The sequence below is a fragment of the Flavobacterium psychrotrophum genome (assembly GCF_003403075.1).
Classification (GTDB): domain Bacteria; phylum Bacteroidota; class Bacteroidia; order Flavobacteriales; family Flavobacteriaceae; genus Flavobacterium; species Flavobacterium psychrotrophum.
The window spans coordinates 519043-576713 of the sequence record NZ_CP031557.1; the positions used below are offsets into that span (position 1 = coordinate 519043).

General features: G+C 40.8%; 51 protein-coding genes and 1 riboswitch (1 of these 52 running past the window's edge). Of the genes, 18 read left to right on the plus strand and 33 right to left on the minus strand.

Features of this window, described 5'->3' with window-relative positions; all coding sequences use genetic code 11:
• Window positions 1-336 carry the 3' portion of an NUDIX hydrolase gene (locus DYH63_RS02175; protein ID WP_116787233.1) on the plus strand. The gene continues 303 nt to the left of window position 1, outside the view, so only the last 336 of its 639 coding nucleotides appear in the window; the start codon falls outside the window, past its left edge; it ends in the stop codon at window positions 334-336.
• A 42-nt stretch (window positions 337-378) separates the two neighbouring features.
• A complete protein-coding gene (locus DYH63_RS02180) occupies window positions 379-1191 on the plus strand; it encodes a lysophospholipid acyltransferase family protein (protein WP_116787234.1) in 813 nt (270 codons plus the stop codon).
• 55 nt (window positions 1192-1246) lie between these two features.
• Here the strand turns inward: DYH63_RS02180 and DYH63_RS02185 are convergent, their stop codons facing one another.
• The 5 genes from DYH63_RS02185 to DYH63_RS02205 form a co-directional block, all read right to left on the minus strand.
• Entirely contained in the window at window positions 1247-3358 is a 2112-nt protein-coding gene (locus DYH63_RS02185) for an outer membrane beta-barrel family protein (protein ID WP_116787235.1), read from the minus strand.
• A gap of 81 nt (window positions 3359-3439) precedes the next feature.
• Window positions 3440-4294 (minus strand): TraB/GumN family protein, encoded by an 855-nt coding sequence (locus DYH63_RS02190; protein ID WP_116787236.1) that lies wholly within the window; start codon window positions 4292-4294, stop codon window positions 3440-3442.
• A complete protein-coding gene (locus DYH63_RS02195; RefSeq protein ID WP_116787237.1) occupies window positions 4291-4881 on the minus strand; it encodes a DUF8845 family protein in 591 nt (196 codons plus the stop codon). Before DYH63_RS02195 ends, DYH63_RS02190 begins: the two co-directional genes overlap by 4 nt.
• A gap of 15 nt (window positions 4882-4896) precedes the next feature.
• Window positions 4897-5391, minus strand: coding sequence for an RNA polymerase sigma factor (locus DYH63_RS02200; RefSeq protein ID WP_116787238.1), 495 nt, complete (start codon window positions 5389-5391; stop codon window positions 4897-4899).
• 41 nt (window positions 5392-5432) lie between these two features.
• Entirely contained in the window at window positions 5433-6494 is a 1062-nt protein-coding gene (locus DYH63_RS02205) for a DUF3810 domain-containing protein (protein WP_116787239.1), read from the minus strand.
• 129 nt (window positions 6495-6623) lie between these two features.
• Between DYH63_RS02205 and DYH63_RS02210 the strand changes: the two genes are divergently transcribed.
• The gene (locus tag DYH63_RS02210) at window positions 6624-8087 is read left to right on the plus strand and encodes an aminoacyl-histidine dipeptidase (RefSeq protein ID WP_116787240.1); all 1464 of its coding nucleotides are present in this window, start codon (window positions 6624-6626) and stop codon (window positions 8085-8087) included.
• Window positions 8088-8230: 143 nt separating this feature from the next.
• Here DYH63_RS02210 and DYH63_RS02215 read toward each other — a convergent pair whose 3' ends face one another.
• From DYH63_RS02215 to DYH63_RS02225, 3 genes are all read right to left on the minus strand, one after another.
• On the minus strand, window positions 8231-10144 hold the full coding sequence (locus DYH63_RS02215; RefSeq protein ID WP_116787241.1) for a S9 family peptidase: 1914 nt from the start codon (window positions 10142-10144) through the stop codon (window positions 8231-8233).
• A 73-nt stretch (window positions 10145-10217) separates the two neighbouring features.
• Window positions 10218-10784, minus strand: a complete 567-nt coding sequence (locus tag DYH63_RS02220) for a pentapeptide repeat-containing protein (protein WP_116787242.1) — start codon at window positions 10782-10784, stop codon at window positions 10218-10220.
• Between the two features lie 33 nt (window positions 10785-10817).
• A complete protein-coding gene (locus DYH63_RS02225; RefSeq protein WP_116787243.1) occupies window positions 10818-11285 on the minus strand; it encodes a DUF6265 family protein in 468 nt (155 codons plus the stop codon).
• A gap of 284 nt (window positions 11286-11569) precedes the next feature.
• On the opposite strand from DYH63_RS02225, the gene prfA reads away from it, so the two are divergent.
• The gene (prfA, locus tag DYH63_RS02230; RefSeq protein ID WP_116787244.1) at window positions 11570-12643 is read left to right on the plus strand and encodes a peptide chain release factor 1; all 1074 of its coding nucleotides are present in this window, start codon (window positions 11570-11572) and stop codon (window positions 12641-12643) included.
• Window positions 12644-12894: 251 nt separating this feature from the next.
• Here the strand turns inward: prfA and DYH63_RS02235 are convergent, their stop codons facing one another.
• A complete protein-coding gene (locus tag DYH63_RS02235; protein ID WP_116787245.1) occupies window positions 12895-14586 on the minus strand; it encodes a GH39 family glycosyl hydrolase in 1692 nt (563 codons plus the stop codon).
• Window positions 14587-14800: 214 nt separating this feature from the next.
• Here DYH63_RS02235 and DYH63_RS02240 point away from each other — a divergent pair, with 214 nt between their 5' ends.
• Window positions 14801-17866: a T9SS type B sorting domain-containing protein gene (locus tag DYH63_RS02240; RefSeq protein ID WP_116787246.1), complete on the plus strand. Its 3066-nt coding sequence runs from the start codon at window positions 14801-14803 to the stop codon at window positions 17864-17866.
• A gap of 83 nt (window positions 17867-17949) precedes the next feature.
• Here the strand turns inward: DYH63_RS02240 and DYH63_RS02245 are convergent, their stop codons facing one another.
• A complete protein-coding gene (locus DYH63_RS02245) occupies window positions 17950-18312 on the minus strand; it encodes a winged helix-turn-helix transcriptional regulator (RefSeq protein ID WP_240409051.1) in 363 nt (120 codons plus the stop codon).
• Between the two features lie 135 nt (window positions 18313-18447).
• Here DYH63_RS02245 and DYH63_RS02250 point away from each other — a divergent pair, with 135 nt between their 5' ends.
• Complete coding sequence (locus tag DYH63_RS02250; protein WP_116787247.1) at window positions 18448-19311, plus strand: SDR family oxidoreductase; 864 nt, start codon at window positions 18448-18450, stop codon at window positions 19309-19311.
• 187 nt (window positions 19312-19498) lie between these two features.
• On the opposite strand, the gene DYH63_RS02255 is transcribed toward DYH63_RS02250, so the two are convergent.
• Entirely contained in the window at window positions 19499-20776 is a 1278-nt protein-coding gene (locus tag DYH63_RS02255; RefSeq protein WP_205528274.1) for a voltage-gated chloride channel family protein, read from the minus strand.
• A gap of 41 nt (window positions 20777-20817) precedes the next feature.
• Window positions 20818-20880: riboswitch (Fluoride riboswitch) on the minus strand.
• A 122-nt stretch (window positions 20881-21002) separates the two neighbouring features.
• On the opposite strand from DYH63_RS02255, the gene DYH63_RS02260 reads away from it, so the two are divergent.
• A complete protein-coding gene (locus DYH63_RS02260) occupies window positions 21003-22202 on the plus strand; it encodes a PDDEXK-like family protein (protein WP_162926896.1) in 1200 nt (399 codons plus the stop codon).
• Between the two features lie 435 nt (window positions 22203-22637).
• On the opposite strand, the gene DYH63_RS02265 is transcribed toward DYH63_RS02260, so the two are convergent.
• Genes DYH63_RS02265 through DYH63_RS02280 form a run of 3 tightly spaced genes read right to left on the minus strand, consistent with a single transcriptional unit; the run spans window position 22638 to window position 25786 of the window.
• The gene (locus tag DYH63_RS02265) at window positions 22638-23405 is read right to left on the minus strand and encodes a TIGR02757 family protein (protein WP_116787250.1); all 768 of its coding nucleotides are present in this window, start codon (window positions 23403-23405) and stop codon (window positions 22638-22640) included.
• A gap of 57 nt (window positions 23406-23462) precedes the next feature.
• Entirely contained in the window at window positions 23463-25118 is a 1656-nt protein-coding gene (locus DYH63_RS02270; protein WP_162926897.1) for an LIC_10190 family membrane protein, read from the minus strand.
• A 5-nt stretch (window positions 25119-25123) separates the two neighbouring features.
• On the minus strand, window positions 25124-25786 hold the full coding sequence (locus tag DYH63_RS02280) for an ABC transporter ATP-binding protein (protein ID WP_116787253.1): 663 nt from the start codon (window positions 25784-25786) through the stop codon (window positions 25124-25126).
• Window positions 25787-25931: 145 nt separating this feature from the next.
• Here DYH63_RS02280 and msrA point away from each other — a divergent pair, with 145 nt between their 5' ends.
• Window positions 25932-26591 carry a peptide-methionine (S)-S-oxide reductase MsrA gene (gene msrA, locus DYH63_RS02285; protein ID WP_116787254.1) on the plus strand — a complete coding sequence of 220 codons (660 nt, stop codon included), beginning with the start codon at window positions 25932-25934 and terminating at the stop codon, window positions 26589-26591.
• A gap of 192 nt (window positions 26592-26783) precedes the next feature.
• On the opposite strand, the gene DYH63_RS02290 is transcribed toward msrA, so the two are convergent.
• From DYH63_RS02290 to DYH63_RS02310, 6 genes are all read right to left on the minus strand, one after another.
• On the minus strand, window positions 26784-27095 hold the full coding sequence (locus DYH63_RS02290) for a DUF6787 family protein (RefSeq protein ID WP_116787255.1): 312 nt from the start codon (window positions 27093-27095) through the stop codon (window positions 26784-26786).
• A gap of 30 nt (window positions 27096-27125) precedes the next feature.
• Entirely contained in the window at window positions 27126-27602 is a 477-nt protein-coding gene (locus DYH63_RS02295; protein WP_116787256.1) for a DUF6146 family protein, read from the minus strand.
• Between the two features lie 101 nt (window positions 27603-27703).
• The gene (locus DYH63_RS02300; RefSeq protein ID WP_116787257.1) at window positions 27704-28129 is read right to left on the minus strand and encodes a hypothetical protein; all 426 of its coding nucleotides are present in this window, start codon (window positions 28127-28129) and stop codon (window positions 27704-27706) included.
• A 280-nt stretch (window positions 28130-28409) separates the two neighbouring features.
• The gene (locus DYH63_RS21210; protein WP_162926898.1) at window positions 28410-28583 is read right to left on the minus strand and encodes a hypothetical protein; all 174 of its coding nucleotides are present in this window, start codon (window positions 28581-28583) and stop codon (window positions 28410-28412) included.
• Between the two features lie 172 nt (window positions 28584-28755).
• Window positions 28756-29283 (minus strand): GNAT family N-acetyltransferase, encoded by a 528-nt coding sequence (locus DYH63_RS02305; RefSeq protein ID WP_116787258.1) that lies wholly within the window; start codon window positions 29281-29283, stop codon window positions 28756-28758.
• Complete coding sequence (locus tag DYH63_RS02310; RefSeq protein WP_116790721.1) at window positions 29284-29649, minus strand: VOC family protein; 366 nt, start codon at window positions 29647-29649, stop codon at window positions 29284-29286.
• 128 nt (window positions 29650-29777) lie between these two features.
• On the opposite strand from DYH63_RS02310, the gene fabG reads away from it, so the two are divergent.
• The 3 genes from fabG (at window position 29778) to DYH63_RS02325 (ending at window position 33096) form a co-directional block, all read left to right on the plus strand.
• Window positions 29778-30527, plus strand: coding sequence for a 3-oxoacyl-[acyl-carrier-protein] reductase (gene fabG / locus DYH63_RS02315; protein ID WP_116787259.1), 750 nt, complete (start codon window positions 29778-29780; stop codon window positions 30525-30527).
• A 33-nt stretch (window positions 30528-30560) separates the two neighbouring features.
• A complete protein-coding gene (locus DYH63_RS02320) occupies window positions 30561-32588 on the plus strand; it encodes a hypothetical protein (RefSeq protein WP_116787260.1) in 2028 nt (675 codons plus the stop codon).
• Between the two features lie 76 nt (window positions 32589-32664).
• Entirely contained in the window at window positions 32665-33096 is a 432-nt protein-coding gene (locus tag DYH63_RS02325) for an META domain-containing protein (RefSeq protein ID WP_162926899.1), read from the plus strand.
• A gap of 163 nt (window positions 33097-33259) precedes the next feature.
• On the opposite strand, the gene DYH63_RS02330 is transcribed toward DYH63_RS02325, so the two are convergent.
• From DYH63_RS02330 to DYH63_RS02370, 9 genes are all read right to left on the minus strand, one after another.
• A complete protein-coding gene (locus DYH63_RS02330) occupies window positions 33260-33505 on the minus strand; it encodes a hypothetical protein (RefSeq protein WP_116787262.1) in 246 nt (81 codons plus the stop codon).
• Window positions 33506-33759: 254 nt separating this feature from the next.
• Window positions 33760-34152, minus strand: coding sequence for a glyoxalase (locus tag DYH63_RS02335; protein ID WP_116787263.1), 393 nt, complete (start codon window positions 34150-34152; stop codon window positions 33760-33762).
• A gap of 38 nt (window positions 34153-34190) precedes the next feature.
• The gene (locus tag DYH63_RS02340; protein ID WP_116787264.1) at window positions 34191-36593 is read right to left on the minus strand and encodes an alpha-ketoacid dehydrogenase subunit alpha/beta; all 2403 of its coding nucleotides are present in this window, start codon (window positions 36591-36593) and stop codon (window positions 34191-34193) included.
• Window positions 36594-36806: 213 nt separating this feature from the next.
• Window positions 36807-39644, minus strand: a complete 2838-nt coding sequence (locus DYH63_RS02345; protein ID WP_240409052.1) for a gluzincin family metallopeptidase — start codon at window positions 39642-39644, stop codon at window positions 36807-36809.
• 139 nt (window positions 39645-39783) lie between these two features.
• On the minus strand, window positions 39784-40509 hold the full coding sequence (locus DYH63_RS02350) for an LOG family protein (RefSeq protein ID WP_116787265.1): 726 nt from the start codon (window positions 40507-40509) through the stop codon (window positions 39784-39786).
• 98 nt (window positions 40510-40607) lie between these two features.
• A complete protein-coding gene (uvrA, locus tag DYH63_RS02355) occupies window positions 40608-43436 on the minus strand; it encodes an excinuclease ABC subunit UvrA (protein ID WP_116787266.1) in 2829 nt (942 codons plus the stop codon).
• A gap of 504 nt (window positions 43437-43940) precedes the next feature.
• Window positions 43941-44240 (minus strand): GIY-YIG nuclease family protein, encoded by a 300-nt coding sequence (locus tag DYH63_RS02360; RefSeq protein ID WP_116787267.1) that lies wholly within the window; start codon window positions 44238-44240, stop codon window positions 43941-43943.
• 303 nt (window positions 44241-44543) lie between these two features.
• The gene (locus tag DYH63_RS02365) at window positions 44544-45593 is read right to left on the minus strand and encodes a T9SS type A sorting domain-containing protein (RefSeq protein ID WP_116787268.1); all 1050 of its coding nucleotides are present in this window, start codon (window positions 45591-45593) and stop codon (window positions 44544-44546) included.
• 148 nt (window positions 45594-45741) lie between these two features.
• A complete protein-coding gene (locus tag DYH63_RS02370) occupies window positions 45742-47154 on the minus strand; it encodes an FAD-binding oxidoreductase (protein WP_116787269.1) in 1413 nt (470 codons plus the stop codon).
• A gap of 93 nt (window positions 47155-47247) precedes the next feature.
• Here DYH63_RS02370 and DYH63_RS02375 point away from each other — a divergent pair, with 93 nt between their 5' ends.
• Both DYH63_RS02375 and DYH63_RS02380 read left to right on the plus strand, forming a co-directional pair.
• Window positions 47248-48852 (plus strand): T9SS type A sorting domain-containing protein, encoded by a 1605-nt coding sequence (locus DYH63_RS02375; protein WP_116787270.1) that lies wholly within the window; start codon window positions 47248-47250, stop codon window positions 48850-48852.
• A gap of 83 nt (window positions 48853-48935) precedes the next feature.
• Window positions 48936-49727: a tetratricopeptide repeat protein gene (locus DYH63_RS02380; protein WP_116787271.1), complete on the plus strand. Its 792-nt coding sequence runs from the start codon at window positions 48936-48938 to the stop codon at window positions 49725-49727.
• 3 nt (window positions 49728-49730) lie between these two features.
• Here the strand turns inward: DYH63_RS02380 and DYH63_RS02385 are convergent, their stop codons facing one another.
• Together DYH63_RS02385 and DYH63_RS02390 are read right to left on the minus strand one after the other, a co-directional pair.
• Window positions 49731-50159 (minus strand): DoxX family protein, encoded by a 429-nt coding sequence (locus DYH63_RS02385; protein WP_116787272.1) that lies wholly within the window; start codon window positions 50157-50159, stop codon window positions 49731-49733.
• Window positions 50160-50337: 178 nt separating this feature from the next.
• Window positions 50338-51249, minus strand: a complete 912-nt coding sequence (locus DYH63_RS02390; protein ID WP_116787273.1) for an AEC family transporter — start codon at window positions 51247-51249, stop codon at window positions 50338-50340.
• Window positions 51250-51378: 129 nt separating this feature from the next.
• On the opposite strand from DYH63_RS02390, the gene DYH63_RS02395 reads away from it, so the two are divergent.
• The 4 genes from DYH63_RS02395 (at window position 51379) to DYH63_RS02410 (ending at window position 54286) form a co-directional block, all read left to right on the plus strand.
• Window positions 51379-51786, plus strand: coding sequence for an RrF2 family transcriptional regulator (locus DYH63_RS02395; protein ID WP_116787274.1), 408 nt, complete (start codon window positions 51379-51381; stop codon window positions 51784-51786).
• A 44-nt stretch (window positions 51787-51830) separates the two neighbouring features.
• Window positions 51831-52478, plus strand: coding sequence for an NAD(P)-dependent oxidoreductase (locus tag DYH63_RS02400; protein WP_116787275.1), 648 nt, complete (start codon window positions 51831-51833; stop codon window positions 52476-52478).
• Between the two features lie 207 nt (window positions 52479-52685).
• Window positions 52686-53792, plus strand: coding sequence for a methylmalonyl Co-A mutase-associated GTPase MeaB (gene meaB / locus DYH63_RS02405; RefSeq protein ID WP_240409053.1), 1107 nt, complete (start codon window positions 52686-52688; stop codon window positions 53790-53792).
• A gap of 35 nt (window positions 53793-53827) precedes the next feature.
• Window positions 53828-54286 (plus strand): DUF2750 domain-containing protein, encoded by a 459-nt coding sequence (locus DYH63_RS02410; RefSeq protein WP_116787276.1) that lies wholly within the window; start codon window positions 53828-53830, stop codon window positions 54284-54286.
• Window positions 54287-54456: 170 nt separating this feature from the next.
• Here DYH63_RS02410 and DYH63_RS02415 read toward each other — a convergent pair whose 3' ends face one another.
• Window positions 54457-54957 (minus strand): GyrI-like domain-containing protein, encoded by a 501-nt coding sequence (locus DYH63_RS02415; RefSeq protein ID WP_116787277.1) that lies wholly within the window; start codon window positions 54955-54957, stop codon window positions 54457-54459.
• Window positions 54941-55825: a hypothetical protein gene (locus DYH63_RS02420; RefSeq protein ID WP_116787278.1), complete on the minus strand. Its 885-nt coding sequence runs from the start codon at window positions 55823-55825 to the stop codon at window positions 54941-54943. The genes DYH63_RS02415 and DYH63_RS02420 overlap by 17 nt, the downstream gene beginning before the upstream one ends.
• A gap of 164 nt (window positions 55826-55989) precedes the next feature.
• Here DYH63_RS02420 and DYH63_RS02425 point away from each other — a divergent pair, with 164 nt between their 5' ends.
• Window positions 55990-57585: a T9SS type B sorting domain-containing protein gene (locus DYH63_RS02425; RefSeq protein WP_116787279.1), complete on the plus strand. Its 1596-nt coding sequence runs from the start codon at window positions 55990-55992 to the stop codon at window positions 57583-57585.
• The last annotated feature ends 86 nt before the right edge of the window (window positions 57586-57671 follow it).

Genomic DNA, 57671 nt, shown 5'->3' on the forward strand with positions numbered 1-57671 from the left:
ACAGAGGAAGAAATTGGCCTTGAGCCAAAAGACATTCATATAGTAATGCCCTTTACTAAAATATATATACCGCCCAGCAATTTTTTAGTTTCGCCTTTTTTAGGACTCATGCAGCACGAACCTGTTTTTAAACCTGATCCTACTGAGGTTGCCGAAATTATAGAGCTGCCACTCGACTTACTTTTAGACGATGCCATTGTTAGAAATGTTCAGCTTAAAACATCTTTTGGCGACGGAATTGATGTGCCGGCTTTTAATGTTGGCAATCATATTGTTTGGGGCGCTACTGCCATGATACTTAGCGAACTTAAAGAAACAATAAAAAGTGTACTTTAATTATAGCGATTTTGTAGATTTGCAACTTACTTTGCTATAATTATGGGTTTATTTAAAAAAAATCCTTTCGGACATATATTATTCTTAAAAAGATGGATGATCTTCATCTTTGGCTCCATGACGCACCGTCGTTACCGTGGTTTTAACCGCCTTGAGATAGACGGATCAGAGATTATAAGGGCACTTCCGCCCACTAATGTACTGTTTATATCTAACCATCAAACGTATTTTGCAGATGTGGTAGCTATGTTTCATGTGTTTAACGCCAGCCTTAAGGGCAGGGAAGATAACATTAACAACATAGGGTACCTGTGGGATCCTAAACTCAATATTTACTACGTAGCTGCTAAAGAGACTATGAAATCGGGATTTTTACCGCGCATACTTTCTTATGCCGGCGCAATTTCGGTAGAGCGTACCTGGAGGGCAGGAGGTAAGGATGTATCTGAAAAAAGGGATGTAAACCCTAATGATACAGAGAATATAAGGATAGCGCTAAATGACGGTTGGGTTATTACCTTTCCGCAGGGTACTACTAAGCCTTTTAAGCCTATCAGAAAAGGTACTGCACATATCATAAAGCAACATAAGCCTGTTGTCGTACCCATTGTTATAGACGGTTTTCGCCGTTCGTTTGACAAAAAAGGGCTTCGGCTGAAAAAGAAAGGCATACTCCAGTCGTTCGTTATAAAAGAACCGCTTAATATTGATTATGATAATGAAACGGTTGAAGAGATTGTTGAAAAAATAGAATATGCTATTGAGCAGCACTCAAGCTTTTTAAAGGTTATTCCGCTTGAAGTTATTGAAGCCAATGAAGAGCTTAATAAACAAAGAGAATGGGATGCTTATTAACAAAGAAAGAGGCCATAAGGCCTCTTTCTTTGTATTGTAGCTATTCTGTATCGGTTTAATTGCCCAGAGAATTTTGCTCATTAGGCTGGCTGTTGCCGTTAATTAAGTTGGTTTCCCTTTCCGGTTTATTCTTAGTAGGTATTTTGTAGTTTAATGAAAAGCCCACTCTTCTTGAATCGTACTTTTCGGTATATGCTAAGCCTGTACCCGGAATATCGATACCCGTTCTATTGGTATTAAAAACATCATTTACATATACAGATAGCGATAAATTGTCTGAAAGAAATTTTTTCGAAAAAGTAAGGTCCAGCTGTTGGTTTAATGGCTTTGCAACTCTGTAATAATAATAGTTACCATTGGTATTAGTGGTGTTGTAATTTGCAATAAACTTTATCTTTTTGGGTAATAATATTTGCGACATAAAATTGAAGCTCCATATACTTTTCGTTTCCAACCCGGGTATTACATTTTTTTGAGAGCCCATATAAAAATACAGAAAGTTCAGTTCGTCTGGGTTAACATCAAGTTTTAGCGTTTCTGTAAGGCCTTTTGTAAAAAGCATATAAGGTATTGGCAACCCAAAATTAAAGCTGTGCATAGTAGCACCGGGCAGGTTTTCGGTAATATTAGCTGCGCCGCCATTTGCAAGTATTGTACGGTTTATAACGGGGTTATCTGTATCGCTTACAGAATAGCTAATTGTAAAATATTCAAAAGCATTCAGGCTTATTTCGTAGTTGTTATATATTGTAGGATCCAGGTTTGGGTTTCCATACGTACTTATATTGGGGTTTTGGTAGCTTGTGTTGTTTGGGTTTAATGCGCTTGTATTTGGCAACTGTATCTTATTGTTATAATTTGCCTTAGCATGTACCTTGTTGGTTATGTTATACTGTATGGTACCGTTAGGAAAAAGGCGTGTTTTTTTAAACGGTATTAAATCATCAGTATTGGTATTACCCTCTATGTTATATGACTCCAAACGTGCACCAACTATAAATTCAAATTTTTTATAAGTACTTTGCGCTTCGGTATATGCTGCTCCTGTAGTCCTGTTATATTTAAGATTTTGCAGGCCATAACTGGTAGCATCAAAATTCAGGCGGTCTGCCACAATACCCGCGCTTATCTTGGTTTTGTCTAAAAAGGATATCTCTTGTGTAAAATCAGTTTTAAACTGGTAAAAATCCTGATTGTTTTTATTGTTTAAGATATTGGTTTGGGTAAGCCTTGACAGCTGGTCAAAATTATTTTTACTGTCGTTAAACGAAAACTGAAAATCGAGTTTTTTAAACGGGTCGTCAAAGCGCTTTTGGTAGGTTAGCGCCACATCATGGTAGTACGATTTTGTTTTACTCTTATCGTCAGATGAAAAACCTTCACCCATGGCTGCTATATAAGAGTCGTTATTGCTTGTATTTATATTGTAGTTTACCAGCAGGCGGTCTTTTTTAAAGTCAAATTTTATCCCTGTGTTTACAAAATAAAACCGGTTGTAATTGTCGCCATAAGTATCGCTGAGCATAATTTGGGAACGGTTAAATTTACTCTTCTCAAGCGCTTCGGTATATCTTTGGCCACCCTGAAGTTGCCAGCTAAATACCTTGTTTGCCCCGCTAACCGTAGCACTATTATTAAAACGGTGCCTGCCCTTATCATAATTAGAATAGCTGTAACCGTTAGAATAGGTAGCGCTTAAATATTTTGTAGCTTTTTTAGACGTTACAATATTAATAATGGCTCCGCCGGATGTAGCCGGAAATTCTGCCCCGGGGTTCGTAATTATTTCTACCTTTTCTATTGAATTTGCCGGCATGCCTTCTAAATAAGAAATAAGCTCATTCGAATAGATATTAAGCGGGCGGCCATCCATATAAACCTGTAACTGTTTGCCCTGGTAGAGCATTCCTACCATGTCTGAAACCATAAGCCCAGGCAATTTTTTAAGCCCTTCCATAAGCGAGCCAGAGTTTAGGCCAGGCTGCTCCGAAAAATCAAAAATAGTACGATCTGCTTTGTGCTCTACAGCCTTTTTCTTTTTTTCGAGTACAACTTCATCCAGTTCGGTCTTCATTTCCTTAACGGAGTCTTTAACCGTTTCGGTTTCATTTTGCGCAAAAAGGCTCAGTGAGCCGAGCATTAAAAATGCAGTAAATAAAAACTTCATACTGTGGGTTGATTGTGATTGATGATGATTTGCGGGAAAGTTTGCAGGATGGTTGGGATATCCTGCAATGGAGGAGTGTTTTTACTTAACCGCCTCTACTTTATACCCTTTTTTACGGAGCAAAAGAATAACGCCTTTTTCTCCGCCAAGGTGTGCCGCGCCTACGCCAAAGAAAGTTGGGGTTGCTTTAGCGGCTTCTTCAATCTTGGGTATCCAGCTGGCATTACGGTCATCGAGTAAAATATCGGCATGGTCGCCATATGTTTTGTTCTCTTCTTCCTGCATATATGCGGCTATCGCCTGCAGGTTTTTACTTTTGTATATGGCATCCAGCTTTTTGTTTGATTCTTTTTGGGCATCAAGTCCTTTTTTAGCCATATCTACAAGCTCAGCCATCTGTTCTTTATAGGGTATTGCGTCAAAAATGGCAAGTTGGTGTTCTATGGTTTCAAGACCAAACATAGGTTCATTTTGGGTCTTGGTAACGTTCATCAGTTCCATTTCGATAGATTGCGCCGGGCACTCCAGCATTTTAGGATACAGCATCATGGTAACAAGCGATGGTTTAAAACGGTCTAAAAGCACAGCAGGCATACCTATATTTTCATTCAGGAAATTGCTTACAGTTTCATAATCATCAGGAGAAGCCAGAGCGCTCATTTTTTGCCCGTCTTTCATCATGGCGCCGTTCATCATCTTTGCCTGTAGCGCCGGGTCGTCCATGTTAATTTCCAGATAGAGCTGTTTAGTATTGTCCAGAGCGGTAAGTACACTTTTGTCTAGCGTAGCATCGCAGGTAATGTGCATGGTACCAAAAACGTAAGACGGCTGCTTAAGCCCGTTGCCCGATATTTTCCAGAGCAGGCTGTTATCCAGTTTTTGGGCACTTAGAAAACCTGTAAACAGTAAAGCGGCAGCAACGATGAGTTTTTTCATGCGTCTTTCATTTTTTTAAGTTCGTTGTAATTTTTACTCAGTTTGCGTAAAAGCCTGCCATATAAAACATTGTACAGCAAGATAACAAAGCCTATGATCAACAATACAATAACTATACTGGTTGCCATTATTGCTACACTGTCTGGGCTGTCATTATATTCTTTTTTTGATATAAATACTGCAAAAGCAAGTGCCAGCGACATTACACTTACTACATAGATCATGTAAACCCGCACAATGCGACGTGTAGTTATAATGTTTTGCAGTAACTCTTTAACCGGCTTTTCTGACGATATTTTACGATAGTTAATATAAAACAACATAATAAAAGTTATCAATACAGCATAGTTTACATAATCAAGCATCGTTAATATTTCCGGTAGCTTATATTCTGTAGTGCCAACAACCGAACCAGATACAGTAAACACGCTCCAGAACATTAGTTCTATGATACTAATAATGAGTATCCATTTTACAATGGAAGAAGACTTTTTATGCAGCATGGCATAGATCTCGCCTTCAGAAACCTTTGGGAAAGTTTCCTCATTTTTCTTCCAGTGGCTTTTTAATTTATCTAATTCGTCCATTGTTCACGCTCTTCCTTACGGATTTAATATTTTTTTTAGTTTGCCTTTTATCCTGTTCATCTTTACGCGGGCGTTGACCTCGCTAATGCCCAGGGTTTCGGCTATCTCAGTATAATCTTTATCTTCCAGGTACATAAATACCAGTGCCTTTTCTATGTCATTAAGCTGCTGTACGGCTTTGTACAGTTGCTTTATATGCTCTTCCTCTTCATAATTGTATTCGTCTTGGTCTACCTTGTGCAGTTTACTGTCAAATTCTATGGTGCTTACGGTACGTCCTTTTTTTCGGTATAGGGTAATGGCGGTATTAAGGGCTACACGATAGGCCCAGGTAGTAAATTTGGCATCGCCTCTAAATGCGGGATAGGCTTTCCAGAGTTGTATGGTAATTTCCTGAAAAAGGTCTTTGTGGGCATCTTCATCATTTGTGTAGAGCCTGCAAATTTTGTGTATCAGGTTCTGGTGCTCCTGAAGTTGCTTTACAAAATCTTTTTCGGTACTTAAACTCATGCTGTATAGGTATACGGTAAGGTTAAAATGTTACAGGTAGATTATAATTCTTTATCCTTATAATAATTAACAAGCAGGCCGGTAAATTTACTGTAGGTTTCCATGCCGTCTTTTTGTTTGTTCATTTTAAGGTAATTATCGTAAAAATATTCAAAAATATCTTCAATAAACGATTCATACTTTTTGTTGAATTCCCTGCTTTCTTTAAAGTTGTTTTTTATGCCCTGGTGTATTAATGGCAGGAGGCTTTTTGCCTTAGCCTCATCAAATTTTGCGATGTTATTAATACAGTAGCGCAATGCAAAACTGTAACCGGAATATTTAAAATAAATATCATCGCTATACACGTTTGCCATAAAGCCGATAAAGTTAGCTTCGCTCTCGTTGGCATAGCCTATCTGGTGGCTCATTTCGTGACAGGTAGTAGCAGGCAGGTTATATAGCGGGAGCTTCATGTTTACCTGCGCCTCATTTGTAAACGGATTAAGATAACCGCCAAAACCCATATAAGACAGCGTAGTACTAAATAACGACGATTTTATACTCTCGTGCTCATAAGCAAAATAAGCGAAATCTTTGCCCAGGTTTTTATAAGCCTTCGGCGCAAGCCTGTAAATGTCGGCAGGGGTATAGGGAGATGCTACCTTTATAGTATCGTTCTTTTCTATTTGGGTATGTATCGCATTGGTTTTTATAATCAACCTTTTGGTAAAGTCAATGAGCTGCTGCTCTGTATAGTCGCGTTCTATGCCCATTTTTTTATACAGCGGCATGCGCCTGTAGTTGAGCGCCCATAGCAGGGTAAACAAAAAGTACACTACAGATAGTGTTGCGACTATGGTTAAAAGGTTTTGTCCGTATTTTTTGCGCCACGTTTTTCGTGTTTTCCAAAACCAGCGCAGCCCTAAAATGATGACCACTCCATAAATGATATCGCCAATAGAGAAACCGAAAAGCCCGAAAACAATACGTTCAAAAGTGCTGATGTAAGGAAAAATGCCATTGCTGTACCAGCGTTCTACAAATTCAGGGAAAAGTGATAAGAGGCTTACAAAGGCTATTTGTACTGGGAAAAGTATGGCGAGTAATTTAGTTCTGGTCATGGATTTTAAAATGGATAAGTAAATATAAGCATCTTTTGCAATTAGAATAAAATTATAGGGAAAGCCTTATCATAAATATAGAGGTTCGTACATTTGCAAAAGATAATTGATAAACAACAAACAAATATAATGAGCAACGAAATAAGAAACCTGGAGCCTAAAGCGCTATGGAACAAGTTTGCCGACCTTAATGCAGTACCGCGCCCGTCTAAAAAAGAAGAGCGTGTTATTGCTTTTATGAAAGACTTTGGGCAAAAACTTGGCCTTGAAACCCTTGAAGACGAAGTAGGTAATGTAATTATAAAAAAGCCTGCAACTGCCGGACTTGAAAACCGTAAAACCATAGTGATGCAGAGTCACCTGGATATGGTGCACCAAAAAAATGCCGATACTGATTTTGATTTTGACACTCAAGGCATCGAAATGTATGTAGATGGCGACTGGGTGCGTGCAAAAGGCACTACACTGGGTGCAGATAATGGCCTTGGTGTTGCTACTATAATGGCAATACTTGAAAGTACCAATATTCCGCATCCTGCTATCGAAGCGTTGTTTACCATAGACGAAGAAACAGGCATGACCGGAGCGATGGGCCTTAAAGGCGGATTGCTTAAAGGCGAGATACTGCTTAACCTTGATACCGAAGAGGATGACGAGATAGACATAGGCTGTGCCGGTGGGGTAGATGTTACTGCTGAGCGTGGCTACCACAGCGAAGAGGTTCCTGAAAACTCTGTAGGCTATACCATTACTGTAAAAGGACTTAATGGTGGGCACAGTGGTATGGATATTAACAAAGGTCTGGGTAATGCCAACAAGATAATGAACCGCCTGCTGTTTGATGGCTTTGAAAACTTTGGCCTTCAGGTAGCTGAGATAAACGGCGGAAGCCTTCGCAATGCCATTCCGCGTGAGAGTGTTGCAAAAATTATTATTTCAGAGATTTTTGATGAGGCTTTTGTATTTGACATGCAGGAGGTGATTAGCGATATTAAAACCGAGCTAAAAACTACCGAACCTAACCTACAGATACTTATCGAAAAATCTGCGGATACACCTCAAACAGTTGTAGAACTGGGTGTTCAGGAAGGATTGATCCGTGCGCTGTATGCTGCCCACAATGGCGTATACCGCATGAGTGCTGATATGGAAGACCTTGTTGAAACATCAAATAACATAGCCCGCGTTATCGTTAAAGATGGTAAGATACACATAGGCTGTCTTACACGTTCGTCTGTAGAGAGTAGTAAGTTTGACCTTGCCAATGCCCTGCGCAGCACTTTTGAGCTGATAGGCTGCGAGGTAAACATTAGCGGATCATACCCTGGGTGGACACCTAATGTAAGTTCGCCAATACTGGAAGTACTGAAAGAAATATACGAAAAACAAAACGGACAAAAACCTAACGTAGTAGCCTGCCACGCCGGCCTTGAGTGCGGTATATTAGGAACTAATTATCCTGATATGGATATGATATCTTTTGGCCCGACGATCAAAGGGGCGCATAGCCCGGATGAGCGTGCCAGTATAACATCGGCACAAAAATACTGGAAGTTTGTATTGGAAATTTTACAGAACATTCCTGTAAAATAGAGAGTAGTATATTTAGTGACAGCAATTAATAAGCTTCACTGTACTATATAAAACAGCCGCCCTTGGTATATCCTTGGGCGGCTGCTTTTTTTAGACTGAAAGGTCATTCAATTTGTACGGAAGACAAATCCTGATGTTTCGGTTTATTTTTTTTCGGTTGCTTTAGTTTTCAGGTATTTATCTAAAAAAGCAAGCGTTTTTTTGGCAGCAGTTATCTGGTTTTCTTTTTTCATAAAGCCGTGGCCTTCATCATCAAAAGTTACATACTCTACCGGTACTCCGTTTTTCTTTACACCCTCAACAATTTCCTGGCTTTCTAGAGGCAGTACTCTAACATCATTCATGCCCTGCAGTACTATAAGTGGTTTGTTTATTTTTTGGTAATTGTATAACGGCGAAATATTTTTAAGCCTTATGCTGTCTTTTGTAAAAGGATCGCCCATTTCGTCATATAACGCCTTACGAAACGATTCCCAATACGGAGGGATGCTTTTTAAAGTACGGGGCCAGTTAGCCACCCCAAAAAGGTCTACCCCAACTTTAAACTCTTCCGGATGAAAGGCCATTGCACCCAGTACCATACAGCCACCATAGCTACCGCCATAAATACCTACGGCATTAGCATCAATGTAATCCTGGCCTGCAAGCCATTTTTTAGCCCAGATACAGTCTTTAAGGTCGCCATTGCTGTGGTCTTTATTGTCAAGCTTATAAAAAGTTTTTCCATAGCCGCTACTGCCACGGTTGTTAACAGCAAGTACAGCATAGCCTCGGTTTACAAAATACTGTATACTGTTAGAATATCCTATGCGGCTTTGCCCGCCGGGGCCGCCATGTACCCATACCAGAGCAGGTACCTTAGCATCAGGGCTGGCTTGTAGGGGCTTGTAGTAAATGGCAGGTATCTCTTTGCCGTCAAACGATTTAAAACGTATCACTTCAGCCTTAACAAGGTCGGCCTCGTCTACTTTTTTGTTTAATGTGGTAGTAAGCCTTTTAAGGTTTTTAGTGGCAATGTCATACACATATAAATTTGCCGGGCTCGTGCTGCTGCCTACGGTTAGCAGTAGTTTTGTCTCAGATTTAGAAATGGTTACTCCCAGTATGTCGCCATCTTCAATAACCGGCATATCTACTGCCTTACCACTCGCGTGGTCAAAAAGTAATACTTTATTTTTACCGTCATCATTAATAAATATTGTGTGGTATTTGCCGTTTTCGCTAAGCGACATTCCTGCAACATCCCATTTATCTTCATATACCTTGGTAGATTTTCCGGTGGCAATCTCATATTTATAAAGAACGCTAAATTCGCTTGTGCTGTTAGTGGTGTAGTACAGCGCTGAATTATCTTTCTCAAAAGTTGAGGCATTCCAGTTAGAGTCGGTGCCATCGCTTATGCGCTTAGATGCCTTTGTTTTAGTATCGTATATAAACAATTCGCTTTTATCTGTGGTTACTTCCTGAGATAGCGTAATGTACTGTTCATTATCGCTAAGCGCGCCGGGTGTCATACCATCATTATTTTGGTAAATAAGCACAGGAGTCCATGAAAGAGTGTCCATTTTCCAAAGGTCAAAGTATTTAGGATCCCTTTTGTTAGAAGATATGTAAAGACTTTTTTTGTCTATGCTCCAGCCGTTAAACCCGCTTTTGCTATTTGCCCAGGGAGTAAGGTCTTTAGCTTTTTTGGTTTTTCGGTCCATCAGGAAAATGTGGTTATTTTCGTTTCCACCTTCGTCTGACGTATAAATAAAATTGTTGCTGCCTGGCAGATAATCGATAGCAAAAACCGACTCTTTCACAGAATTGGTAAGCGCCGTTTGAGAGCTGTCTGCAATGATAAGTTCGTAAGCATTAAAAATTCCGGTAGTGTTGTTGCTAACCAGTATTTTACTTTCATCGGTACTAAAGCCCTCTCCGCTTATGCTTTTTGTATCAAACAGTTCTTCAATTGTAAACTGTTTTGGGGTACGTGCCTCTTGTTTGTTGTCTTTTAGGCATGATGCCATAAACAAAACGGCAAGCCCCATTAGGGGCAAGTGTAATTTTTTCATTGAGATTGGTTATTGATGATTAACCAAATATAAGAAAAATTACTGCTTGATGATTTTGTGTTTTGAAAATATATTACTCAATATCAATGTTATACTTGTGTAGTAGTCCCGGTAAACCTTCTTTGCTGAATTTTGCTTTTTTAATGCGGTTGCCCTCCGGGTCTATGGTATAGTTCGTCGCGGTACGCAGGTCAGCTTTTTCTAAAATGGTATTTTCAAAAATGGCACTACGCAGTTCGCACTCCTTAAACTGGGCAGATGTAAGGTCGGCCTCGCTAAAATCTGCGTCTTCAAGGTGGCAGCTTATAAAGCGTGTTCCCTTAAGCTTCATTTTATAAAATGAAACCAGTTGCATATAACAACCCTGAAAACCTGCGGCGAACAGAAACTGCTCGGCAGTGCTAAATTGTAGTCCTAGCAGCTTACAGTCAATAAATACAACTTCTTTAAAGGCAGTGCCCCTTGTTTTTGCATTGCTAAGGTTGCAGCCCTCAAAGCGGCATTGTGTAAAAACAATACTGTTTAATACGGTCTCATTAAAATTACAATTGGTAAAAGTACAGTTGTCGTATTCGGCGGTAGGAAGTGGTGTAAGGCTAAAGTCTTCTTTTACAAAAGACTTATCTGTAATAAGCTGCATGGGTAAAATTTTGATGCTAAGGTAGCTAAAAACCTACTTCTTTTTGGCCATTTTAAAAGTTTCAGATGCTGGTTTCCCCTCTTTTTTTCCATATATCACAGCTACAAGAGAATCGGGAGACGGATGTGTATAAACAATTTTAGCAGGAAAATCATGGCCAGGATTTTTAAATACCATTTCATTATCTGTAATAGAGGTCATGTCAAAGCGCACAGGCTTTTCTGCATTCTGCCCGGGTACTGTAACCGTGTATGCCATCTTGCCGGAAACGTCATCAAGCACCACAGTTTCGGCAAAAACAGTATCGTTACCCACAATAAAGTAACTTTCACCATTAAAAACAGAATCATTCACTTTCTTCCAGTTCTCTACAAGATAACCTTCGGCAGATTTGTTGTCCCAGTTGCCTATGAGCCATTCGGCTTTTGTAATGTTTTTTTCTTTAGCGCATGATATGCTAAGTAATGTAAGGGCAATTAATGCAGGTAATGTCTTTTTCATAAGGTTGGAGTTTTGTGCAAGATAATAAAAATGGGTGTAGCCTTTAAATAATAAATGTCTGGAAATCAAATTTTCATGTGCCTTTAAGTATAGGGTAGGGCAACTGCTGCAAAAAGTGTTGGTTATTTTGGCTCAGGGATATATACCACGGCAGTTTTACAGACAGTTAAAATACCATCCCGAAAAACGGTTTGGTAACGGAATAGTTTTTGCTTTAGGATAGTATGTTGACAATCAAAAAAAATGCGTAATTTTGCGCATCCAAAACACGGACTGAGATGAGTATGATAGACAGGTTACAGTTTATAAAGCAGCGTTTTGATGAGGTTTCTGACCTTGTTATTAACCCGGATATTATTGCCGACCAAAAACGTTATGTAGCTTTAAACAAAGAATATAAAGAGCTTAAGGCGCTTGTAGAAAAGCGTGACGAATACATGACTGCTGTGGCTAACCTTGAGGAAGCCCAGGAGATTATTGCCGATGGCAGCGATGCTGAAATGGTAGAAATGGCTAAACTTCAGCTTGATGAAGCTAAGGAGGCACTTCCGGTACTGGAAGAAGAGATCAAATTCATGCTGATACCTAAAGACCCTGAAGATGCCAAGAACGTACTCGTAGAGATACGTGCCGGTACCGGTGGTGACGAAGCAAGTATATTTGCCGGCGACCTTTACCGTATGTATAGCAAATATTGCGAAAACAAAGGCTGGAGAACCAGCGTTGTAGACGTTAGCCAGGGTACATCCGGAGGATATAAAGAGGTTATCTTTGAAGTTAGCGGAGATGATGTTTATGGTACCCTTAAGTTTGAGGCGGGTGTACACCGCGTGCAGCGTGTGCCACAAACCGAAACTCAGGGGCGTATCCACACCTCGGCAGCTACAGTTATGGTACTTCCTGAAGCAGAAGAATTTGACGTACAACTGGATATGAATGAAGTGCGTATTGATTACTTCTGTTCATCAGGTCCGGGCGGTCAGTCGGTTAACACCACTAAATCTGCTGTAAGGCTTACGCACATCCCTACAGGGCTTGTAGCGCAGTGCCAGGACGAAAAATCGCAGCATAAAAATAAAGATAAAGCTACGCAGGTACTACGCTCGCGCCTTTATGAAATGGAACTTGCCAAAAAGCAGGAAGAAGATGCAGCCAAGCGTAACAGCCAGGTAAGCAGCGGCGACCGTTCTGCTAAAATACGTACCTATAACTACCCGCAGGGGCGTGTTACAGACCACCGTATAGGCCTTACACTTTATGACCTTGATGGTGTAATGAATGGTAGTGTACAAAAGCTTATTGATGAGCTTCAGCTGGTAAACAATACCGAGAAACTAAAAGAAAGCGATGTATATTAATTGTACTTAGCCTAAGATATAAAAGCTGCCTTTTGGCAGCTTTTTTTGTGATTTTTTATTTGGTTTCTAATGCTGCTTTTGACTTCTTATTTTCAAGTGCAGTCATTACTTTGTGAATAATTATTGCTTGCAGTTATTTTCTTCAGGTACAGTCATTGCGAGGAACGAAGCAATCTTTTTTAAAAGATAGATTGCCACGTCGTTCCTCCTCGCAATGACTCACTGTAAAGAAGAAGATGAAACAAATACAACTACTTCCACTCCAGTTTTACCAGTGCCACAGCCTGGCGCTGTAAAGGCAGGTTTACCAATAGCTTATTGCCCGATATAGTTACCTTTTCTGAGCTTACGCGTTTTAGCTGTCCTGCCGCTTCCAGTTGTGCTATTTGTGCTGTAGTAGGGTTTTGAGGCGAACCCATTTTTTTCCACACCTCATATGAGTTGCTGTTATCCTTATCAATAACATACAGGCTCATGGTTGCTTTTTTAGCAGGAATATTGTTTATGGTAATAGCCAACTCCGTGGCAGGTGCCGGCGCATCGGTATCGTGGTAGTTCCAGGCCATAATGGCAGCGGTTTTATCATCTTTATCAAAGCTGGCAAGTCCGCCAATATCTGCCTTGTCGCGAACGCTTTTAGCAAGTATGGTTTCCAGTGGGTACATATCGCTACCGGTTACGGCAATACGGCTGCCTTTCATCATTCCAAACATGCGGAACACGTTAAGCACCGGCTTATCTACACCATTAGTTGCCAGGTCGCGAAAACCATAAAACCACGGCTGGTTTTCAAACTCAAACGACCACGATACAGCCCCTAAAAAGTTAGCCTGCGTTTCATCTGCAAGTAAATATTTTCGGGCAAATGATGCTGCGGTATAGCTGCTGTACAGCGTTCCGTTACGGTAAGCGTTCTCGGGGTTAGTTGCCATGCCACAGGCCGCGCAACCTTCCGGGTCAGATTCCCCAATAATGAGTGGCAGGTTTTTAGTTTCAGGGTAGGACATCGCAATTTTAAAACCGGTATTAATGTCCTGCAACTGCGGACTCATATCCATTTGTACTACGCCATCTTTGCTTTTAGGCCATCCCTTGGCATGAAAGAGCAGCGCATCCAGCGGCGCACCTTTTTTGCCTGTGGCATAGTTGGTACCGCTTATGCAGTGTTTTATAAAGTCATTTACCCATTTTTGCGAACCCTCGGTTCGTGTACCTGCTATATTGTTGCCGCCTATTTTTGCAGTAGGCAATGCACGCTTTACACCATCGGCAGCATAGTCATACATTTTAAGGAATTCCTCTGGCGTGCCTTTCCAGTAATGGCCATTAGGTTCGTTCCATACTTCCCAGTACCAGCTTTCAACTTCTTTTTTGCCATAGCGGGCTACACAGTGCTTTACCCATTCGTAAACAAGGTTACGCCATTTATCATAATCTTTTGGCGGATAGGCCCATCCGGTAATAATATCAGTATACGGGTCGCCAGGTTTCCAGTAATGGCGGTACGGGTCAGGGTGTGTAGACAGCGCCTGTGGCATAAAGCCAATTTGCGCCAGCGGTTTCATGCCGCGTTTTATGTAAGTATCAAAAATACTATCGGTAATTGCCCAGTTATAAATAGGGTTGCCTTGGGCATCTTCGGTATAGGCGTTTGTAGAGCCCCATTTAAGGGCGGCCTCGCCATCGCCGGTAACCAGCAGGCTGTGCGTGCGCACATAAACAGGTACAGAACTTAGGGCGGCAATCTCGGTCAGTAGTTTTTTACCATCTTTCATGTAGGTATAGTTGGGTTCATCATACCCAAACCATGCCCAGACGGGATTCATTTTTCCGTTTGTTTTGTTGAGGTTTACTGTAAGTGTTGCCTTATCCTGTGCAAATAATGCATTCGAAATTAATAATGCTAAAATGCAAAGCCATTGTTTTTTAAGGTGATAAATCATGTTAGAGGTGGTTAAAATGAGGTTTAAACAAATTTGATAAAAATAATTGTATAATCAACACTTATTTATCCTGTTTTTTAAACTCCTGTTAATTACACATTTTTCAGTCATTGCATGCAACTGTAGCTTTACCTCACATTAGCTTTGTTTTACCTCAAATTTCAGTACTGTTTTAACATTTCAAATACATTCGCTTTACCTAAACATAGCCTGTATGCAACGCAAATGTCTTTTTATAGCCGCTTTTATTTATGGATTATTACCTGTCTACGCCCAGCTTTGTTCCGGCAGCCTTGGCGACCCTGTGGTAAAGATAGACTTTGGGTCGGGTACCGCCACGCATGGTGCGGCACTGGGTTCGAGTGTTACCAGTTATACCTATACCAATGCTGATTTTCCAAACGATGGCAGCTACACTATAGAAAGCAGGACAAATACTGCCGGAACCTGGTGGACTACAACAGACCATACCGGAGGCGGCTATATGATGGTGGTTAACGCGAGTACGTCTGTAACCGATTATTTCTATAAAAAAACGGTTACAGGCCTGTGCCCTGATACTACGTATGAATTTGCTGCATGGATAATGAACCTGTTGCGCAATCAGGATAACAGTACGCCAAACATAACCTTTACAATAGAGAAAGAAGATGGTACCATTTTAGAGTCGTATAATACGGGCAACATTCCGTTAGCAAGTAGTGCATTGTGGAAACAGTTTGGTTTTTTCTTTGTTACCCCTGCAGGTATTGATACGGTTGTTATCAGGATGCGGAACAATAAAGCCGGGGCAGCCCCGGGTAATGATATCGCATTAGATGATATTACCTTCCGTGCCTGTGGCCCTACGGTAACATCGGCGGTAGCTAATAACAGCGGAACCAGTATACAGGTATGCGAAGGGCAGGAGGGCAGCTATGTTTTGAATGGTGCCATAACTACATCTGGCGTTTATTCTAATCCGGCTTACCAGTGGCAGCTAAGTACTGATAGTGGTACTACATGGACAGATGTACCGGGCGCGACAGGCACTACTTACACGGCGCAGCCTGTAGGCGCAGGTATTTATATGTACCGGCTTTCTACTGCAGAAACGGCTAACATAGGTTCTGCTGCGTGCCGGGTAGCCAGTAATGTTATTACGGTTACAGTAGGCAATGCCCCCAATGCGCCTGTGGTAACCACAAGCCCTACCGAATGCGGTGCGCCCACAGGAATCATAACCATTACTTCGCCTGTGGGATATACATATAGCATTGATGGTATCAATTATGTGGCCTCCACCACGTTTTCTTCTTTGGCAGAAGCCAGTTACAACGTTACGGCAAAAGACAATGCAACAGGATGCGTATCGGCGGCTATAGTAGTATATGTAAGTGTAGGGAGTGGGGTGCCCAATGCTCCGGCAGTTACTGCTGCTGCACCTGCAACCTGTGCCACAGTAAACGGAAGCCTAACCGTAACCGATACGGCAGCGGGCTATAGTTTTGATAATGGAGTAACCTGGGGCACGACAAATACGGCATCATTACCACCCGGCAATTACTTGGTCAAGGTACAAAATGGCCAGGGTTGCGCTTCAGGTGCTACTGCGGTAACCATTCCCGCAGCTACAGGCTTTCCGCCTGTGCCTACTGTTACCATCATACAACCGGACTGTGTGACTACTACCGGAAACATTACCATTACCGACAGCCAGGCGCAATATAGTTTTAATAATGGTGCTACCTGGGGAACTGCCAACACTCTTAGTGGCGTGGCAGCGGGAACATATCTGGTGCTTACAAAGAATACGTTCGGATGCCTTTCAGGTCCTGCCACGGTAATAATAAACGCTTATGTTAACAACGAGCCTTTGCCTATGGCTAATGCTATACAATCGTTTTGTATTTATAATAACCCTACAATTGCAGATTTGGCAGTTACAGGCACTAATGTAAAATGGTATGATGCCGCAACAGGTGGGGTAGCATTAGCGGCTGCTACTGCCTTGCAGGATGGTGTAACGTATTATGCCACCCAAACGGTAAATATCTGCGAAAGCAACAAGGTAGCGGTAGCAGCTGCTGTGCTTAATACTGCCGCCCCAACAGGTAGTGCTGCCCAACAGTTTTGTACTACACAAAATCCTACTATTGCCCTGTTAGATGCTACAGGTACTAATATACAATGGTATTCAACTGCCTCGGGTGGAGTACCGTTAGCATCGAATATATCACTCTCAGATAGTACAACATATTATGCCACCCAAACTGTTAATGGATGCGAAAGCCAATTACGCTTTGCCGTTACAGTTACCATTATAGGACCATCGATACCTGTAAATAATGCAAGTGATTTTGTTTGTGATGCACTTAATGATGACACAGAGACGGTAGATCTTACTGCTTATACAAGCCAGTTAACGGCAGATGCGGGCAGTATATTTACCTATTATACCTCTGCAACGGCAGCAAATACTAAAGTCGTCACACAGCAAATCACGGTGCCAGAAAGTTATGTATTGCTATTGGGTACAAGTACTATTTATGTGCGTATAGAGTCATCTGATAAATGTTACCAGGTAGTAACGCTTACACTTACATTAGTAAACGTTCCGGTAGTGGCTATAGATGATACTGTAATTTTATGTGAGAACAGTGTGGTGGTGGTAAGCGCTGGCGGTGGTTTTGATAGTTATAACTGGTCTGACGGGCAAACAGCAGAAGCCGTTGTAATAGCGGCAGCGGGTAACTATTCGGTTACAGTTACGCAAAATCACGGAAGTACCGTTTGTACATCTGTAAAAGATTTTACGGTAGTACTTTCTAACCGCGCCACGATAAGCAGCATTGCAATAGGCGACTGGACTGAGAATGAAAATACAATAGAAGTTTTTGTATCGGGTATGGGTGATTATGAGTATTCGCTGGATAATACCATATGGCAGGATACAACTATTTTTACAGGCCTGGCACCGGGACACTATTTTGTGTATGTACGCGATAAAAACGAGTGTGGTACCATAAGCGATGATATTTACCTGCTGAATTACCCTAAATACTTTACCCCAAATGGCGACGGACAAAACGATGCCTGGCATGTAGAATTTGCCACGTATGAGCCGGGAATCATTACTGAAATATTTGACCGCTATGGCAAGCTTTTAAAGACCCTGCAATATCGCGAAAGTTGGGACGGTACCTTTAACGGGGCTAACTTACCTTCTACAGATTACTGGTTTGTGGTAAAACGCACCAGTGGTAAGGTGTATAATGGTCATTTTAGTATGATGAGGTAAAAGCAGTTGGCAGTATTCAGTGATCAGTATTCAGTTAACAGTTTGTAGCATCTGGACACTGATCACTGAATACTGACCACTGATTATCCCCCGATAACCGTTTTCCTGTGTAGTTTTCCCCAGTTTTCAAGGGCACACATTACATCGCCCAGCGTGCGGCTGTGGTCTGTCCATGAGTACTCTACCGTAGGAGGAAATGTATCATATACCGTGCGTTTAACAAGGTGGTTCATTTCCATGTCTTTAAGCTCTTTGCTCAGTACCTTATCTGTAATACCGCCTACTTCTTTTGCCAGTTCCTTAAAACGTTTTGGCCCGCTGCTCAGCGCGCCCAGTATGGGTAATTTCCACTTTCCGCTCAGGGTTTCCAGCGCATCTTTAATATGCAGTACAGCAGCCTTATGGCAGGCTACTTCCTGCATTAAGGGTATAACATTAGCTTCCATAAATCATCATTTTTACAATACTATCCTTTTGGGTATCGCTATCTAAAAGGATAGTACTATCTATTGTATAGCAAATGTACGTAAGTTTGTAATGTATTTAATGCACGACATTATAAATTTTAAAAAACGAGAAAAATGATATTAGTTACAGCCGCTACAGGCCAGCTGGGTACAGCTACCGTAAATTACCTTTTAGAAAAAATTCCGGCATCGCAAATTGCAGTACTTGCCAGGGATGCAGATAAAGCAAAAGATTTTGCAGATAAAGGCATAAGTGTACGCATAGGCAATTACCACGACTATGAGTCGCTTGTACCAGCTTTTAAGGGTGTGGAGAAATTGCTTCTTATTTCATCTAACGATTTTGAAGACCGCGCGGGTCAGCACATCAACGCTATTAAAGCAGCTAAAGAAGCCGGTGTTAAGCACATTGCATATACGAGTGTAGAAGCCACAGACCCACGTAATTCTGCTACGGGTGTTGTAGGTACAAGCCATGCTGATACCGATGATTTTCTTAAAGCTTCGGGTTTAACTTACACGCTGTTAAAAGATAACCTGTATGCCGATGTAATACCTATGTTTGTTGGCGATCAGGTACTTACTACAGGCGTTTTCTTCCCTGCCGGAGATGGTAAGGTACCGTTTGCAACACGCGAAGATATGGCACTTGCCGCTGCTGTGGTGCTTACTACAGAAGGGCATGAAAACAAAGAGTATGTTATAGCCAATGACGAAAGCTGGTCGTTTGCCGATGTTGCGCAATATATTTCTGAAGTTTCGGGTGTAGAAGTGACTTATACAAGCCCGGATGCTGAGGTGTACAAGAAAGTGCTTGAAGATGCTGGTGTACCGGATATTTATGTATGGATGCTTGGCGCATTTGCTAAGGCAATTAAAGACCACGAGTTTGAAACCGGTAAATCTGATCTTGAGCAACTGATAGGCAAAAAACCAACCACGCTTAAAGAGTATTTAGCTACGGTTTACGGTAAATAATTTATATTTAACCACATAGAAACATAGACTTGTCTCCCAGATAAGATTTCATAGAAATAAATTTTGCACATAGCTATGTGAAGCGGAGCTTCGGCTTATGTAAAACTTTATAATCTTTGAGGGAATAGTAGATATGTCTATGTGGTTAATTTTTCATTTAAAACCCCGAATCTTCTGGGGTTTTCTTTTATAAATCGTTCAATTTTTTGTTACTGAACTTTTCATAAAGCAATTGCTTTACACCACCCTGTATTTGCGAACTGTAAATACCTGTATGCCCCGAAAATAAATACGCTATCCCACAGGCGATGCCTAAATAAAGCGCTGCTTCAGCACCAAAAAGCTCAATGCCCATTAGAGTACACGCGATGGGTGTGTTTGTCGCTCCCGAAAATATTGCTACAAACCCCATGCCCGCCAGCAATGCCATAGGCAACGGAACGATTAAAAACAGCGCACTACCCAGTGTAGCCCCTACAAAGAACAAGGGGGTAACTTCACCACCCTTAAAACCGGCTCCCAGCGTAAAAGTAGTAAGGAGTAGTTTTACCAAAAAGGCGTAATATGGCTGCTGTACGCTAAACGAGTCTACTATAGTAGGCACGCCCAGCCCGATATATTTTGTAGTACCCATAGCCCAAACCGCTAAGGCAATTACTATTCCGCCAATAACAGGGCGCAGGGGAGGATAGGCGATATATTTTTTAAATTGGGCTGTAAAGAAGTGTACTGTTTTACTGAATAACAGGGCTGCAAGGCCAAATAACACACCGCAAAACAGTGTGTAGCCAAAGCCCGTAAAAGTAAAGTCAGGCACGCTTGCAATGCTGTAATGGGTGTGGGCCACATTCCATAATTTACAACTATAATCGGCAATGTAAGCAACAACAAGGCTGGGTACTATGGCTTGGTAACGCAGGCGCCCTATCATCATTATCTCTACAGCAAAAATGGCTCCTGCTAATGGTGTACCAAATACCGATGCAAACCCCGCGCTGATTCCCATTATTATAATGATCTTACGGTTGGCTTCGTTTAGTTTAAACCATTTTGTAAACTGGTCGGCAATGGCGCCGCCCATTTGCACGGCAGTGCCCTCGCGCCCAGCTGAACCTCCGAATAAATGGGTAACGAGCGTACCAAACAGCACCAGTGGCGCCATACGAAACGGAATTATTTGTTTAGGGGTATGTAATTCTTCTAACATCAGGTTGTTGCCCTTTACTACGCTTTCGCCGTAAAAATGATAAGTAACCCCAATAATCAGGCCGCCCAATGGCAGCAGAGCAATGATCCAAACGTGGCTTTCGCGGTAGTTGGTAACCCAGTTAAGCGATTCAAGAAAAAACGCAGATGCCGACCCAACTAAAAAACCTACGGGTATAGCAAGCAACAGCCATTTAGCCAATGATAACAGGTAGTTTGTAAAAGGGATTCCGGCAGTTTTTGATTTAAGGTCTTTCATTATGTCTGATTTTATAAAATACATCTACAGTGGCATAAGCCAGTTAAGTAGACGCCATCAGCTTTTTAAAGCGGTTCAGGGCAGACATCATTGCCGATTATTGATGTAAAGATAGTGAATAGTTAAATAGCACTGGACATCTAGACCAATATTATAAAAACTAGTATCATAAAAAGAAATTTTTGAGTTAATGTATTTTATATTTACAACTAAAATCTACCAACCAATGACAAACTTATTTGATGCAATATATAGCCTAAAAAAAGAGTATGATGAGAGGCGTGAAATGCATAATTTCAGTATAATTACCGCACTCCATCGAGAAAGGGATGAAACAAATCTACACTCAAGGTTTATTTCTTACCTGCTTTCTGCAACTTCAAATCATGGGTTGAAAAACACCTATGCCAAAATACTGTTCAAAGATATTTTAGGAGTTAGTGAATTTGATTTTTCAAATTATCAGGTCTTTCCAAATGAGCTTGATAAAAAAGAATATAAGTTCATTGATATTCTATTGGTCAATAAAAAGAAAAGCCAGGCCATTATCATTGAAAATAAAATTGATGCTAAGGATAGCAACAATGATACTAAAATAAATGGTTACAAAGGACAGTTAGAAAGATATTACAATACTATAAAGAAAGTTGCTGATAAAGATGGAGAGCCATGTAATGAGTATAAATGTGAAAATGTTTTAGTTTACTATTTGAGCAACGGAACTAAACCATCTGATATAAGTGTTGGTATACTGAAAGATATACCTTCCAGCTGGAAATCTGAAAATGTCATATCTTACGAAAACGAAGTTAGAGAGTGGTTAAAAAGGTGTATAGATGTAACATCAGAAACTAAACCAGTTCTAAGGGAACTTATTCAACATTATCTTGACCTAATTAATAAAATGACTCATAGCGACCTGCCAATAGCTGAAATACTGGAATTAAAAGATATAGTTTCAAACAATATTGCTCAAACAAGTTACTTGATAGAGAACTTTAAACACATTAAGTGGCACACTATACATCAATTCTGGGTGGAATTGGGTAAAAAATTACAAACAAAAGGCTTTCACAGTGTCAGTTATTATGTTGAATATGAAGTTACCCTTGAGGCTAATGGGGCTAAATTTAAAAATTGTATTACTCAAGTTACCCATGAGAAAAAGAGTATCAATTACGGCATTCATTTTGACTTTATAAGCGGTGAAAAAGCTTACATATCGGGGCTTGGCAGCTTAAGTTGGGGGATATTCGAACCTCAAAGGTGGGCAATTTTTGAAAATCCTGAGCTTGAAAATATAAATTTTTTAGAATTTTCTAGTGTAAACACATATCAATTAATTGATGAGCAAGATATGATTAGAGCAATTGAGTTGATAGTAGATGAAATTATTAAAAAGGATTTTAATATATTAAATCATTAACTAATGATTTTGTTTAAGTTTCATTACATAAAATTGTATTGTTGCTGTTGTCATGTCATAAAAAAAATAACCTTGTAAAGGTTTTACAAATAGTAGTACTTGTTATAGATGAATTAAAAGAAAAAAGCCCTCCGTAAAGATGGGCATAAACATAAAGTTTTAATATTTGTTTGACTCCCTAAGTATTAGGGAAATCAAAACTAAGGATACCATCTCCATAATTTAGATTTAAAGGTTAGACAATCAGTTGAAATGAAAAAACCACGGGTGCAACCGTGGTTTTTTTATTTTGTTAATATAGATATATCAATATTAACATTAAAATTTTCTTTTCAACAAAAATGTGGATAACTATTGGATAAAGGATTCAGAACAATCAATTAATGATAGTTAGGATTTTAAATATAAGCGGTATGTTAAATATGAGTTGAAAATTTATTTCCAATCTTCAAATACCCCTAACCCAAACAACGCAAAATCATATTTAACCGGATCGGTGGCATCCATAAGGCGAAGCTGTGTATCCAGTTCTGCAAGGGCTTTAGCATCGTTTTGCTTGCGGGTAAGTATGCCCAGTTTACGGGCTACGTTGCCGCTGTGCACATCAAGCGGGCAGGACAGCGCAGCAGGAGAAATAGTTTTCCATAAGCCAAGGTCAACCCCTGTACTGTCGTTGCGCACCATCCAGCGTAAGAACATATTAATACGCTTTGCGGCGCTTCCCGCTGTGGGGTCGCTTACGTGTTTATGGGTACGGCTTTGATGCGGTATTTCAAAAAACACTTTTTTAAATGCGGTAATGGCAGGCTGCAGGCTGTCGTTTTTCTGGTGCTTGGCAAATACACCCTCCAGACCGCCGTGGTTTTGATAGATGTGTTGCAGGGCAGTAATAAAGGTGCCAAAGTCGCCACCGTTAAACGTGCGATGCACAAAGTTTTCGAGCGTTTCTAAGTGATGGGGTTCGTGACTCATCACAAAATCATACGGACTGTCGCCCATAAGCGCCACCATTTTTTTAGCATTGTTTATAATCATCTTACGGTTACCCCAGGCAATGGTGGCTGCCAGGAAACCTGCGATTTCGGCATCTTCCTTTTGGGTAAAAAGGTGCGGAATCTGTATTGGGTCAGATGTTATAAAATCGGGTTTGTTGTACTGGTACACCTTTTCGTCAAGAAAAGCCTTAAGGTCGGTAGCGTTCATAGTCTCCTGCATGGTACAAAGATACTAAGTTGGTATAGTTATAAAAGTGCTGCGATATTATTTAACGCTCTGCGAATAGAATCCGTCTTTTAGGGTGTTGCCCCTAAGTTGTGGTACAATGCCAAAGTGGCTTTTGTAAAATTCTATCTGTCTTGGGTTGATACATGGCAACGGGCCATCGGCAGTACCATACATCAAAAAGTCTTTTTCGGTGTAGTAAAAGTTAAGATTACCCTTTTCTGCATGCAGGTATTTCATGTCCTTAAAGCGGGTGTTTTTTTCGGGCAGGTATAACTGACTCAGTGCGACATGCCCTGTAGATTTATGAAGCGAATTCCGGGATAGCGACGAAAGGCTAAGGCTAAAAAACGGAATGTATGCAGCCACACAACCCAGTATGAGCATAGGGCGGCTAATGTTATTGTTTTTAAAATAGCTTACCACCATTGCTATACAATAACACGCCAAAACCAGTACTTGCGGCAGGTAATACCTAAACTGTGGTGCAGTGCACAGTACTGCAATAAAGTTAATAAGCAGTGCAAAGTAAGCAGGGTACTGTGTACTTTTTTTTAAATACATAAACACTGGTGTAATTATAAATATCGCTACAGCAGCTTTATTTAGCATGCCGTCAAGCAGGGGCAGGCTTATCCAGTACTTTAATTTTTGGGGCAGGCTTATGTTACCGGGATCATACAGTTCTTTATAATAGCCATAATCTGATGTTATTTTTACTATAAAATTGTAAGCATCTGTATTAACAGCCCAATCTGTTGACATCTTAAAATAGTGCAATGGGTAAAGAGGATAACCCGATATAATAACATTTTTTGCTACCCAGAGTACAACAAGTGGTATTGCGCCTTTTAAAATAACAGCCCATGTCTTTTTTTGAAAAAGGTCTTTTATAAATAACAGCCCTAAAGGTAAGATCGTAATTTTTATGGTACACAAAAATGCAAATAGTAAAAATGCAATAGCTCTTTCGCCGGGGTTGTCTTTTTGTGTAGATAAAAGATAAATAAGTGTGGGTAAAAATATAAGCAAAGGGAAATCAGGCGAGGGGCTGTCTATAAACTGAAACAGCAATACAGAAAACAGGGTGTAATATTTTAGCCATCCTGCAAACGGATTTTTTTGGCTTTCAGAAAAATGGTAAAATATAATCCATATAAACACAAACCCATTGATGTCATTAATACGGTTTGTAATAAAACTAAAGTTAACACCTGCCTGTAATACATGCCATGCCGATGTTTGCGCAAAAAATATATGAAGGTTAGCCAGCCCTTTTACAAAGCCGTACTCGTTTAGCCATTTTATGGTTTGTATATAATAACTTTCGTTATCGACTATAAAAGGGGCACCGGCACTTTTTAAGAGCGAACCAAAGAGCAAAAATACCAGACAGATTTTTAAATATTTTGGCAGGGCTTTAAGATCTGTATTAAAAGCAGCGAGATATTCTTTATAGTCACCCCGATAGTAGTAAGCCGATGCCATGGCTATAAGTGTGGTTATGCCCAGGCAAATGCCATTTAAAGGCGCAAAAAAAGCGGTTATAGAAAACAAAACAGAACCCGAAATAAGCCCTAAAATAAGGGCGAAGGTAATATTTCTGGTTTCAATGCGTAAGGCTTTGGCCGTCAGGATACCTAATGGTATGAACAAAGCTGATAAAAATATCCAGTAAATAGCTATAATAAGCATACCTGTTATTTTAAAATGTTACCATCGCTCATTACCAGTTTACGGTCGGCCATGTTAGCAAGTTCTTCGTTATGGGTAACAATTACAAACGTTTGTCCCATTTCGTCGCGCAGCTGAAAGAACAACTTATGTAAATTTTCGGCCGATGCAGTATCAAGGTTACCCGATGGCTCATCGGCAAAAATAACAGCGGGATTATTTATAAGCGACCTTGCTACAGCTACGCGTTGCTGCTCACCACCCGAAAGTTCGCCCGGCTTGTGGTTTACCCTATGTGAAAGGCCCAGGTAGTCAAGGAGTTTTTTAGCTTCAGCTTCAGTCTCTGCTTTGCCTTTTCCTGCTATAAACGCAGGGATGCAAACATTTTCTAATGCGGTAAACTCCGGTAACAGCTGATGGAACTGGAATATAAAGCCCAGTTGCTGGTTCCTGAATTTAGATAATGCCTTGTCTTTCATTTGTAACACATCCTGCCCGTTTATTACAAGGCTGGCACCACTTTGCGAATCGGGCATATCCAGCGTACCCAGTATTTGCAGCAGCGTGGTTTTACCCGCGCCAGATGCGCCTACTATCGATACAATTTCGCCTTTGGCTATGTTGAGGTCTACGCCTTTTAAAACGTGAAGGTGCTCGTAATGTTTATGGATGTTTCCGGCGATTATCATTAAAATGGTTTTAAGCAAAGAAACAAACAAATTCAATTATAATAAATCTTTTTTGGCACAATATTTCGTATGTAGCTTTGCAGGGTTTAATAAGCAGGATAGTTTTAGAACCTTATAGTACATAATTTTACATCACAAACTATTTATGAAAAACATAGCAGTAATATTACTGGCAATATTCAGCATTTCCTGCCAGGGCAGCCCCAAAGGGCATGAGCGAAATGCAAACAAAATAGCAGACAAAGCAAATAAAAAGGTAGGCAATGCAAAAACAGAAACTGCCATTTTTGCGGGTGGTTGCTTTTGGTGTACCGAAGCGTTTTTTACTGATCTTAAAGGTGTAGAAAAAGTTGTATCGGGCTATATAGGCGGTATAAAAGCAAACCCAACTTACAGAGAAGTTTGCACCGGCGCTACCGGCCATGCCGAGGCCATTAAAATAACTTTCGACCCTGACGAGGTGGCTTATGAAGATTTGCTGGAGATATTTTTTGCTACACACGACCCTACGCAGCTAAACAGGCAGGGCGCCGATGTGGGCACACAATACCGCAGTGAGATATTTTATACCAGCGAAGCGCAAAAAGCCGCCGCAGAAAATTTTATCAAACTGCTTACCGACCAGAATATATATGCGAAGCCTATTGTAACCAACATTTCTAAAGCAAGTGTTTTTTATCCTGCCGAAGATTACCACCAGGATTATTATGCGCAAAACCCTTACCAGCCGTATTGTATGGCAGTTATTTCGCCAAAGCTGGATAAGCTTAAAAAGAACTATAAATCGAAACTGAAATCAGAGTAAAACGATTTTGTTTTACCATATAGCAACATAGTTTTTTCTGGCTCGAAAGAGTGTATAGAAAATAAACTTTACACATAGCCTATGACGGAAGCGGAGCTTCTTCTATATAGCCTAAATCCTGAGGGATTTTTAAGACGATGTTGCTATGTGGTAAAATGTTATTAAGGAAGCCCTGCGATAACACGGGGCGTTTTATTTCTCGTTGCGGAACAGGAAACCCAATCCGATGCTTTTAAGCATCTTTTTTTCGAAGGCCCAAAAAAACTTGATCTGCCCGGATATAAAACCAAAGAACAGTAGCAATACCTGGTAAGCAGGAAAAATGAGTATAATGTAAAGCGGATAATAAATCCAGGGAGATATGCTGTCTTTATTTAAGCCAATAGCGGCCAGTATAGGTTTTGAAATATAAGAAGAAGTAGAACCTGTAACAGCAAAAACTATAAATATAACTACCAGTTGATAGTTGTGCTTAATTCCCCAGCGATTTTTAAACTTTTCCATAAATGTGGCAATACCGCAAATATACCGTATTTAGTATTGCGGCACAACCCCGCCGAGCCTTTGATTGTTTGTTATTTGAAAATAAACCAAATAATTATACAACAGGTAATTTACCTCATAACCATAATTGATTTTAGGGTCGTAATCAATTCTCAGTTGGTACAGCTCTCCATATTGTAGGGGAGAGTTAGCTCTTACATTCCATTCGGTTACCCAAAACAGGTTCTTATTTCTAAGATAAGGTTCTCCATAATAACCGCGTGGCTTTGCCCTGCTGTAAAGCCATGAATTAAACCCGGCATCTATAATAATAACCTCATATTCAAGCGAGTCATTAGCAATGCGTACTGTATCACTTAAGTGCGCAGCTGCTATTTGGCTTTTGTTCTTTACCTGAACGGTGTCGTTTAATGCATCGGTTTTTGCTTTGGCAACATTGTTAGACCCGCAGGCAGATAATGCTATTATAGACACTATGGCTGTTGTAGTAATTAAAAATGCTCTCATAACTTTTAGTTTAAATTTGCAAAATAATAAAAGGTAACCCCTACAATAAGGATTACCTTTTACTATAAAAAGTTGGGAGCCAACTTAAATTTTTTCTGAAATTATGCTGTAGGCTTAGTTTTAGCATCAATATTAGCCTCAACATTAGATTTTACCCTGTCAGCAATTTCTTCTCCTTTGTGCACTGCATCGTCAAATTTTTTGCCGGCAGTTTCTTTAAGGCTTGCATATTTATCTTTGATCTTTTCGCCAAACTCTTCTGCTTTTTCTGCAAAGCCATCAAGATAGCCTTTACGCTTTAAAATTAGTGCTGTTACTGCAAGGGCTGCAACTCCGGCTGCAACGCCTATAATTACTTTTTTGTTACTCATAAGTTTTGAATTTGTATTTCTTTTAATTTCTCGATTAAAGTTTTTTCCTGCCGCTTTACTGTAGCGGTTAGGGCTGGTGCCAGATGCGTCGTTGTGCTGCATAAAGTCTCTTGGCATATTTTTAGGGCGGCTTGGGGTTATGTTTGTCGTTTCCATGGCTGCTTGTTTTAATTAAATAATCAGTTTCTGTATTTTGGTTTTATAAAGTTAGCCAATGATTAAAGGGCTTTATATTAACGATGTCTTAAAATTTTGTAGTCAATACCTTATTTAACTTTTTTTTAATTAAAGACTTGTAGAATAGTGTGTTGGTGTTAAAATAATTAACGGATATACATAAATATTCGTGCAGATTAGGTGTTTGTCAGGTACAAAAAAAGCACCTTATAAGGGTGCTTTTCTGTAGGCTATATATTGCTTTTCTTTAAACTGATGGTTACACAAAAAGAGGGTGGTCTTCTTCATCATAGATGTCTTCCCTTTCGTTGTCAAAATCTTCCTCGGTAAAGAACCCGAAGAGTTTCACCAGCCCAAATCCGGCAATAGCTGCGGCTAAGAATTTAAGCAGTTTCATGTCGTTAATGTTTTTTGGGTTAATGATTGTTTTCATGGCCTGTTTATTATGATATTTTTATTTTTCTGAGATAAAATTAGCTCAATAATCAATATCAGCCTATAACCTTTAGCAAAAATTTAGGACTCTTAACACAAAAATGTAATGAAATATGCTTTTGATGTAACGAAATTTACAAACGGTATAATGCGTGCATAGTTTCTTAACATTAAAGATATTTTATCATAGAAATCTTGTCTGCAGAAACCTCTTCATTGAAGAAATTTTTCATGATACCGCACTCTTCAAAACCAAAATTTTGATATAATTTTCTGCCCCCTGTGTTTGTGCTGTAAACTTCCAGCCATACAATGCTTACAATACTATTTTTTGCAGCCCAGTCCATCGCAGCTTCCATAAGCAGGGTGCCTATTTTTTTATTTTGCCAGTTCCAGGCAACACCCATACCCAGCATAGCCGTATGAGCCAGTTTTTGCCTTGGGCTGCCGGTAAGATCAAGGTTACCTATAAGCGCACCGTTGTGTTCAGCCACAAAAAGCGCGCAGTTGTCCTGCATTATAAATTTATCTATCCATTCCTGCTCCTGTACTATGGTATTGGTATACTCATATACATATAACGGAATAGAAGTAGTCTCCTTAATGTAGCCTTTTTTTAGGTGTATAAGTGCGGCGGCATCTTTAAGCGTAGCATGCCTTATAACTATTTCGTCAGGCTTATTGATAGTAGCAGCCACTTATGGCAATTTAAATTCCGGATTATAGATCAGGCCTATAATATTTCCCCACCCGTCGTATACGCTTGCCACCATAATTTCGCCACCTACATTATGCGGAGCTTCATGCTCTGTTGCGCCCAGGCCTGTAAACCGGTCGTATGTTGCCTGTATATCGTCTACACCCCAGTAGGTAACAACGTTGTCGCCCTTAGTACTTTCATCGGGCATCAGGGCCATCTCATAGCCGCCAATGTTATAGCCTACATAAAAAGGCTGGTCAAAATAGGGTTCGGTTTCAAAGGCTTCGGTGTACCAGGCTTTTGCTTTTTCGAGGTCACTTACTTTATAGCCTACTGTGCGCAGGCCAAGGATTTTTGTACTCATTTTTAATTTTTGTTTGGTTTCTACCGTAAAGGTAGGAAGTAAAAGTGCCAAAACCTGCCTTAAGATTACCATACCCCAAAACATTTATTATATTTGTGGCTTTCTTTAAATAAAACAAACACATTTATATGAAATTACTGGAAGGAAAAACGGCAATAATAACCGGTGCAAGCCGTGGTATAGGCCGTGGTATAGCCTTGGTATTTGCAAAACAGGGCGCTAATGTAGCATTTACCTACAGCGCTTCTGTAGAAGCTGCAAAAGCCCTTGAAGAAGAACTTGCCGCTTTTGGCGTTAAAGCTAAAGGCTACCAGAGCAATGCTGCCGACTTTAATGAATCGCAAAAGCTTGTTGATGATGTACTGGCAGAATTTGGTACTATAGACGTGCTTATAAACAATGCGGGTATTACTAAAGATAACCTGCTTATGAGAATATCTGAGGAGGACTTTGATAAAGTAATTGAGGTAAACCTTAAGTCAGTATTTAATATGACCAAGGCCGTACAGCGCCCTATGCTTAAGCAGCGTAGCGGTTCTATCATAAACATGAGTTCTGTGGTAGGAGTACAGGGTAATGCAGGCCAAAGTAACTATGCTGCTTCTAAAGCAGGTATGCTGGGCTTTACAAAATCGATAGCAATTGAACTTGGCTCACGCAACATTCGTTGCAATGCAATTGCACCGGGCTTTATACAGACAGAAATGACCGAGAAACTGGGCGAAGATGTGGTTAAAGGCTGGGCAGCTGCCATTCCGCTTAAGCGTGGTGGTACGCCGGAAGATGTGGCTAATGCCTGCGTATTCCTTGCCAGCGATATGTCTGCCTATATTACCGGCCAGACACTTAACGTTGATGGCGGTATGATTACTGCATAAACAATAAATTTCTTAAAGAAACGATATTACTAAATGACTGCATCTACGGTTTTATTACTTATTGTATCTGCCCTGGCAGCATTAGGGTTATCGTTTTACCAATATCTTTTTAAAGCCAAAAAGAAGGGCAGTACGCTTTTCTTTTTGGCCTTTTTGCGTTTTGTAACGGTGTTTGCCGCACTGGTACTGCTTATTAATCCGGTTATTACCCGTAAAGATTTGCAGGTTGCAAAAACACCACTGCCTGTATTGCTTGATAATTCATTATCTATAAAAGAGCTTGGGCAGGACAGCCTGGCTAAAATAATTACAGAAAAATTTACAGGAAATACTGCCCTGAAAGATAAGTATGATGTGCAGCTATATACCTTTGCCGATGATTTTGAGGCTGGTAAAACACCAGATTTTAAAGGCACGCAAACACATATAGACCAGGCTGCACAAAACCTGCAACAGCTATACCGCAATACATCATATCCGGTGGTATTGCTGAGCGATGGTAACCAGACTATAGGTAACGATTATATTTACAGCTTTAAAGACAACACTACGGTATATCCTGTTGTATTGGGTGATACCACCACATTTACTGACTTAAGGGTGGGTCAGGTAAACGTAAACAAATATGCCTTCCTGAAAAATAAATTTCCTGTAGAGGTATTCCTGCAATACAGCGGAAACAAAACGGTAAACACCTCCTTTACCATTATGCAGGGTAGCTCAGTACTGCACAAGCAAAACGTAACCTTCTCGCCCGATAAAAAGGCACAGGTAGTTAATGTATTGCTTAACGCAGAGAAAGTAGGAGTGCAAACCTACCGTGCCGTGATATCTTCTGCGGAAGCGGAAAAGAACAAATACAACAATACCAAAAACTTTGCGGTAGAGGTTATCGACCAGCGTAGCGAAGTTGCCTTAGTAGCGTCTATAAACCATCCTGATCTTGGTGCTATAAAACGCGCTATAGAAACCAATCAGCAACGCAACGTTACCATACTAAAACCATCTGAAATTAAATCCCTGGCAGATTATAACGTGTTGGTCTTGTACCAACCGGATGCTTCGTTCAGGCAGCTTTTGGAGCAAAATAAAAATGCCGGGCTTAATACCTTTACCATAACCGGTAACAGTACCGATTTTAATTTACTGAACCAATATCAAACCCTGGTTAACTTCAGGATGTCTGGGCAGCGTGAAGACTACCTGGCCGACTTTAACAGCCAGTTTGGCCTTTTTGCAGCTGAAGATATAGGCTTTGCAAATTTCCCGCCGCTACAGCACCCGTTTGGTACTGTAACACTTAAGCAGGATGCCAGTGTGTTGCTTTCTGCACGCATTCGCAATGTAGCTACCGGAGGACCGTTAATGGCTTTTTCTGAGCAGGGTGCAAAGCGTAGTGCTTACCTTTTTGGCGAAAACATCTGGAAATGGCGCGTAGAGAGCCATGTAAATACAAAATCGTTTGATGGTTTTGATATTTTTATGGATAAAACCATACAGTTCCTCGCGACTAATTCTAAACGCAAATCGCTCGTGGTAAATCATGAGAGTTTTTACAACAGCGGAGAAGCCATTGCCATAACAGCACAGTACTTCAATAAAAACTATGAGTTTGAGGAGAATGCCCGTCTTACGCTTGCGCTCAAAAATAAAAAAACCGGCGCTTCAAAATCGTATGACTTCTTAAAAGGGAGCAATGAGTATAAGGTAAACCTTGACGGATTAGGCGCAGGCCAGTATAGCTTTACGGTAAAAGAAGCTACGTCTAACACTACCTATGCCGGGGCTTTTGAGGTACTCGATTTTGAAATTGAAAAACAGTTTGTAAACCCTGACCTGGCACGCATGCAGCAGCTTGCTACCAATACTAATGGTGCCGTTTACTATCCTGCTACTATAGATAATTTAATTAAAGTGCTTGCCGAAAATGAAAATTATCAGCCGGTGCAAAAAGCCATTACAAAACAATCCCCGCTTATCGAGTGGATGTGGCTGCTTGTTATCATGGCACTTGCACTTGCAGCAGAGTGGTTTATACGCAAGTATAATGGGTTGTTATAAGTATTAAAGTATTTATAATTAATATTACAAACCTTTCCATATTTCTTACATTTGGTATAACCTAATGACAAAAAATATGAAAAAGTTACTTCCCTTACTAGCCATTGCGGCACTCGCCATAACATCATGTCGTAGTACAGATACTGCTTCGTCTACCGCATTGCTTACGTCGGGCAACTGGCAACTGGAAAGCATCAATGGTAAAAAAGCCGATGCTGCTGAATTTAAAAATGGCCTGCCTACTGCAAATTTTACTATAGATCATAAAGTAGCAGGTAATAGCGGTTGTAACCAATATGGCGGTTCTTATAACCTTAATGATGACAATGGTATTAATGTAAGTGAAGTGTTTTCTACAAAGATGTTTTGTGAGGGCGTTACCGGCGAGCAAAAATACCTTGATGCACTGGGCAAAGTAAACCTTGCCAAGATTGATAAAGATAAGCTTGTATTATTAAAAGATGTAGATGAGGTGCTTATATTTAAGCACATGGATGCAGATAAATAATATACTGATAGAAATAAAGGAGCCGGCTAAAAAGCCGGCTTTACTGTTTAATGAGGCCCTATTGCCATAAACGTTGTAATCCTGAGACCAGCGGGCGGTTTCTTCCGGCTCCTGAGATCTTACTTCTTTTTTTAATGTGCAGACCGTACCTGTGTAGAAAAGTTTACCATGTACGTGTAATGTTTCTACCGTCGCGTGCCGGAGTAGTACGCTTGTTTACCAGATGGCTGTCGTGGTCTGGAATACGGTTGTTGCCGGGCATTGCCATTTTAGGAAATGAGGCTAGTTCATTAGGGTTAACAATTGCTGGGTCATCATAGGGTAAATCAAAATTACCGGATGCATGGCTCGCATTCAAATTACCACCCATATCATCCTGATATGGAAAGGTGTTAGTTGTAATTGCCATAATTGTTATCGTTTTATAATATAAAGGTATAACTTTTTTATAATTTATCGGCTAATTGCTTGATAAATTATGGATTAGCTAAAACGATATAAATGTTATAATTATAAAACTACAATGTTTTCGGGCTGTTTGAACAAAATATTATGCCTGTAGGGCGATGAAGACAAGGATTTTTTTAGGGAGTTATAGCCCCAAATTACACCAGTTTATCCAAATCTATTAGTGGTAACTGGTGTAATTTGTAACTATAGTTTTTATTTTATAAGAAGTTGTACCTGGTCTTTAAGGCGCTCTGTAAGCAGGTTCATCATACGCTTATTAAGGTTTGATGAATTGGTGATGTACTCACGATATTCCTCAACGGTAAATAGCGCAATTATCATCCCCTTTAGCGCATTGCGGAATTTTTCATCCTTTTGTATTGCATTTTCAATATAGTGCAGCTGCTTTTCTGTGCTTAACAAAAAGAATTGCCCCTTTTGTTTTACAGCATAGTTAACAAATGCCTCCACAAAAATATCGTTCTGCAATTTAAGTACCGGCCTCAGCGTCCTGTTCTGAAAAATTTCTTCAGCAGAAGACTGCGGGTGTATTTCTCCCAATATTTCCGGCCTTAATGCTAAAAGGCCCTTATCGCGTTCGCTCATAATTGGTATGTATTGGCTGGGTACTATTCCCCCGGCTTTTAATATAGCTTAGGATATTTTGCAGGCATGGCCTCGTGCATAATAGCATATACTTTTTCGTAAATATCTTCTACAGACGGTTTGCTAAAATAATCGCCATCTGTTGCATAAGCAGGGCGGTGTTCTTTTGCTGCAAGCGTATCCGGTTTGCTGTCCAGGTGTTTGTAGGCATCCTGTACATCCAGCACCTGCTGTAAAATATAAGCAGAGGCACCTCCCGGTACATCTTCATCAATAACAAGCAGCCTGTTTGTTTTAGCTACACTTTTTACAATATCGTGGCTAAGGTCAAATGGCAGTAAGGATTGTACATCGATAACTTCAGCATCTATACCGGCTTCCTGTAGCTCTTTTGCAGCCTGTTCTACAAGGCGCAGTGTAGAGCCGTAAGATACCAGTGTAATATCTGTACCCTCTTTTAGCGTTTCAACAACGCCCAGTGGCGTTTTAAACTCACCAAGATTTATAGGCATCTTTTCTTTAAGGCGGTAGCCATTAAGGCATTCAACCACAAGGGCAGGTTCATCGCACTCTAAAAGCGTATTATAAAAACCGGCAGCTTTGGTCATGTTTCTTGGTACCAGTACATTAATACCGCGAATAGCGTTAATTATCATGCCCATAGGCGAGCCAGAGTGCCAGATGCCCTCAAGCCTGTGCCCGCGCGTACGGATTATTAGCGGCGCTTTTTGCCTGCCTGCCGTGCGGTAGTGCAGCGTGGCAAGGTCATCACTCATAATTTGCAGCGCATATAACAAGTAATCAAGATATTGTATCTCAGCAATAGGGCGCAGTCCACGCATTGCCATACCTATTCCCTGTCCTAAAATAGTAGCTTCGCGAATACCGGCATCGCTTACACGGAATTCGCCGTATTTTTCCTGCATACCTTCAAGCCCCTGGTTTACATCGCCTATGTTACCAACATCTTCTCCAAAAACAAGCGTTTCAGGATATTTGGTAAACAGTGCGTCAAAATTGTTACGCATAATCATACGCCCGTCTGCATCTTCCGGGTTATCGCCATATTCCGGCAATACCTCTTTTGCATTCAGCACATTTTTATCCGATTGGGAGTATAAATGCGAACTGTATTTTGGCTGATTTTCGTCAGTGTACGCTTTTATCCATGCAACAAGACTTTCTTTAACAGGCTCATTAATAACAAGGCGCAACACCTTGCGGGCAATAACCAACAGGTCTTTGCGCATAAGTTCTTTTACCGTTGCAATGCTGCTTATGTGCTTGTCTATAAATACTTTGTTGTCACTTTTGGCTGCAACATCTTTTAAAAGGGTTACGAACGCATCGCGCTCTGCCTTAATAGGATCCTGGTAAGCCGCCCATGCGTCTTTTTTACCTTCAAGTACATCGGCCTTAGCCTGTTGCTCTATGGCTTCAAGCTCTTCTTCAGTGGCAAAGGTATTTTCGAGTATCCATTTGCGCATTTGTGCGTTACAGTCAAATTCTCCTTCCCAGGCAAGGCGGTCGCTGTTTTTGTAGCGTTCGTGCGATCCTGATGTAGAATGGCCCTGAGGTTGCGTAAGCTGGTAAATGTGCATAAGCACCGGTACGTGCTGGGTGCGTGCTATTTCGCCTGCCCTTTCATAAGCGGCTATAAGCTCGGCATAATCCCAACCTTTTACTTTTATAATTTCGTAGCCTTTAGCATCTTCATCACGCTGAAAGCCCTTAAGTATTTCTGATATGTTTTCTTTAGTAGTCTGGTGGCGCGCGTGTACCGATATGCCATAGTCGTCATCCCAAACGCTTATTACCATAGGTACCTGCAGTACACCTGCGGCATTTATGGTTTCAAAGAAAAGGCCCTCGCTGGTACTGGCATTGCCTATGGTTCCCCAGGCTACCTCGTTGCCATTTACCGAGAATTTTTCGGTATCAATGCCTTTTACATTACGGTATATTTTACTGGCCTGTGCCAATCCTAACAGCCTTGGCATTTGCCCGGCAGTAGGGGAGATGTCAGAACTTGAGTTTTTTTGTTGTGTAAGGTTATTCCAGTTACCATTTTCATCAAGGCTGTGGGTAGTAAAGTGCCCACCCATCTGGCGGCCTGCGCTCATGGGCTCATTTGCCAGGTCTGGATGGCCGTATAATCCGGCAAAAAACTGTTGTATGGTAAGCTGGCCTATGGCCATCATAAAGGTCTGGTCGCGATAATAGCCAGAACGGAAGTCGCCGTTTTTAAAGGCTTTTGCCATAGCAAGCTGTGGTAGCTCTTTACCATCGCCAAAAATACCAAATTTAGCCTTACCTGTTAGTACTTCGCGACGGCCCAGGAGGCTGCATTCGCGGCTTATAACGGCTGTTTTGTAATCATTTATCACTTCAGTCCTGAAATCAGTAAAAGAAAGTGCTTGTTTAGTTTCTGTGCCAGTCATAAAAAAGTAGTGTTTAGTGCAAAACACAAATTTAATCAAAACTATGACATATCATAATATTTGGAGTTAAATTTAAATTTCATAATATATAACAAAACAGGGTTAAATTTTTATTATAATTAAATTTAACCTGAATAATGGCGTTTAAATTGAGAATAGCTTAGTGATTGCAGGGCGGTTTTGCGAATGCAATATTGACGAAGTTAAATGTTTTTAAAGCCATTTACGTGTGAACAGGCTTATCAGTGTGCTTGGGCTAAGGGTTACCACAAAGCGTATTTTTTGGGCATAGTTGGTATCATTAACCTCAAAACCATTGCTGGAATAAACAGGGAAATACAATTCAAAATAGTCTGTAACAAGGTTAAGGCGTATACCACTGTCATACACAAAATCAGTATTGCTATTCCTGCTTTTCATAAAGCCGGCATCGCCATAAACTTCTATCCAGTTCCATATGTTAAAGCTGGCATTTACAGTAGTCATCCATTGATTTGCATACCGGGTATCGAGCATCGATTTAAAACCGCCATCGGCCATAATGAATTGCTGACTGAATAACCCTGATGTTTCGCTACGCCCATAGTAGTTATAATCAAAAAGATAATCAGAAGCGCGGTCAAGGCCGAAACTAAAGAAATCTGAATTTCCGGTGTTGTTGTACATAAACATACCGGCATAAAGGCGCACATTTACCTGGCGATTGTCATTAAAGAGGCGTCGGAACTGAAACTCTCCCGATACCTTACCAAATGAGTCTGATAACTGCACATCGGTATAAAAATTATTGTGGCGCGATATGTTAGAATTAACCTTACTGTAACGGGCATTAAATACCGAATAGCTATCGGCATGCGGATCTGCCGGTACATAAAGCGATTTTTGCCTTTGTACCATTACCTGCCTGATGTTAATTACCTCTTTAAGGTTTTTCCTGAAATCATCTGGGCGCAGGCGAAGCTGCACTGATGGTGTAAACTTATAATAGCGTGCATCTGGTGCGTAATGATATGTATTTCCCGAAAGAAAATAGCGTATGTTAAACAGTTCGCCATCGCGTATGTACTGGTTGTACATAAGTGAGAATGAACCTATGGCATGACCTGTATTGGGTGAGTAAAGCGTATTTAAATCGAAAATAAAAGGCTTTTCAAGCAATGATTTATTATGAAATCGCAATCCTGGTGAGAGCCCGTCATAAAGGTTATAGGCAAAACCGGGTACAAAAAATATCTGGTTATAGGCAGGGTCTTCAAGATCCTGAAAAAAAGTGAATTTATACGGCCTTTTATTAGGGAAAAAGTTATTAAGCGGCTTCTGATTATTGCGCGGATTGTATTCCGGAATTTCTTCGTTATAATTTAATACCAGCCTGTCGGCATCCTTTCGGGCAACGGTAAAGGTGCTGTCTTTATCAAAGCCATCTATCCACTGTTTAAAAACTACATTGCCTTTTTTAACGCCATATAATGAAATTGGCACATTAGTACCCGAAACATTCTTAAGGGTTACCTGTAACGAGTCTTTTTCTTTTTTAACCGGGCCAATCTTATAATCGATAACATCTCTGGAAGCTATTAATTTATTAAAGAACCAACTGATATCTTTAGGGGCGTTTTTTTGCATTATAAGCTCAAGGTCATTTCTGTTAGCCTGGCTGCTGTTAACATTCTGCGTGTAAAATTCGCTGAAAGATTTAGTAACGATTCCATTACCCAGGTAATCGTCAAGGTAGGTAAAGGCAAGCCCTGCCTTGTATTTACCCGATATCTGCTCGTTAAATTTTATAAAAGTATTTTTAGGATCGCCTATGGGCTGGTCCAGGTTGCGGCGTGCCATAAGCAGGAAAAAATAATTAAACTGCTCATTAAGTGTGATCTCAAAAATATGGTGACCTCTCAAAATGCCCCAGTTACCCAGCTGGCCCATCATTTTCTTTTCGGCGTGGTTCTCGTTAATATACTGCATTAACAAATCCATCTGTATACCGTCATATACCCAGCTGTCTTTTCGCGGGTCAAGCTTCAGTGTGTTTCTTAGGTAGATGTTAAGGTAGGTCTTTAAAAACCGCAGTTCAAAAATAAATGAGTCAGGAAATGGCCTTAAAAAAGATGGTAACTGGTTAAGCCCATATACCGGGTTACGGTCATAATCAGCCTTTGTAACAATAATTTTTCCGTAAGGATAAGACCCTAATTTTTCGGAAGTGTATTGTGCTATTCTGTCAACAATCATGGCACGCTGCACATCAGTAGTACGGTTATCGCGCATGCTGCTGTAAATAGTGGCCGACTGAAAATTAAAAACCTCGGTAAACTTTTGTAGCTCAAGCACCAGGTTAAAGCCCATACGGTTGCTATCCTCAAAATGATAGGATGCAAATTTATCCTGAGCACTTGCCATACCCTGGCTGTTAAGGTCGCTGTAAAGCGTATATGCAAGGGGAACTTTTACGGTAAAGTCATAATCAGATGCTGCGTTAGCAATGTCGTCAAGGTTTTCATTACTGTAGGTAACAAAACCATGCTCATAACGGCTGGGTGTAAGGTACCAGTCGCGCAGGTTAAAGTTGCCCGTTTTTGGATCGTAGCCAAAATGTGTAAAACGCTCGTTAGGTATTTTTACCTTATAAGTAAGTTTTATACTGAACGAACGGCCCGGATAAATAGGATTTTTGAGCTGTACCTGTACCAGGTCAGGATGGCCTTCGGGGCGTTTCCAGTCCAGTAACAATCCATTCTGGTCTACAAGAGAGTAGATTGTGGTACTGCCTCTCTCTTCCTCTTTGGCCAGGTGAAATGCCTTAATAAACTCATCGGTAAAACGTTTAGCCATAGGCGTTGTTTTAGATGAGTAGGCATTGTTCCAGTCGTTCAGTATAATATGGTTCAGCGTATCGCCGCTATTATTTGCATAGGTAATTTCCTGCTGCACGTTAATTGTGCGCGCCACGGCGTCGAGCTCGGCGCTAATGGTGTTTTTATGCTGGGCATTAGTAATGCCGCAGAACAGTAACAGTAAGAGAAAAAAGGCCTTTCGGATCTGAATCAAAATGTTGTCTTTAAATTTACTCTTCTTTGAGTTACACAAATAAACGGCTGGTTGCAAAAACTATGCTATAACTTATATACGATGTAAAATTATGTTTTGGGTTGCCCCAAAAACTGTTAAACTTTGAAAAATAACTTTCTTAGAAGTTAGGGCTCAGGCTGTACTTTTTGTAGAAAGCATCAATAACGGCCACTACCTCATCGGCAGTATCTACTACCTTGATAAGGTTAAGATCGTCCGGGCTTGCATTGTGGAATTTGCCTATCAGTGTTTGCTCTATCCAGCCCATAAGTCCGCCCCAGTATTCTGTACCTACTAATATGATAGGGAATTTAGCGATTTTTTTTGTCTGGATAAGCGTTACAGCTTCAAAAAGTTCATCAAGGGTACCAAAACCACCCGGCATACCCACAAACCCCTGAGAGTATTTAACAAACATAACCTTGCGTACAAAGAAGTAGTCGAAGTTAAGGTTAAAATCGTGGCTTATGTATGGGTTAAAGTGCTGCTCAAAAGGCAGTTCTATATTAAGCCCTACCGATGGTGCTTTACCACGGCTGGCACCTTTATTACCGGCTTCCATAATACCCGGGCCACCGCCTGTAATAACGCCATAACCGGCGTTGGCAATTTTCTCGGCTATTTCTTCGGCTAATAGATAGTATTTATCTTCCGGCTTGGTACGCGCAGAACCAAATATTGAAACACACGGGCCAATTTTAGCCATGGTTTCGAACCCGTTCACAAACTCGGCCATTATTTTAAAAATAGCCCAGGAGTCGTTACTCCTTATTTCGTTCCACGGTTTTTGCTTAAGCCCATCGTGTATCCACTCTTCGTCGCTGCTGTATTTTTCTTTTGACATTCGTCTTTAGTTCAAGGTTTAAAGTTTTAGGTTTGCTTTAAAGTCCTGTATGGAATAGCATCCTCCATTTTTTTAAAGCCCGCTAAGATAGTATTTTTCTACAATTCCTTTTTAAGAAACTGTGCGGTGTAGCTTTTTTTGTTTTTCGCCACTTCTTCGGGTGTGCCTTTTGCTATGAGCTGCCCGCCGCCTTTACCACCTTCGTAGCCTATATCTATTATATAATCGGCCAGTTTTATTACATCCATGTTGTGCTCAATGATAAGCACGGTGTTGCCCTTATCTACAAGTTTGTTAATTACTTCCATAAGCACGCGAATGTCTTCAAAGTGAAGCCCCGTTGTAGGTTCATCAAGGATATAGAAGGTATTGCCGGTATCTTTTTTAGAAAGCTCACTTGCCAGTTTTATACGTTGTGCCTCTCCACCAGATAGCGTTGTGCTTTGCTGCCCCAGGGTAATGTAGCCAAGGCCAACGTCCTGAATGGTTTTGATTTTGCGGTAAATTTTAGGTATGTTCTCAAAGAATGGAACGGCCTCGTCTACTGTCATGTCTAACACATCACTGATGGACTTTCCTTTATAGCGTATCTCCAGCGTTTCGCGGTTAAAGCGCTTGCCCTGGCAGGTTTCGCACTCCACATAAACGTCCGGTAAAAAGCTCATCTCTATAACGCGCATACCACTGCCTTCACAGGTTTCGCAACGGCCACCGCTTACATTAAAGCTAAAACGCCCCGGTTTGTAGCCGCGTATCATCGACTCCGGTGTTTGGGTAAACAAGCTGCGTATTTCGCTAAATACCTCGGTGTATGTAGCCGGATTAGAGCGTGGTGTGCGTCCTATGGGGCTTTGGTCAATATCAATTACTTTATCAATATGCTCCAGGCCTTCAATCTTTTTATAAGGAGCAGGTTTTTTTACGCCGTTAAAAAAGTGCGCGTTCAGTATAGGGTAAAGTGTACCGTTGATAAGCGTGCTCTTACCACTACCCGAAACGCCTGTAACGCATATCATTTTGCCTAAAGGCAGCTCAATGCTCACGTTTTTAAGATTGTTTCCTGTAGCTCCCGTAAGTTTCAGGGTTTTGCCGTTGCCTTCGCGACGCTTTTTTGGTACAGCTATTTCGCGCTCACCGTTAAGGTAGGCTGCGGTTAGTGTATGTTCCTTAAGCAATTCGGCAGGAGTACCCTTGCTTACAATCTGTCCGCCAAAACGACCCGCTGCCGGGCCTATGTCTATAACATAGTCGGCGCGTTCTATCATGTCTTTATCGTGTTCTACCACAATAACCGAGTTACCAATATCGCGCAGCGCTTCAAGCGAGTGAATCAGTTTTTCGTTATCACGCTGGTGCAGGCCAATGCTGGGCTCATCAAGAATGTAGAGTACACCCACAAGCTGCGAGCCTATTTGCGTAGCCAGCCTGATGCGCTGTGCCTCGCCACCAGAAAGGGTTCCCGAACTGCGGCTAAGCGAAAGGTAATTTAAACCCACATCTACCAAAAAGCTTAGGCGTGCCTTAATTTCTTTTACGATCTCAGTTGCAATGGCCTTTTGTTTCTCGGTAAGGTTGTTGTGCAGTTCTTCAAACCAGTCTGCAAGGTCAGAGATGTCCATAGCCGAAAGCTCTGCAATGTTAAGGCCGTTTACCTTAAAATAAAGCGATTCTTTTTTAAGGCGGGTGCCGTGGCAAACCGGGCATTCTACCTCATCCATAAAGTCCTTGGCCCAACGCTTAATAGCTGCTGTAGCCTCTTCGCTAAACTGGTTTTTTATAAAGGCAGAAATACCTTCGAACTCTATTTTATATTCGCGGTTTACACCGAGTGTTTTACTGTTTATGGTGAATTTCTCCTTGCCGCCGTTCAGGATCATGTCCATCGCATCGGCAGGGATTTTTTCTATGGCATCGGTAATCTTAAAACCAAACTTTTCGCCAATGGCTTCAAGCTGTTTAAATACCCATGAGTTTTTATATTCGCCCAGTGGCGCAAAACCGCCCTGCTTGATACTAAGCTTAGGGTTTGGGATTATCTTTTTAAGGTTGATCTCGTTTACTGTGCCCAAGCCGTTACAGTGATCACACGCACCCTTAGGGGAATTGAACGAAAAATTGTTCGGCTCAGGGTTAGGGTAGGAGATACCGCTGGACGGGCACATAAGGTTACGACTGTAGTAGCGAACCTCCTGGCTTTCCTGCTCAATAACCATCATTACATCTTCACCGTGATACATAGCCGTCTTAATGCTGTCGGCAAGGCGCTTGTCCGTATCTTCGGTTGTGTCTACAGCCAGACGGTCTATAACCGTTTCTATGTCGTGCACCTTGTAGCGGTCCAGCTTCATACCGGCTTCAATATCTTTTATCTCGCCATCTACGCGCACTTTTAAAAAGCCCTGTTTACTTACCTGCTCAAAGAGTTCGCGGTAGTGGCCTTTTCTCGACCTGATTATCGGGGCAAGGATACTAATGCGCTTACCGTCGAATTTCTCAACAATAAGCTGGCGTATCTGCTCGTCGCTGTAGCTTACCATCTTTTCGCCGGTCATGTAGCTGTAGGCATCGGCGCCACGGGCGTACAGCAGGCGGAGAAAATCGTATATCTCTGTAATGGTACCCACGGTAGAGCGGGGACTTTTGCTGGTGGTTTTCTGCTCTATGGCAATAACGGGCGATAGTCCGTCGATCTTGTCAACATCGGGGCGCTCCAGGCCACCCAAAAACTGCCGCGCGTAAGCAGAAAACGTTTCTATATATCGGCGCTGCCCTTCGGCATAAATGGTGTCGAAAGCCAGTGACGACTTACCGGAACCCGAAAGCCCGGTAATTACCACGAGCTTTTCGCGGGGTATGGTAACGTCTATATTTTTTAGGTTGTGGGCGCGTGCGCCAAGCACTTCAATCGTTTCGTCAGTATTCAGCATATCAGTTTTGTGCAAAACGCAAAGGTACTGATTTTTGAGGTATTTTCAGGTAGGGGTAGGAGGTAAGAAATTGTTAAAACGAGAGGTGTAAAATGGAACGCGGATACCGCGGATTTGAATGGATTTTCGCAGATTTTAAAACAGATTGCTTCGTCCTAATCCTCCTCGCAAAGACAGTACGTGAAGAAAACAACCTGAAGATAGAGGCTTAAATATCAACACTGATAACGCCCTCTTTCGGCTCGTCTTTGCGAGTGTATTACAACGGAGGGCGGCACACGAGGGTATGCCCGAACTGACGAAGTAATCTGTTTAATAACGTGATTAAATCCAGGATTTAGATTGCTTCGTCGTTCCTCCTCGCAAAGACGGTACGTGAAGAAAACAACCTGAAGATAGAAGCTTAAACATCAACTCTGTTAACGTTCCAATCCGGCTCGTCTTTGCGAGCGTAGTGCAACGGAGCGCGGCAATCTTCCGATAAAATAATCCCATTTATGCGAACTATAAAAATTCTTCAATCCGGTAAAACAAATCATCCCATTGAGGATTCATGGATTCAATTAGCATAACCTTTTTTGCCCTCGAACCAGCCTTAATCTGTTTTTCGCGGGCAATTGCATCTTCAATCATTAAAAAAGCCTCAAAATACACTAACTTGTTAATGTTATATTTTGCTGAAAAAGAGTCAGGATATCGCTTTTGCTTATGCTGTTTAATCCTTCCATGCAGATCGCTCGTTACACCTGTGTAAAGTGTTGTATTTGTATAATTGGTAAGTATGTAACTAAATCCTGTTTTCATTTGTCCGGTTGGTTTAAAAAATGTAATACACAAAAATACAGATTACTTCGTCAGTTCGGGCTATGCCCTCGTGTGCCGAGCTCCACTGTGTTGCGCTCGCAAAGACAGTGCGTGAAGAAAGCAACGCAATAGAAACATATATAATTCTCTAACATTGTTGCGAGCGTCTCGCTCGTACACAAATATTATGGTACAAATCAAAGCCTCGCGCCAGGTCTAAAACCCACCCCGGCTTTCAGCCACCCCTCAAGAGGGGGATAGCTTCACTCTTACTTTAAATCCCATTACCAAATAATCCTAAAACTACTCTTTTACAAACTTTATGCTTTGCCCTTTTAGTTGCAGGTAGTATATACCGGCAGGCAGTGCAGAAACATCATATTTCTCAGTAGGTTTGTATTGTGCCACGGTTTGGCCCAGGGTGTTTATTATGGTAGCATCTTCAACAATATCAAGATTGTTTACGGTAATGTAGTTTGTTGCCGGGTTAGGATACAGCACAGCCTTTGGTTTTGTATATGTAATGGTATTTACTAAGGGCACTTGTGCTTTCAGAACATTATAGCCTTCCATACAAGCTGCTAACACGGTATGGTCGCCAATGTAAACCAAATCATTTGGCGATGGGTAGTTAGTTGAATTATCCTGAACCATAATGTCTGCCCTTCCATCTGTAATACTGTAAATGGTATGGTAGTCGTTAGATGTTGCAAATAGGGTTAAATCATCTTGCCAGGCAAAGCTCAGGGGCGTAAATGTCAGGTTGAGGTAGGTTTCCTTTACATAAGGCGTAACGTTAAGGTTGATGCGGCTTATTTTGTTGGTTTCAGAAACATACAGGAAGTCATTATAAATTTTAAGCCCAATTTCAGGGCCAAAAACAGATACTTCCAGTCCGCTTATCATAACGTTTACAGTAGCCGGAGAGGTAGAAAGATCTAACTCATATATGCTTGTACCCGAAGTTACATAGAGTTTATTGCCCCTCCCTGTTAGCCCTTCGGGATGCGGTATGGTAGCTATAGCATAGGGGGTAACCTGGTTATCAATACCCACTTTCACTACAGCATTGTCGTGCCAACGGTTTACATAAAGGTCTGATCCCAATTTAAACAAGCCTGTCTGCATGGATCCTTCACCGCCGCTGTTTATTGTTTGGTATGTACCATCGCTACCTATAGCATCTTTACGGTAAACAACCCCGGCAAATTCAGATGCTACATAAATACTGTTAGTATCTCCTTCATACACAATTCCGCCATATGGGCCGGATGTGTTTAAGAAAGTAGATATTTCCTGCGCCTGAATTGTTAGCGTAAGCAAGAGGCCTGCTGATAGTAATAGGTTTTTCATGATAGTATAATTGGTTGTTCACACAAAAATATAATTTTTTGCAACGTGTGCAATTAACTATCTAATAATGCGGGATAAACAAATTAAAAACCTGACGTATAGCAATACTTATAAACACTTTTTTTAACTCATCCGGGATCGTGACAGGCTATACTATAGTATCGGGTAATATTTTGCCCGGGTTCAATATATTATTAGGGTCAAACAATTGCTTTATGCCTTTCATTAATTGCAGGTTAGCGTCAGTAAAAGCAATGTTCATATAATTTTTTTGTACATACCCAATACCATGCTCTCCGCTGAGCGTGCCTTTTAAAGATACCGTTAGTTCAAATATTTCGCGAATGCCTTTGGGTACTTCTACCTTCCAGTTATCATCGGTCATGTCGCCTTTAATGATGTTCACATGCAGATTGCCATCACCTGCATGCCCATAGCATACCGACTGAAAGCCGTATTTTTTACCAATGCGCTTAATGCCTTCTAAAAGTGTTGGTAGTTCATAACGCGGTACTACAGTATCTTCTTCTTTATAAACCGAATTTGATTTAACAGCCTCGGCAACTGTGCGGCGTAGCTTCCATAAAGCATTTTTTTGGTCTTCGGTATCGGCAAACAAAATCTCGTCTGTTTCAAATTGCTCTACTACTCCCATAATTTTTTCCGCTTCCGCGAAAAGCACATCCGGATAATTACCATCTACCTCTACAAGCAGATGTGCCTGCACTTCAGGTTTAATGTCAATACTGGTGTCGTCAAGGTACTTTAACCCCCAGTCTATAGCATCGCGTTCCATAAATTCAAGCGCGCTGGGCACTATCCCTGCTCTAAAAATCTCAGCTACAGCCTCACACGCCTGTCCCGATTTAAAGAATGGAATGAGCATCAGCACATTGTGGGTAGTTTTGGGCAGGAGCTTCAATACAATTTTTGTGATAATGCCCAGCGTACCCTCACTACCTACCATAAGCTGGGTAAGGTTATAGCCGGTAGAATTTTTAAGCGTATTTGCCCCCGTCCAGATAATGTCGCCATTCGGCAAAACCACTTCCAGGTTGAGTATATAATCTTTAGTAACCCCATATTTTACCGCACGTGCACCACCGCTGTTTTCGGCTACATTGCCCCCTATGGTACAACTGCCCATGCTGCTGGGGTCTGGCGGATAAAACAGTCCTTTTTCAAAAGCTGCTTCGCGCAATACCTGTGTTATTACTGCCGGGCCGGCAATAGCCTGTAGATTCTTTTCGTCAATTTCCAGTGTATTAAAACGCTCCATGCTAAGGCCTATGCCACCATGTATGCTTAGCGCACCACCACTAAGGCCGGTACGTGCACCTATGGGCACTACCGGAATTTTATGATCATTGGCCAGCTTCATAATAGCGGCAACCTCATCTGCCGTATCGGGCTTTGCTACCACGGTAGGCGGAAAACTGTAATCTTCGGTTTCGTCATGGCCATATTGCAGGCGTGTGGCTTCATCGGTAAAAACAAAAGCTTTTCCTACAATATCAATAAGCCGCTTTTCAAAATCAGTAGTAATATGGTTATCGTTCATCATAATTTGTATGGTATGCCAAAATTAGCGTATTTTATTATGCTTATTACAGCTTAAATAATAGTTTTGCAGGCAATATATACCAACCCTTATATGAGACTAAGACTACTTACTTTACTGTGCACCCTTTCGCTATTTAAAGCAAACGCAATAACATATTATGTAAATGCTTCGGCTACAGGAAACGGCACAGGCCTTAGCTGGGACAATGCTTTTACCGATTTACAAAACGCCCTTAGCATTGCTGTTTATGGCGATGAGATATGGGTAGCCGCCGGGCAGTATAAGCCTACAGCATCTGCTACCCGCACGGTCTCTTTTGTATTGAAAGACGGCGTTAATGTGCGCGGGGGCTTTGCAGGTACAGAAACTTCTGTAAGCCAGAGAAATATAGCAGCTAACCCTACTACACTAAACGGAGATATTGGCGAAATTGGTGAAACAAGCGACAACTCACATAACATAATCCGCGCTTCAGGGCTTACAACAACGGTTATCCTGGATGGCTTCAGGATTATTAACGGTAACAGCGGCAGCTCATATAACGGTGCAGGGCTTAAGGTAAGCGGAGCTATGAGCGGGATGTTGCACCTACAGAACTGCTATTTCTTTGCTAATAAGGCTTCGAACTATGGTGGTGCATTATACATTCAAAATTCAAAAGTAACTGTAGAAGATTGTGAGTTCAGGGGCAATAATGCAGGTAACCAGGGCGGTGCAATCTATACATTAAATAGTGGCAATCAATCGACACTGATTATTAAAGGCACAAAATTTATTGGCAACTCAGCATATTTAGGGGCGTGTGTTTCAAACGCCAGCGAATATAAAGTACTAAGCATTGACAGGTGTATTTTTACAAACAACACGTCCAGGAACAGCATTATAGATATTGACCATTTTCTAAATGCAAAAATTTACAACTCATACATTATAGGGAATACCGTAAATGATTTTAGCGCAAACATACTGGCAGTGAGCCATTACGCTAACAGCACTGCGGATGATTTTGAAATGGTAAACTGTACGGTAGTAAACAATTATAATATATACACTAATGGTGTACAACAGGAAATTATAGACCTGTACAAATCATACTATAAAATAAGAAACTGTATCATCTATGGAAATACCGCTTACCAGGGCAGGCAGTTGCAACAGTTTAAAGCGGTTTCTAACTCTATTGTAGAGGGCGGATATGCTAACAATAGCGAAAACAGCAATGCAATCCCTTTATTTGTAAATGCTAATACTACAGCTACAGCTAATTTTGACGCAACTAATTTTAACTACGAGCTTACCGCGCAATCTCCCGGTATTAATGCCGGAAATAATGCTTATGTAAACAACTTGTACCCTAAAGACCTTAATAACGCAGAACGCCTTCAGGGCACTATTGTAGACCTTGGCGCTTATGAGTCTGATGTGGAATTTACAGCGGTAGCAAGTAATTTTAATGCGCTTAGTATTACTGCATACCCTAACCCGTTTATAACAGATTTATTTATTACAGTAGCAGAACAACCTGAGTATGCTCATGTTTATGATGTAAGTGGCAGGCTTGTAGCCACCCCGGAATTTACTTTAGAAAATGGTGTTGTAAAGCTGAACTTACAGGGTGTAAAACAAAAGGGCATTTATATTCTAAAGCTATTTTATAAGGAGAAGGAGATCGTGAAAAAAATTATAAAGCAATAACAGCATTTAACCCAATGGCTTCAGGGCTTGCTTATGCTTTTTATGTGAGCAAGTATTTGTCTGATGCTTTACATAATTAACAAATGAAACCAATACTATTATCTGCTTTATTACTGCTGCTTGCCCTAAATGGCTTTGCCCAGCAAATGCAAAACGATTACTTTTTAGGTAAAAACCTTATTTGCCCGCCTGCAGATGCTAAGGACGAAGAAATGCTTAAATTGGGGATAGACTGTTTTCAGTTTGAAAAATACCATCCTACAGCAACTAAAATATTTACCGACCTTATAAAGAAAGACAGTACCTTTTGCGATGCCTGGTTCTTTGCCGGGTACTCATTACGCATACAGGGTATGGTAAAAGAAGCTTCTGTGTTTTATTATATGGCCGATAGCCTTTCTAACAACAAATCTGAAGTCTTTAAGCAAAACCTTGCTACAACGCTGTTTATGGCTGGCGCTACTAAAGTAGCCCGTAAAAAGTTTACAGAGATGGTGCAGTATTTTCCGCAAAATCCGGAAGGATATTATGGCATTGCGCTTACCTCTTTAGATATTAAAGATTTTGAAAACGGGCTTGATTGTATAAACAAAGCCATAGGTAAATACACCTATAATAATCAGGGCGCATTTTACATGAAAGCACTGCTGCTTACACTTACGGGGCAGTATAGCGATGGCCTGCACTTTTTAGAAAAATGTAAAAGCCAGTTTAAAAAAGATGATAACTACAATACTGCCATGGCCGTATGCCTCTACCGGACCGGTGGAGAAAAAAATGATGAAAAGATACTTAAAGCCGCTGATAAGGCTAAGGCAAAAGTAAAGCAAAAAGACAAGGTACTACCGGAATTGCTTGCACTATTGCCCAATTAGCAACTATGCAAACATATACTTTTTCTTTTTGTGTATCAGCCCGTCGATAGAGTATTTTCCACTACCGGTAATAAGAAGCAAAACATAAATTAAAAGATATAGTATAGGTAGTTCCTGTTTTTCAAGGCCATCATGACCATGTACAATAAATACAGCAACAACCATAGTTACAATAAGCGGCAGGGTAACCAGGCGTGTTGCAAAACCAATAATTAAAAGTGCTGAACAAATAAGTTCTGAAAATACGGCCAAAAATAGCGAAGCACCTTCTCCAATTCCTATTGGATCTGCAAATTCTACAGGCCCGGGAGCCATCAGCATTTTGAATTTTTGAATACCATGTGTAAGCATTAATAATCCTACAACTATACGCACAATAAGCAGTGCCAGGCTATTCATCTTTTTATCGATGGAGCTGTTAAAAATCCACATAATAGTAATTATTTTAAGTTGATCAAGACGGCTAAAATTAAGAAAATATTTACATATTCAATGTTAAGCTTTTAAATAAATTTCACGATACCAGCTACTTAAGCTTTATTTGTAAAACGGCTTTTACACTAAATTTTTCTCAAAGAAAACGCGTATTCAATCTCAAGTTACAAAATATTTACCAATGCTTCAAAACGAAATACCAAAAAGCCATTGTTAAAAATGAAAGCGGGATGCCCACGCCTATCATCATTCCTGCTAACCGGGGCTTTAAACCATGTGCCGATGCTATGATCGCGGCAGTTATCATGGGTGGTGTGGCAGCCTCCATTACAGAGATGTCTATGTCTTCGCCGCGGAGTCTAAAAACTACTTTATAAAGCACTAAAAAAAATGCAGGTATAAGCAATAGCTTAACAAAAAGCCCTAATCCTAAAAAGCCCCAATGACGGCTTTTTCGCTCTATTTTTAACTGTAATCCTACTGCCACAAGCGCCACAGGCGTTACACAGCTGCCCAACTTTTGCAGCATACTTTGTACGGGATCTGCAAAATCTAAATGGCAGATGTTGATGACCAAACCAATAACAAAGGCTATGAACGGAGGAAACAGTACTACCCGCCTGGCAATATCAGGACCGGATGGCTGGCCTTTAGAGTACAGTATAGCTACAATTATACCCAGTGTACTGAGCATAACAAAGGTACCCGGCTGGTCTACCAATATTGCGGTCTTTAATCCTTCTTTACCATACAGCGCCTCTATAACAGGGAAGCCTATAAATGATGAGTTTAAAAAACCCGAAGTGATAATAAGGCAGCCCTGCAATTTTTTTGGCCACTTTAAAATTTTTCCAAGTCCGGCAAAAATGAGCCATGATAGTAAAAAACTGCCCCAGCCTACGCCTACAGGATATAGTATTTTTTCGCTGATTTGTATTTTTGGGATGTAGTATAAAGACAATGCAGGCAGTAGCAGATATATGGCAAACTGGTTTAGCGCCACATGGGCATTAGCAGGTATTGCTTTTACCTTTTGAAAGCCAAGGCCGGCAAAAAGGCAAATAAATATCAGGATAAGACTATCCATAAAGCTTTAAATTTTTACCAAAGTTACGCAAGGCTATGGCAAATAATGCCTTACATAACCGATAAATATAGGCTAAAAATTGAAAAAACGTAAAATTAGTCGTACATTGGTAACATATATTATTACAGAATGATTTCCGGTAAATTTGCCATAACAGTTCATATCCTTACCCTGATGGCGAGGCATCCGGACGAATTCCTTTCTTCAGAATTTATATCAGGCAGCATGAACATTAACCCTGTATTGGTACGCAAAGAAATAGGGAACCTTAAAAAGAATAATATTGTAGAAAGCCGCGAAGGTAAGTTTGGGGGTACCCGCCTTGCCAAGCCTGCTGCCGAAATTACTCTTGAGGAAATTTATAACCTTACTTTTGAGTGCGTGTCATTAGGCTATGCTAAGAACGACCCAAACCCGGATTGCTGTATAGGCAAAAAAATAAACCAAAACCTCGACGGGCTGTATCAGGACATCAACCAGAAAATATGCGGACATATGAAGGCTATTACGCTGGCAGGCTTTAGTGAACAGTTTTAATACAAATAACCAGAACCTTTATTATAACATAAATTACAAAGACTATGAAAGTAGCAATTATAGGAGCAACAGGATTTACAGGTAGTGCCATTGTAAACGAGTTTGCACAACGGGGCCACCGTGCCACCGCCATAAGCCGCCACCCAAAAGAAGATGCCGCAGATGGTGTAACCAATGTTAAGGCAGACATTTTTGACACTAAAAACCTTGTAGAAATACTTAATGGGCATGATGCCGTTATAAGCGCATATAATCCCGGATGGTCTAACCCGGATATTTATGAAGACTACCTTCGCGGTGCCCGTTTTATACAGGATGCCGTAAAAAAGTCTGATGTTAAACGCCTTATTGTTGTAGGTGGTGCCGGAAGCCTTTATGTAGCTCCGGGCTTACAGCTGGTAGACACACCTAAATTTCCGCAGGAATTTAAGCCAGGTGCTACTGCCGTGCGTGAATACCTCAACATACTTAAAGCAGAAAACGACCTTGACTGGGTATTTTTTAGCCCGGCAATAGAAATGCACGCGGGCATTACAACAGGCCGTACAGGCAAATACCGCCTGGGCTTTGACAGCCCCGTGTTTGATGAACACCACCGCAATACACTATCTGTAGAAGACCTTGCTGTTGTAATAGCAGATGAAGCCGAAACACCACGTTTCCGCAGGCAGCGTTTTACAGCAGGATACTAAGTTGTAAAGTTTCTAAATTCTTTTTGAGCTTTATAAATATCAATGGGCTGCCTTATTAAAGTGCAGCCCATTTTTTTTAAAATTGCATCGCATTTCTAAACCCAAAGCATCCCGCTTTTTTACTTTGAAACTTTGTTACTCTGAAGCTTCGAAACTTTGCGACTCTCCCTCTTTTGCCGTACTTTTACACTTCCAATACTTTCTATTGTGCACGAACCGCAACTGCCCCATAACAGCGCCCTAAACGAAATTAACGGCATCAGCCAGCCGGAGGCCTTAAGCCCCCAGGCTGCGGCGCACGTTACGCAAATGCGGCGCAGGCAGCCTACGGCACAAGAACTTGTTGCAGGTATACTTGCAAGAAATAAAACTGCGCTTAGCCGTGCCATAACACTTATTGAGAGTAAAAACCCTAAACATCTTGAAAAAGCTAATGCTGTAATTAGCCAATGCCTTCCTTATGCAGATAAATCGGTTCGTATAGGTATTACCGGTGTACCCGGTGTGGGCAAGAGTACGTTTATAGAGGCTTTTGGCAAGCACCTTACGGCACAGGGTAAAAAGGTTGCTGTACTGGCGGTAGACCCCAGTAGTTCGCTTTCGCACGGTAGCATACTGGGCGACAAAACCCGTATGGAAGAATTGGTTAAGGATGAAAATGCTTATATACGCCCCTCTGCATCGGGAGATACATTAGGCGGTGTGGCGCGCAAAACCCGTGAAGCCATTATTTTATGCGAAGCCTGTGGTTTTGATACCATTATTATAGAGACTGTAGGGGTGGGGCAGAGCGAAACCGCAGTGCACAGTATGGTCGATTTTTTCCTGCTGCTGCAAATTGCAGGTGCCGGAGATGAGCTACAGGGCATAAAGCGCGGTATTATGGAAATGGCCGACTTAATTGTAATAAACAAAGCCGACGGCGATAACCTTAAACGTGCCCGCCTGGCAAAGACTGAATATAACCGTGCGTTGCACCTTTTTCCGGCTAAGGCGTCAGGGTGGCTGCCAAAGGTTACTACCTGTAGTGCGCTGAACCATGAAGGCATAGCTGATGTATGGAAAGAAGTGAGTGACTATTTTGAAGATACTAAAGCAAGTGATTATTTTAATACCCACAGGCGTGAGCAAAATGCGTACTGGCTTACCGAAACTATAAATGAGCAGCTAAAGACGGATTTTTACTCCCAATCTGGTATTGCAGCCTTGTTAGATGAAAATAAACTGCTTGTACAACAAAACCTGCTCTCTCCTTTTGCCGCTGCACAGCAGTTGCTGGAAGCATATTTTTCGGGGAAAGACGGTAAAAAATAGATAACAGATAACAGACAAATAATAAACCCTATACTATGTTGAAAGATACTGCTGACGTACAGCTAAAACAAGAAAAATTTATTAAGACAATATGCGAAACCGGTATTGTTTACGGTTTAGAAAATGAGGAGGGATTTGCTACTTCATATTCAAATGAATATGAGAATGAAGACGGCGAGCCTGTAGAAGTAATTTGCTTTTGGTCTGAAAAAGCGTATGCCAATGACTGTATAAAAGAAGACTGGAGCACATTTAATATTGCAGAAATACCACTGGCAGATTTTATTGAAAACTGGTGTATAGGCATGCATAATGATGAGTTACTGGCAGGTACTGATTTTGACAGTAATATGTTTGGTACAGAAACAGAACCTTTGGCAATAATAATCCAGATTATTGAAGAGCTGAAGAGCACAGGAAAAACGATAACCTTAGAAAGTTATGAAAACATTGAGGAGCTGGAAAGCCAGGTAAATGATAGTCTTGAAGATTAATAAGACCCTGCTTTTCTAAAACTGTCATGCCGAGGAAAGAAGCCATCTTTTATTGGTAATCTATCATAATGCCATCCAATCTGTAAACAGTTGGTTGTATGATTAGATCGCTTCGTTCCTCGCGATGGCTATACTTATAACTTTTGATAGCAATATCCGAAAACGGATAGCTATTTTACCGGAATATAAATATCCTCTTCGCTATCGTCATCCCCATTTCTATATTTATCACCCAATATTTCAAAGTGTGGGCGGGTATCTAAACTGTAGCCAAACTGAGGCAGCCATTCTGCCAAAATATACCTGAATACTTCCGTTGCATTTTTGGAGTTCCCCGTATAATGAAATACAGCATATTTTCCGGCAGGAATTGTATACGTTTCCATACCATCAGGTATTGACTCAAAATCATTTACTGCCACAGCTGCCCACTTTTCAAAAGAAACTATGGGACTGAAATTTTCAAAGAAGCTCTCAGTATAATTTTGTAATGAAAATCGCTCGTTAGAAGTTGCATTAGTTATCTCTCTTTTACGCGGCATAAAACCCGCCCATAGCTTATAAGTGGTATTTTGGGCAAAACTCATATTCTGGCGTATGCCAATAAGCTTTGTTTCAGGATAATCAATAATAATAGGATTGGTCAGGCCAAGGTTAGTCCCAATACTCATTTTCGTATGTTTTAATGCACTGTACTTTGTCGTCTTTTAAAATCTTAACCTCTTTAAGATGGTGGCTGGGAGTGAACTTACTGTCGTAAATAAAAATTTCTTTAGTATCAAATTTTTGTTCGCGCAGCGGGTTGCCATATTCGTCATACAGCATTTCAAATATGGGTTCGCCATAAGCAAATTCCTTTTTACTGGCAGGTATATTATTTTCAAAACGGCTCACTATACGGCTGGTTTCCTGGCCTTTTATCATGGTGCGGTCGTCTATTACATTGCCATCATAATCATATACGTAAATTTTTACCGATTGTGGTTCACCCGTAAAAGGAGGTGTGTATTGTTCTACTCTTTTCATGTTACCCTCTGTAAATTCTTTTTCGAGCACAGTAACCGTAGCTCCTACAGATGTTGATGTTTCTTTGGTTTTATGAGCATTATCGTACTTCATTTTTTGTACCGCAATACCCGATGGCGTTGTAGAAATAACACTAAGCACCTGACCTTTTTTGTAAGTATAAGCTTCGTCAACCTGTAATTTACCTTTTACAGTCTTACGGTAATGTACCAGGTCATTACCTATATATTCGCTAAGTTCTTCACTTACCAGGGTGTCATTACAAATATATTGTACAGCCGCTACTTTGTCTTTATCATATTTGTAGAGTGTACGGTTTACAACCATGTGCCCGTTAAAGGCTTTCATCTTACTTACCTCTTCGGTAAGCAGGCCTTTTTTGTCGTAACTGTAGGTAACCTCTTCATTATTACAAGGATTAATGATATGGCGGGTTTTAAGCTTTTTATTTTGGCTGAAAGAAGCCACTGTTATCAATAAAAGAAGTGTGGTAAAGTGTAAGGTTTGTTTCATACAAAAAAGGTATTGGCAAAACGTAAAGATACGTAATTATTGGTACGTATAATCGAGCAAAAATCACGCCATAAAGCATAAGCATCGAAAATAAGGAAAACGATATAGCATATTATAAAAAAGGTTATATTTGGTGTGAAACACACACTTATAATCAGCTGTTTATGAAAAGTATTTTATGCAGCATACTACTATTGTTTTTTTCTGGCAGCACCTATGCGCAAAATGATTGTATAGATGCCATGGCAGTATGTTATGATACATTTGGAATAGTAAATTATCTGGGTGGGCCGGGTGTGCAGGAACTTAATAGTGGTAATGTATGCCAGGGGAAGGAGGAGAACAGTATATGGTTCAGGTTTACTATTGAAAGCCCCGGTACCCTTGATTTCTACATTTTTCCTCTTGATACTAAAGCTGTAGATTATGATTTCTGGCTCTTTGGACCGGCAACGTCCTGTAGCAATTTAGGTAGTGCCATAAGATGCTCTACAACAGAGCGACGTGCATCGCTAGGAGGCAGCGAGAATATAACCGGAATCTCCAGGTTTGAAACAGACCTTTTTGAAAACCCTGGTGAAGGTAACGGGTTTGTAAGCCCTGTAAACGTACAGGCGGGGCAAACTTATTACCTCGCTGTAAATCAGGATAAAGTATCTGAGAGGTTTCAACTAATATTGACTGGAACGGCTAAACTTAAAGAAAACCCTCCTTACACCAGGATGCACCACGATTATTTTTTTATTGAAAAATGCGATGATGATGGTGTAAATGACATTGCTACTTATTTTAACCTCATGGAGTTTGAAAATATTATCAGTACAACAGAGCGTATAAATATCTCATATTTTAAAAGTAGTAATGATGCATGGCTAAATCATAATGTTATAACTAATCCCGGGCATTATCTTAGCCTACCAATGCTTGATGGTATATATGTAAGAATAGAACACCCCATTACCGGTTGCGTTTGGATTGACAGGATGTCATTGGTAATAACAAATACTGTAGCGGCAGGTACTCCCGGGGATTTATTTTTATGCGATACTAATGGTAATGGCACACAAACCTTTGATCTTTCTGTAAACAACTCACTTATACAAAATGGTACAGCCCTGCCGGTTAGTTATCATCTTACAGAGCAGGATGCAAAAACAGGTAATAACGCTTTGCCGAATCTATACCAAAACACAACACGCAGCCAGACCATCTGGGCGCGCCTTAGCGGTACAGGAACATGCTATATGTATGATGTAACAAGCTTTACTCTAAATGTTCCTGAAATTCCAAAAATTGAATACACTTTAAACATTAGAGATTTTTCAGGAGACGATACCAGTGTAGAAGTAATTATTACTGAGCCCGAAAAGTATGTTTATGCTGTAGACAATGATAGCTTTAGTCCATCAATTAATTTCAACGGATTAACCGAAGGTCCTCACATATTTTATATCAAGCCTCTGGATGAATGCGGTGTAATAGAGTCTAGAAACTTTTTTATTCTAAACTATCCCAAATTCTTTACCCCAAACAATGATGGCGAGAATGACTTATGGCGAATAGCCTATCTTACACAACGGCCGGGTAGTTATGTCATTATTTTTGATCGTTATGGCAAATTGCTTACAAGTTTTGGGCACCGTTCTGCGGGGTGGAACGGTACATTAAAAGGCAAATCCCTGCCTGCAGATGATTACTGGTTTATACTACATCTGGATACCGGGCAGGTAGTAAAAGGCCATTTTGCTCTATTGCGTTAACTGTGCATCATAAAACAAGAAAAGCTGCAAGGGCAATTACCCTTACAGCTTTATCTATTAGTTTGCTGTTAATAATAACAGCTCAG

What these genes read in the sequence shown, in the direction of transcription:
- DYH63_RS02310 (WP_116790721.1), bottom strand. Translation starts at nt 29,649, where the DNA reads ATGAGTACAAAAATCCTTGGCCTGCGCACAGTAGGCTATAAAGTAAGT.
- DYH63_RS02240 (WP_116787246.1), top strand. Translation starts at nt 14,801, where the DNA reads ATGCAACGCAAATGTCTTTTTATAGCCGCTTTTATTTATGGATTATTA.
- DYH63_RS02410 (WP_116787276.1), top strand. Translation starts at nt 53,828, where the DNA reads ATGTTGAAAGATACTGCTGACGTACAGCTAAAACAAGAAAAATTTATT.
- DYH63_RS21210 (WP_162926898.1), bottom strand. Translation starts at nt 28,583, where the DNA reads ATGAAAACAATCATTAACCCAAAAAACATTAACGACATGAAACTGCTT.
- DYH63_RS02360 (WP_116787267.1), bottom strand. Translation starts at nt 44,240, where the DNA reads ATGAAAACAGGATTTAGTTACATACTTACCAATTATACAAATACAACA.
- DYH63_RS02265 (WP_116787250.1), bottom strand. Translation starts at nt 23,405, where the DNA reads ATGAACGCTACCGACCTTAAGGCTTTTCTTGACGAAAAGGTGTACCAG.
- DYH63_RS02220 (WP_116787242.1), bottom strand. Translation starts at nt 10,784, where the DNA reads ATGCAGCTTATTACAGATAAGTCTTTTGTAAAAGAAGACTTTAGCCTT.
- DYH63_RS02385 (WP_116787272.1), bottom strand. Translation starts at nt 50,159, where the DNA reads ATGTGGATTTTTAACAGCTCCATCGATAAAAAGATGAATAGCCTGGCA.
- DYH63_RS02185 (WP_116787235.1), bottom strand. Translation starts at nt 3,358, where the DNA reads ATGAAGTTTTTATTTACTGCATTTTTAATGCTCGGCTCACTGAGCCTT.
- msrA (WP_116787254.1), top strand. Translation starts at nt 25,932, where the DNA reads ATGAAAAACATAGCAGTAATATTACTGGCAATATTCAGCATTTCCTGC.
- DYH63_RS02205 (WP_116787239.1), bottom strand. Translation starts at nt 6,494, where the DNA reads ATGACCAGAACTAAATTACTCGCCATACTTTTCCCAGTACAAATAGCC.
- DYH63_RS02215 (WP_116787241.1), bottom strand. Translation starts at nt 10,144, where the DNA reads ATGAAAAAATTACACTTGCCCCTAATGGGGCTTGCCGTTTTGTTTATG.
- DYH63_RS02255 (WP_205528274.1), bottom strand. Translation starts at nt 20,776, where the DNA reads ATGAAAGACCTTAAATCAAAAACTGCCGGAATCCCTTTTACAAACTAC.
- DYH63_RS02210 (WP_116787240.1), top strand. Translation starts at nt 6,624, where the DNA reads ATGAGCAACGAAATAAGAAACCTGGAGCCTAAAGCGCTATGGAACAAG.
- DYH63_RS02295 (WP_116787256.1), bottom strand. Translation starts at nt 27,602, where the DNA reads ATGAGAGCATTTTTAATTACTACAACAGCCATAGTGTCTATAATAGCA.
- DYH63_RS02395 (WP_116787274.1), top strand. Translation starts at nt 51,379, where the DNA reads ATGATTTCCGGTAAATTTGCCATAACAGTTCATATCCTTACCCTGATG.
- DYH63_RS02380 (WP_116787271.1), top strand. Translation starts at nt 48,936, where the DNA reads ATGAAACCAATACTATTATCTGCTTTATTACTGCTGCTTGCCCTAAAT.
- DYH63_RS02375 (WP_116787270.1), top strand. Translation starts at nt 47,248, where the DNA reads ATGAGACTAAGACTACTTACTTTACTGTGCACCCTTTCGCTATTTAAA.
- uvrA (WP_116787266.1), bottom strand. Translation starts at nt 43,436, where the DNA reads ATGCTGAATACTGACGAAACGATTGAAGTGCTTGGCGCACGCGCCCAC.
- DYH63_RS02370 (WP_116787269.1), bottom strand. Translation starts at nt 47,154, where the DNA reads ATGAACGATAACCATATTACTACTGATTTTGAAAAGCGGCTTATTGAT.
- DYH63_RS02290 (WP_116787255.1), bottom strand. Translation starts at nt 27,095, where the DNA reads ATGGAAAAGTTTAAAAATCGCTGGGGAATTAAGCACAACTATCAACTG.
- DYH63_RS02350 (WP_116787265.1), bottom strand. Translation starts at nt 40,509, where the DNA reads ATGTCAAAAGAAAAATACAGCAGCGACGAAGAGTGGATACACGATGGG.
- DYH63_RS02365 (WP_116787268.1), bottom strand. Translation starts at nt 45,593, where the DNA reads ATGAAAAACCTATTACTATCAGCAGGCCTCTTGCTTACGCTAACAATT.
- DYH63_RS02235 (WP_116787245.1), bottom strand. Translation starts at nt 14,586, where the DNA reads ATGATTTATCACCTTAAAAAACAATGGCTTTGCATTTTAGCATTATTA.
- DYH63_RS02260 (WP_162926896.1), top strand. Translation starts at nt 21,003, where the DNA reads ATGACAAACTTATTTGATGCAATATATAGCCTAAAAAAAGAGTATGAT.
- DYH63_RS02420 (WP_116787278.1), bottom strand. Translation starts at nt 55,825, where the DNA reads ATGAAACAAACCTTACACTTTACCACACTTCTTTTATTGATAACAGTG.
- DYH63_RS02335 (WP_116787263.1), bottom strand. Translation starts at nt 34,152, where the DNA reads ATGAGCGAACGCGATAAGGGCCTTTTAGCATTAAGGCCGGAAATATTG.
- DYH63_RS02330 (WP_116787262.1), bottom strand. Translation starts at nt 33,505, where the DNA reads ATGGCAATTACAACTAACACCTTTCCATATCAGGATGATATGGGTGGT.
- DYH63_RS02280 (WP_116787253.1), bottom strand. Translation starts at nt 25,786, where the DNA reads ATGATAATCGCCGGAAACATCCATAAACATTACGAGCACCTTCACGTT.
- DYH63_RS02320 (WP_116787260.1), top strand. Translation starts at nt 30,561, where the DNA reads ATGACTGCATCTACGGTTTTATTACTTATTGTATCTGCCCTGGCAGCA.
- DYH63_RS02180 (WP_116787234.1), top strand. Translation starts at nt 379, where the DNA reads ATGGGTTTATTTAAAAAAAATCCTTTCGGACATATATTATTCTTAAAA.
- DYH63_RS02270 (WP_162926897.1), bottom strand. Translation starts at nt 25,118, where the DNA reads ATGCTTATTATAGCTATTTACTGGATATTTTTATCAGCTTTGTTCATA.
- DYH63_RS02200 (WP_116787238.1), bottom strand. Translation starts at nt 5,391, where the DNA reads ATGAGTTTAAGTACCGAAAAAGATTTTGTAAAGCAACTTCAGGAGCAC.
- fabG (WP_116787259.1), top strand. Translation starts at nt 29,778, where the DNA reads ATGAAATTACTGGAAGGAAAAACGGCAATAATAACCGGTGCAAGCCGT.
- DYH63_RS02195 (WP_116787237.1), bottom strand. Translation starts at nt 4,881, where the DNA reads ATGGACGAATTAGATAAATTAAAAAGCCACTGGAAGAAAAATGAGGAA.
- DYH63_RS02425 (WP_116787279.1), top strand. Translation starts at nt 55,990, where the DNA reads ATGAAAAGTATTTTATGCAGCATACTACTATTGTTTTTTTCTGGCAGC.
- DYH63_RS02225 (WP_116787243.1), bottom strand. Translation starts at nt 11,285, where the DNA reads ATGAAAAAGACATTACCTGCATTAATTGCCCTTACATTACTTAGCATA.
- DYH63_RS02390 (WP_116787273.1), bottom strand. Translation starts at nt 51,249, where the DNA reads ATGGATAGTCTTATCCTGATATTTATTTGCCTTTTTGCCGGCCTTGGC.
- DYH63_RS02300 (WP_116787257.1), bottom strand. Translation starts at nt 28,129, where the DNA reads ATGGAAACGACAAACATAACCCCAAGCCGCCCTAAAAATATGCCAAGA.
- DYH63_RS02250 (WP_116787247.1), top strand. Translation starts at nt 18,448, where the DNA reads ATGATATTAGTTACAGCCGCTACAGGCCAGCTGGGTACAGCTACCGTA.
- DYH63_RS02340 (WP_116787264.1), bottom strand. Translation starts at nt 36,593, where the DNA reads ATGACTGGCACAGAAACTAAACAAGCACTTTCTTTTACTGATTTCAGG.
- DYH63_RS02415 (WP_116787277.1), bottom strand. Translation starts at nt 54,957, where the DNA reads ATGAGTATTGGGACTAACCTTGGCCTGACCAATCCTATTATTATTGAT.
- DYH63_RS02245 (WP_240409051.1), bottom strand. Translation starts at nt 18,312, where the DNA reads ATGGAAGCTAATGTTATACCCTTAATGCAGGAAGTAGCCTGCCATAAG.
- DYH63_RS02190 (WP_116787236.1), bottom strand. Translation starts at nt 4,294, where the DNA reads ATGAAAAAACTCATCGTTGCTGCCGCTTTACTGTTTACAGGTTTTCTA.
- prfA (WP_116787244.1), top strand. Translation starts at nt 11,570, where the DNA reads ATGATAGACAGGTTACAGTTTATAAAGCAGCGTTTTGATGAGGTTTCT.
- DYH63_RS02325 (WP_162926899.1), top strand. Translation starts at nt 32,665, where the DNA reads ATGAAAAAGTTACTTCCCTTACTAGCCATTGCGGCACTCGCCATAACA.
- DYH63_RS02400 (WP_116787275.1), top strand. Translation starts at nt 51,831, where the DNA reads ATGAAAGTAGCAATTATAGGAGCAACAGGATTTACAGGTAGTGCCATT.